54 protein-coding genes and 1 riboswitch (1 of these 55 only partly in view) are annotated in these 55908 nt (G+C 73.9%); of the genes, 23 read left to right on the forward strand and 31 right to left on the reverse strand.

Features of this window, described 5'->3' with window-relative positions; all coding sequences use genetic code 11:
• From AB0J08_RS13255 to AB0J08_RS13295, 9 genes are all read right to left on the reverse strand, one after another.
• A partial coding sequence (locus AB0J08_RS13255) for an alkaline phosphatase family protein (RefSeq protein ID WP_360631668.1) occupies window positions 1–192 on the reverse strand: 192 nt, incomplete at its 3' end.
• A 13-nt stretch (window positions 193–205) separates the two neighbouring features.
• A complete protein-coding gene (locus AB0J08_RS13260) occupies window positions 206–1627 on the reverse strand; it encodes an endonuclease/exonuclease/phosphatase family protein (RefSeq protein WP_360631671.1) in 1422 nt (473 codons plus the stop codon).
• Between the two features lie 365 nt (window positions 1628–1992).
• Complete coding sequence (locus AB0J08_RS13265; protein ID WP_360631674.1) at window positions 1993–2316, reverse strand: hypothetical protein; 324 nt, start codon at window positions 2314–2316, stop codon at window positions 1993–1995.
• 30 nt (window positions 2317–2346) lie between these two features.
• Window positions 2347–2667, reverse strand: coding sequence for a multidrug efflux SMR transporter (locus AB0J08_RS13270; RefSeq protein ID WP_360631677.1), 321 nt, complete (start codon window positions 2665–2667; stop codon window positions 2347–2349).
• Between the two features lie 6 nt (window positions 2668–2673).
• Window positions 2674–3348, reverse strand: coding sequence for an HAD family phosphatase (locus AB0J08_RS13275; protein WP_360631680.1), 675 nt, complete (start codon window positions 3346–3348; stop codon window positions 2674–2676).
• Between the two features lie 35 nt (window positions 3349–3383).
• Window positions 3384–4469: an ABC transporter ATP-binding protein gene (locus AB0J08_RS13280; protein ID WP_360631682.1), complete on the reverse strand. Its 1086-nt coding sequence runs from the start codon at window positions 4467–4469 to the stop codon at window positions 3384–3386.
• A 22-nt stretch (window positions 4470–4491) separates the two neighbouring features.
• Entirely contained in the window at window positions 4492–5340 is an 849-nt protein-coding gene (locus AB0J08_RS13285; RefSeq protein WP_360631685.1) for an ABC transporter permease subunit, read from the reverse strand.
• Complete coding sequence (locus AB0J08_RS13290; RefSeq protein WP_360631688.1) at window positions 5328–6293, reverse strand: ABC transporter permease subunit; 966 nt, start codon at window positions 6291–6293, stop codon at window positions 5328–5330. Before AB0J08_RS13290 ends, AB0J08_RS13285 begins: the two co-directional genes overlap by 13 nt.
• Window positions 6294–6331: 38 nt before the next feature.
• Window positions 6332–7504 carry an ABC transporter substrate-binding protein gene (locus AB0J08_RS13295; RefSeq protein ID WP_360631691.1) on the reverse strand — a complete coding sequence of 391 codons (1173 nt, stop codon included), beginning with the start codon at window positions 7502–7504 and terminating at the stop codon, window positions 6332–6334.
• A gap of 341 nt (window positions 7505–7845) precedes the next feature.
• Here AB0J08_RS13295 and AB0J08_RS13300 point away from each other — a divergent pair, with 341 nt between their 5' ends.
• A complete protein-coding gene (locus AB0J08_RS13300; protein WP_360632022.1) occupies window positions 7846–8646 on the forward strand; it encodes a GntR family transcriptional regulator in 801 nt (266 codons plus the stop codon).
• 106 nt (window positions 8647–8752) lie between these two features.
• Here AB0J08_RS13300 and AB0J08_RS13305 read toward each other — a convergent pair whose 3' ends face one another.
• Both AB0J08_RS13305 and AB0J08_RS13310 read right to left on the reverse strand, forming a co-directional pair.
• Window positions 8753–10351, reverse strand: coding sequence for a phosphonate degradation HD-domain oxygenase (locus AB0J08_RS13305; RefSeq protein WP_360631694.1), 1599 nt, complete (start codon window positions 10349–10351; stop codon window positions 8753–8755).
• Between the two features lie 154 nt (window positions 10352–10505).
• The gene (locus AB0J08_RS13310) at window positions 10506–11606 is read right to left on the reverse strand and encodes an aminotransferase class V-fold PLP-dependent enzyme (RefSeq protein WP_360631697.1); all 1101 of its coding nucleotides are present in this window, start codon (window positions 11604–11606) and stop codon (window positions 10506–10508) included.
• Window positions 11607–11728: 122 nt separating this feature from the next.
• On the opposite strand from AB0J08_RS13310, the gene AB0J08_RS13315 reads away from it, so the two are divergent.
• Both AB0J08_RS13315 and AB0J08_RS13320 read left to right on the forward strand, forming a co-directional pair.
• Window positions 11729–12820 carry an amidohydrolase family protein gene (locus tag AB0J08_RS13315; RefSeq protein ID WP_360631700.1) on the forward strand — a complete coding sequence of 364 codons (1092 nt, stop codon included), beginning with the start codon at window positions 11729–11731 and terminating at the stop codon, window positions 12818–12820.
• Between the two features lie 150 nt (window positions 12821–12970).
• Window positions 12971–13648 carry a uracil-DNA glycosylase gene (locus AB0J08_RS13320; RefSeq protein WP_360631703.1) on the forward strand — a complete coding sequence of 226 codons (678 nt, stop codon included), beginning with the start codon at window positions 12971–12973 and terminating at the stop codon, window positions 13646–13648.
• Window positions 13649–13718: 70 nt separating this feature from the next.
• Here the strand turns inward: AB0J08_RS13320 and ptsP are convergent, their stop codons facing one another.
• Both ptsP and AB0J08_RS13330 read right to left on the reverse strand, forming a co-directional pair.
• On the reverse strand, window positions 13719–15368 hold the full coding sequence (ptsP, locus tag AB0J08_RS13325; RefSeq protein WP_360631706.1) for a phosphoenolpyruvate--protein phosphotransferase: 1650 nt from the start codon (window positions 15366–15368) through the stop codon (window positions 13719–13721).
• The gene (locus AB0J08_RS13330) at window positions 15365–15670 is read right to left on the reverse strand and encodes an HPr family phosphocarrier protein (RefSeq protein ID WP_360631709.1); all 306 of its coding nucleotides are present in this window, start codon (window positions 15668–15670) and stop codon (window positions 15365–15367) included. Before AB0J08_RS13330 ends, ptsP begins: the two co-directional genes overlap by 4 nt.
• A gap of 362 nt (window positions 15671–16032) precedes the next feature.
• On the opposite strand from AB0J08_RS13330, the gene AB0J08_RS13335 reads away from it, so the two are divergent.
• The 6 genes from AB0J08_RS13335 to AB0J08_RS13360 all read left to right on the forward strand — a co-directional run bounded on the left by AB0J08_RS13335 (window position 16033) and on the right by AB0J08_RS13360 (window position 23972).
• A complete protein-coding gene (locus AB0J08_RS13335) occupies window positions 16033–16794 on the forward strand; it encodes a DeoR/GlpR family DNA-binding transcription regulator (protein WP_360631712.1) in 762 nt (253 codons plus the stop codon).
• On the forward strand, window positions 16791–17729 hold the full coding sequence (gene pfkB / locus AB0J08_RS13340) for a 1-phosphofructokinase (protein WP_360631715.1): 939 nt from the start codon (window positions 16791–16793) through the stop codon (window positions 17727–17729). Before AB0J08_RS13335 ends, pfkB begins: the two co-directional genes overlap by 4 nt.
• Before the next feature lie 84 nt (window positions 17730–17813).
• The gene (locus AB0J08_RS13345; protein WP_360631718.1) at window positions 17814–19784 is read left to right on the forward strand and encodes a fructose-specific PTS transporter subunit EIIC; all 1971 of its coding nucleotides are present in this window, start codon (window positions 17814–17816) and stop codon (window positions 19782–19784) included.
• A gap of 494 nt (window positions 19785–20278) precedes the next feature.
• Window positions 20279–21316 carry an SCO1860 family LAETG-anchored protein gene (locus AB0J08_RS13350; protein ID WP_360631721.1) on the forward strand — a complete coding sequence of 346 codons (1038 nt, stop codon included), beginning with the start codon at window positions 20279–20281 and terminating at the stop codon, window positions 21314–21316.
• Between the two features lie 174 nt (window positions 21317–21490).
• The gene (gene glnII, locus AB0J08_RS13355) at window positions 21491–22513 is read left to right on the forward strand and encodes a glutamine synthetase (RefSeq protein ID WP_360631724.1); all 1023 of its coding nucleotides are present in this window, start codon (window positions 21491–21493) and stop codon (window positions 22511–22513) included.
• A 361-nt stretch (window positions 22514–22874) separates the two neighbouring features.
• The gene (locus AB0J08_RS13360) at window positions 22875–23972 is read left to right on the forward strand and encodes an LLM class flavin-dependent oxidoreductase (RefSeq protein ID WP_360631727.1); all 1098 of its coding nucleotides are present in this window, start codon (window positions 22875–22877) and stop codon (window positions 23970–23972) included.
• Window positions 23973–24059: 87 nt separating this feature from the next.
• On the opposite strand, the gene AB0J08_RS13365 is transcribed toward AB0J08_RS13360, so the two are convergent.
• Window positions 24060–25889, reverse strand: a complete 1830-nt coding sequence (locus AB0J08_RS13365) for a protein kinase (RefSeq protein ID WP_360631730.1) — start codon at window positions 25887–25889, stop codon at window positions 24060–24062.
• A 306-nt stretch (window positions 25890–26195) separates the two neighbouring features.
• Here AB0J08_RS13365 and nadE point away from each other — a divergent pair, with 306 nt between their 5' ends.
• The 3 genes from nadE to AB0J08_RS13380 all read left to right on the forward strand — a co-directional run bounded on the left by nadE (window position 26196) and on the right by AB0J08_RS13380 (window position 28431).
• Entirely contained in the window at window positions 26196–27026 is an 831-nt protein-coding gene (gene nadE / locus AB0J08_RS13370; protein ID WP_360631733.1) for an ammonia-dependent NAD(+) synthetase, read from the forward strand.
• Window positions 27027–27109: 83 nt separating this feature from the next.
• A complete protein-coding gene (locus tag AB0J08_RS13375) occupies window positions 27110–27643 on the forward strand; it encodes a hypothetical protein (RefSeq protein WP_360631736.1) in 534 nt (177 codons plus the stop codon).
• Complete coding sequence (locus AB0J08_RS13380; RefSeq protein ID WP_360631739.1) at window positions 27640–28431, forward strand: MOSC N-terminal beta barrel domain-containing protein; 792 nt, start codon at window positions 27640–27642, stop codon at window positions 28429–28431. Before AB0J08_RS13375 ends, AB0J08_RS13380 begins: the two co-directional genes overlap by 4 nt.
• Here the strand turns inward: AB0J08_RS13380 and AB0J08_RS13385 are convergent, their stop codons facing one another.
• Together AB0J08_RS13385 and AB0J08_RS13390 are read right to left on the reverse strand one after the other, a co-directional pair.
• Complete coding sequence (locus AB0J08_RS13385) at window positions 28432–28641, reverse strand: hypothetical protein (protein ID WP_360631742.1); 210 nt, start codon at window positions 28639–28641, stop codon at window positions 28432–28434.
• The gene (locus tag AB0J08_RS13390; protein WP_360631745.1) at window positions 28638–28862 is read right to left on the reverse strand and encodes a hypothetical protein; all 225 of its coding nucleotides are present in this window, start codon (window positions 28860–28862) and stop codon (window positions 28638–28640) included. The genes AB0J08_RS13385 and AB0J08_RS13390 overlap by 4 nt, the downstream gene beginning before the upstream one ends.
• Before the next feature lie 177 nt (window positions 28863–29039).
• Between AB0J08_RS13390 and AB0J08_RS13395 the strand changes: the two genes are divergently transcribed.
• Window positions 29040–29498 carry an NUDIX domain-containing protein gene (locus AB0J08_RS13395; protein WP_360632025.1) on the forward strand — a complete coding sequence of 153 codons (459 nt, stop codon included), beginning with the start codon at window positions 29040–29042 and terminating at the stop codon, window positions 29496–29498.
• A 30-nt stretch (window positions 29499–29528) separates the two neighbouring features.
• Window positions 29529–29750, forward strand: a complete 222-nt coding sequence (locus AB0J08_RS13400) for a DUF397 domain-containing protein (RefSeq protein WP_360631748.1) — start codon at window positions 29529–29531, stop codon at window positions 29748–29750.
• 76 nt (window positions 29751–29826) lie between these two features.
• Here AB0J08_RS13400 and AB0J08_RS13405 read toward each other — a convergent pair whose 3' ends face one another.
• The 6 genes from AB0J08_RS13405 to AB0J08_RS13430 form a co-directional block, all read right to left on the reverse strand.
• The gene (locus AB0J08_RS13405; RefSeq protein WP_360631751.1) at window positions 29827–30432 is read right to left on the reverse strand and encodes an SMI1/KNR4 family protein; all 606 of its coding nucleotides are present in this window, start codon (window positions 30430–30432) and stop codon (window positions 29827–29829) included.
• A 34-nt stretch (window positions 30433–30466) separates the two neighbouring features.
• Window positions 30467–31015, reverse strand: a complete 549-nt coding sequence (locus AB0J08_RS13410; protein ID WP_360631754.1) for a hypothetical protein — start codon at window positions 31013–31015, stop codon at window positions 30467–30469.
• Window positions 31016–31098: 83 nt separating this feature from the next.
• Window positions 31099–31326, reverse strand: coding sequence for a hypothetical protein (locus AB0J08_RS13415; RefSeq protein WP_360631756.1), 228 nt, complete (start codon window positions 31324–31326; stop codon window positions 31099–31101).
• 299 nt (window positions 31327–31625) lie between these two features.
• Window positions 31626–32285, reverse strand: coding sequence for a hypothetical protein (locus AB0J08_RS13420; protein ID WP_360631759.1), 660 nt, complete (start codon window positions 32283–32285; stop codon window positions 31626–31628).
• Between the two features lie 124 nt (window positions 32286–32409).
• Window positions 32410–33477, reverse strand: a complete 1068-nt coding sequence (cobC, locus tag AB0J08_RS13425; RefSeq protein WP_360631762.1) for an Rv2231c family pyridoxal phosphate-dependent protein CobC — start codon at window positions 33475–33477, stop codon at window positions 32410–32412.
• A complete protein-coding gene (locus AB0J08_RS13430) occupies window positions 33474–34769 on the reverse strand; it encodes a cobalamin biosynthesis protein (protein ID WP_360631765.1) in 1296 nt (431 codons plus the stop codon). The genes cobC and AB0J08_RS13430 overlap by 4 nt, the downstream gene beginning before the upstream one ends.
• Before the next feature lie 388 nt (window positions 34770–35157).
• Here AB0J08_RS13430 and AB0J08_RS13435 point away from each other — a divergent pair, with 388 nt between their 5' ends.
• The 4 genes from AB0J08_RS13435 to AB0J08_RS13450 all read left to right on the forward strand — a co-directional run bounded on the left by AB0J08_RS13435 (window position 35158) and on the right by AB0J08_RS13450 (window position 39623).
• Window positions 35158–36048 (forward strand): alkaline phosphatase family protein, encoded by an 891-nt coding sequence (locus tag AB0J08_RS13435; RefSeq protein ID WP_360631768.1) that lies wholly within the window; start codon window positions 35158–35160, stop codon window positions 36046–36048.
• A gap of 5 nt (window positions 36049–36053) precedes the next feature.
• On the forward strand, window positions 36054–37469 hold the full coding sequence (locus AB0J08_RS13440) for an MFS transporter (protein ID WP_360631771.1): 1416 nt from the start codon (window positions 36054–36056) through the stop codon (window positions 37467–37469).
• Window positions 37466–38503, forward strand: coding sequence for a TolB-like translocation protein (locus tag AB0J08_RS13445; RefSeq protein WP_360631774.1), 1038 nt, complete (start codon window positions 37466–37468; stop codon window positions 38501–38503). The genes AB0J08_RS13440 and AB0J08_RS13445 overlap by 4 nt, the downstream gene beginning before the upstream one ends.
• A 136-nt stretch (window positions 38504–38639) precedes the next feature.
• A complete protein-coding gene (locus AB0J08_RS13450) occupies window positions 38640–39623 on the forward strand; it encodes a hypothetical protein (RefSeq protein ID WP_360631777.1) in 984 nt (327 codons plus the stop codon).
• Window positions 39624–39721: 98 nt separating this feature from the next.
• On the opposite strand, the gene AB0J08_RS13455 is transcribed toward AB0J08_RS13450, so the two are convergent.
• Window positions 39722–39922 (reverse strand): hypothetical protein, encoded by a 201-nt coding sequence (locus AB0J08_RS13455; protein WP_360631780.1) that lies wholly within the window; start codon window positions 39920–39922, stop codon window positions 39722–39724.
• A gap of 157 nt (window positions 39923–40079) precedes the next feature.
• Between AB0J08_RS13455 and AB0J08_RS13460 the strand changes: the two genes are divergently transcribed.
• Window positions 40080–40766: a hypothetical protein gene (locus AB0J08_RS13460; protein WP_360631783.1), complete on the forward strand. Its 687-nt coding sequence runs from the start codon at window positions 40080–40082 to the stop codon at window positions 40764–40766.
• A 41-nt stretch (window positions 40767–40807) separates the two neighbouring features.
• The gene (locus AB0J08_RS13465; protein WP_360631786.1) at window positions 40808–41542 is read left to right on the forward strand and encodes a dienelactone hydrolase family protein; all 735 of its coding nucleotides are present in this window, start codon (window positions 40808–40810) and stop codon (window positions 41540–41542) included.
• A gap of 72 nt (window positions 41543–41614) precedes the next feature.
• Here AB0J08_RS13465 and AB0J08_RS13470 read toward each other — a convergent pair whose 3' ends face one another.
• Window positions 41615–42217, reverse strand: coding sequence for an NAD(P)H-dependent oxidoreductase (locus AB0J08_RS13470; RefSeq protein WP_360631789.1), 603 nt, complete (start codon window positions 42215–42217; stop codon window positions 41615–41617).
• Window positions 42218–42374: 157 nt separating this feature from the next.
• On the opposite strand from AB0J08_RS13470, the gene AB0J08_RS13475 reads away from it, so the two are divergent.
• Window positions 42375–43223: a helix-turn-helix domain-containing protein gene (locus AB0J08_RS13475; RefSeq protein WP_360631792.1), complete on the forward strand. Its 849-nt coding sequence runs from the start codon at window positions 42375–42377 to the stop codon at window positions 43221–43223.
• 179 nt (window positions 43224–43402) lie between these two features.
• A complete protein-coding gene (locus AB0J08_RS13480) occupies window positions 43403–44305 on the forward strand; it encodes an aminoglycoside phosphotransferase family protein (RefSeq protein WP_360631795.1) in 903 nt (300 codons plus the stop codon).
• A gap of 198 nt (window positions 44306–44503) precedes the next feature.
• Here AB0J08_RS13480 and dacB read toward each other — a convergent pair whose 3' ends face one another.
• The 7 genes from dacB to AB0J08_RS13515 form a co-directional block, all read right to left on the reverse strand.
• On the reverse strand, window positions 44504–46105 hold the full coding sequence (gene dacB / locus AB0J08_RS13485) for a D-alanyl-D-alanine carboxypeptidase/D-alanyl-D-alanine-endopeptidase (protein ID WP_360631798.1): 1602 nt from the start codon (window positions 46103–46105) through the stop codon (window positions 44504–44506).
• A 298-nt stretch (window positions 46106–46403) separates the two neighbouring features.
• Window positions 46404–47864 (reverse strand): M6 family metalloprotease domain-containing protein, encoded by a 1461-nt coding sequence (locus tag AB0J08_RS13490; protein WP_360631801.1) that lies wholly within the window; start codon window positions 47862–47864, stop codon window positions 46404–46406.
• A gap of 221 nt (window positions 47865–48085) precedes the next feature.
• Window positions 48086–49462 (reverse strand): cobyrinate a,c-diamide synthase, encoded by a 1377-nt coding sequence (locus tag AB0J08_RS13495; RefSeq protein ID WP_360631804.1) that lies wholly within the window; start codon window positions 49460–49462, stop codon window positions 48086–48088.
• 41 nt (window positions 49463–49503) lie between these two features.
• Window positions 49504–50109: a cob(I)yrinic acid a,c-diamide adenosyltransferase gene (gene cobO / locus AB0J08_RS13500; protein ID WP_360631807.1), complete on the reverse strand. Its 606-nt coding sequence runs from the start codon at window positions 50107–50109 to the stop codon at window positions 49504–49506.
• A 5-nt stretch (window positions 50110–50114) separates the two neighbouring features.
• Entirely contained in the window at window positions 50115–52274 is a 2160-nt protein-coding gene (locus AB0J08_RS13505) for a putative cobaltochelatase (RefSeq protein WP_360631810.1), read from the reverse strand.
• Window positions 52267–53808 (reverse strand): cobyric acid synthase, encoded by a 1542-nt coding sequence (locus tag AB0J08_RS13510; protein WP_360631813.1) that lies wholly within the window; start codon window positions 53806–53808, stop codon window positions 52267–52269. Before AB0J08_RS13510 ends, AB0J08_RS13505 begins: the two co-directional genes overlap by 8 nt.
• Window positions 53805–54776: a cobalamin biosynthesis protein gene (locus AB0J08_RS13515; RefSeq protein ID WP_360631816.1), complete on the reverse strand. Its 972-nt coding sequence runs from the start codon at window positions 54774–54776 to the stop codon at window positions 53805–53807. The genes AB0J08_RS13510 and AB0J08_RS13515 overlap by 4 nt, the downstream gene beginning before the upstream one ends.
• Window positions 54777–54871: 95 nt before the next feature.
• A riboswitch (cobalamin riboswitch) is annotated at window positions 54872–55035 on the reverse strand.
• 240 nt (window positions 55036–55275) lie between these two features.
• Between AB0J08_RS13515 and AB0J08_RS13520 the strand changes: the two genes are divergently transcribed.
• On the forward strand, window positions 55276–55908 hold the 5' portion of the coding sequence (locus AB0J08_RS13520) for a helix-turn-helix transcriptional regulator (RefSeq protein ID WP_360631819.1). It continues 84 nt past the right edge of the window; only the first 633 of its 717 coding nucleotides appear in the window; the start codon lies at window positions 55276–55278; the stop codon falls past the right edge of the window.

Raw genomic sequence — 55908 nt, forward strand, 5'->3', positions numbered from 1 at the left:
GCGGACGCCGTTCAGGGCGCCGAAGTAGTGGTCGAAGCTGCGGTTCTCCTGCATCAGCACCACGACGTGCTTGACGTCGGCGATGCTGCCGGTGGTCGCGGCCCTCGCGGTGGTGGCGGGGAGGCCGGTGAGCGCGGCGGCGCCGGCGGCCGCGGTGGCGCCGACGAAGGTACGGCGGGAAAGTGCGGTCATCGGGAGCGGCCTCTCAGAGCTGGAAGGTGGCGACGGCGGCGGCGCAGTCCGAGGGCCAGCCGTTGCCGGCGGCGCCCGGGTCCGGCTGGGGCCAGCCGGTGACGAGGGTGTGGGCCTCGACCAGGGTGAGCGGGCCGGCGAAGTGCACGGCGGCGATGCGGTCCTGGGGTTCGGGCTTGGTGGCGCGCTGCTTGCGGGTCGGCGACCAGGTGGCGCCCGGCGAGGCCAGAGGGTCCGGGTGGGCGCTGCGGTAGGAGTCGGTCAGTCCGGCGCCCCGGAGGGCCACCGTGACCGGCCAGTCGAGCGGGCCGACACCGCTGTGCAGGCCGGCGGTGGCCGCCGTCCAGTCCAGGTGGGACGGCGAGGCGAGGTCGGCGCCCAGGACGACCGCGCGGCCGGCGGTGATGTCCGCCTGGACGGCGGTGGCGAGGGCCCTGGCCTGCTGGAGCCGGACGGAGGCGTTCTCGGTGGCCGTGATCTGCGCGGCGCTCCGGCCGTCCTGGGCGGCGTACGGGCCGTAGTCCGCCTCGTCCAGATGCGCGGCCCAGAACCGGACGCTCCGGCCTCCGGGGAGCTGGAGGGTGGCCCCGGCGGCGGGCAGCGCGGCCGTGACCGGGGTGACGGCGGTGAGCGGGTACCGGCTGAGGATGCCGACGCTGCCCGCGCTCTGGTAGGCGTACCAGCCGAGCGCGGTGGCCAGGCTCTGGGCGGCGGTGCCGACGGTCTCCTGGAGGGCCAGCACGTCCAGGCCCTGGGTGAGCACGGTGCGCAGCTGCTTCTCCAGGGCGTCGGTGAAGGCGGTGCCCGCGTTGGCGAGGTTCCAGCTGGCGGTCTTGAGCCGAGGGGCGGTGGCGGCCGGGTCGATGACCGGGACGGTGAGGGTGAGGGCGTCGGTGACGCCGGCGGTGTCCTTGACACCGACGAGGAGCTGTACCTCGCCGAGGCCGGCGGGCGCGGTACCGGTCACGGTGCCGTCGGCGGCGACGGCGAGCCAGGCCGGTCCGCCGACCTTGCGAAAGGTCGGGACGCCGGCCGGGCGGCACCAGAGGCCGCCGAGCTTGACGGAGACGGCGCCACCGGGAGCCACGGCCGTCGCGGTGAGCGCGTCCACGGCGAGGTGCGGGCGGACGGGCGCGGGCCTGGAGCGGAAGGTGAAGGGGGCGGTCTGCGCCAGGACGCCGTAGCCGTCCTTGGCGAGCAGGTACGCGGTGTAGGGGCCGCCGGTGAGGGCGGAGGTGTCGAGCTGGACGTCACCCGAGGTGCCGGGGGTGTACTTCCAGAGCAGCGAGCTGCCGGTGCCGGGCCGGCGGGTGCCGTCGTAGACGCCGACCCAGTTCTTGGCGTCCGGGGCGTCGGTGCTCCAGTGGAAGGTGAGCCTGTCGCCTTCGACGGGGCTGACGGGCGAGGCGAGGGTGAGGGAGCTGCCTGTGGCCACGAGGGTCCTTCGAGTCGGGGAGAGCGGCTAGTTGGCTGAACAACTAGACGCCCTATTGACCCGAAGGGCGACATACGCGGCGTGAACGAGACATGACCGAACGCCAGAAGGATGGACAACTCACCGTTGAGTCTTGGTCGTTGACGAACGACAGGGGATCACTCCACCGATGACGTCCGTCGTGTGCGCGCAGTGGCGCGGTCAGATCGTCTCCAGGTCTGCTGCGGGGAGGTGGCCGTCGTCGCGCAACAGGGAGGCGGGCCCGGCGGTGGGGTCCGTCGCCCGGCGCTCGACCCTCGGGTAACCCGAGACACACAGTCTTCTCCGTGGACAGGACGAACTTCCTGCTCCGGGTTCCCCGGCCCTCAGAAGGGGATGACCTCGTGCGGCCGCTGCGGGTCGACGCCGGGCATCGCCGTCGTCACCGCCTGCTCGAACTCGGCCTCGGTGCGGGCCTGGAACAGCGGGAGGAAGACCGGGCCGGAGCCCAGTGGCCAGACGGCCCCGGTGCGCTTGAGCACGATGACCGGGCCGTTGCCCCAGGTCATCGCCCCCTGGTCGCCGTCCAGGTACGCGTCCGGTTGGGTGTTGACCGAGTACGCGAAGCCGAGATCAGAGATCCGCCGCTCGGGTCGTTGCCACCCGTACCGCGTCTGCAGCCATGCCACCAGGGTTTCGAAAGTCAGCATGTCCGGGATGATCGCACGCCGGGGCCCGGCTCAGTGGCTGCTCCTCAGATTGAGGACCACCACACCGACGATCACCAGGGCGATCCCCAGCCACTGGAACCGGCCCAGCGACTCGCCGAAGACGACCACGCCGATGCCGGCCACCGCGGCCGTCCCGGCGCCGGACCAGACCGCGTACGCGACCGACACCGGGATGTGCTTCAGGGCCCGGCCGAGCAGCACGAACGAGAGCACGTAGCCGATCGCCACGCCCACGCTCGGCCACAGCCGGCTGAAGCCCTCGGTCAGCTTCAGGCAGCTGGTGGCGCAGACTTCGCTGAGTATCGCCAGGGCGAGGAGAAGGTAGGGCATGGGGGGTCAAACCCCGGGCCGGGCGCCGAGCTTCCCCAGCAGCGCGAGATCGGCGTGCACCAGGCTGTCCAGCAGGGTGACGCGCGGCCCGTCGGGGATGGGCGTGGCGCTCGACGGGACGGCGAGCACCGCGCAGCCCGCGGCGGTGGCCGAGGCGACGCCGGTCGGGGTGTCCTCGACGGCCACGCAGTCCGCCGGGTCCAGGCCGAGCCGCGCGGCGGCGGCGAGGTACGGGTCGGGCGCGGGCTTGGTGCGCGCGGTGTCCTCGGAGGCGAGGGTGACGGCGAACCAGTCGCGGCCGATCGCGGCCAGGACGAGGTCGACCACCCGGCGCGGCGAGGCGGACACCAGCGCGGTGGGCACCCGGGCGTCCCGGAGTTCGGCGAGCAGGGCGAGCGCGCCCGGCCGGGGGACGGTGGCGGCGGCGACCTTGCCGGCGAAGGAGTCGCCGAGGCGGTCGGCGAGTTCGGCCTCGCTCAGTGCGGTGCCGCTGACCTTGTGCAGGTGGGCGGCGGTGTGCTCGATGGCCCGGCCGAGCACCTCGGGGGCGTCCTGGTCGGTGAGCGGGTGGTGCAGCTCGTCGGCGAGCTCGGCTGCGGTCTGCCACCAGAGGTGTTCGGTGTCGACCAGGGTGCCGTCCATGTCGAAGAGGACGGCGGCGGGCAGGGCGGATGCAGGCATGGCGGTACCTTCGGTGGTTCCTGGGAGATGGCGCTTCAGACGGTACGGCGGTCCACCAGGACCGGGCGGTCCGGGAGGGTGAGCGCGGCACGCGAGCCGATCGGCAGGGCGGCGGCCGCCTCGGTCGGCAGGTCGGCCTTGACCTCGGTGCCGTCGTCGAGCCGGACGGTCAGCCGGGTGACGGCGCCCAGGAACGAGGCCGAGACCACCAGGGCCTGGCCGTCCGGGGCCGGGGCCAGCGACACGTTCTCGGGCCGGACCAGCACGTCGAGTTCGCCGCCCGAGGGAACCGTGCCGTCGACCTCGTACCGGCGGCCGAGCGTCGCCACGCCGTCGCCGGAGCGGTGGCACGGGATGCGGCTCATGGTGCCGACGAACTCGGCGACGAAGGCGGTGGCCGGGCGGGCGTACAGCTCGGACGGGGTGGCGCACTGCTCCAGCCGGCCCGCGCGCAGCACGGCGACCCGGTCGGCCATCGAGAGCGCCTCCTCCTGGTCGTGGGTGACGAACAGGGTGGTGATCCCCAGCTCCTGCTGCAGGCGGCGGATCTCCTCGCGCAGCGAGAGGCGGACCTTGGCGTCCAGTGCGGACAGCGGCTCGTCGAGCAGCAGCACGCGCGGCTGCAGGGCCAGCGCGCGGGCGAGCGCGATGCGCTGCTGCTGGCCGCCGGACAGCTGGTGCGGGTAGCGGTCGGCGTGCTGCGGCAGGCCGACCAGCTCCAGCAGCTCCTGGGCGCGCCTGCGGCGCTCGGCCTTGCCCGTGCCGCGCATCCGCATCCCGAAGGCGACGTTGTCGGCGGCGGTGAGGTGCGGGAAGAGGCTGTAGGACTGGAAGACCATGCCCGCGTCGCGCCGGTGCGCGGGGATGCGGGTGATGTCCTCGCCGTCCACCAGCACCTGGCCGGAGTCGTGCTGCTCGAAGCCGGCCAGGATGCGCAGCGCGGTCGTCTTGCCGCAGCCGGACGGGCCGAGCAGGGCGAGCAGTTCACCGGGATGGACGGTCAGGTCGAGGCCGTCCAGGGCGGTGGTGGCGCCGAACGAGCGGCGCAGGGCACGGAATTCGACGGTCGCGCCGCCGGGTGCGAGGGGGACGCCGGCGACGGGGGCGGTAACCGTGGTCATGATGGGGATCGCTCCGGGGGCTTCAGGAAGTGGTGGTCTTGTGGCGGCGCTCGCGGCCGACGGTGGCCAGCAGGAGCAGCAGCAGCCAGGTGATCAGCAGGCTCAGGATGGAGACCGCGACCGACATGTGGGCCTGGCTGTTGCCGACCGAGTAGATCCACACCGGGAAGGGCTGGTAGCCGAGGATCGAGGCGGCGGTGAACTCGCCGAGGACCAGGGCCAGGGTGAGGAAGGAGGCGTTCAGCAGCGCGCCGCGCAGGTTGGGCAGCACGACGGTGAACACCGCGCGCGGCCAGCTCGCGCCGCAGTTGCGGGCGGCCTCGACCAGGGTGCGCAGGTCCACCGCGCGCAGACCGGCGTCGATCGCCCGGTAGGCGAGCGGCAGCGCCATCAGCACGTAGGCGATCACCAGGACCAGCGGGAAGCCCGGGTCCTGGACGAACACGAAGGTCTGGAAGAACGGGGTGTCCATCAGGTAGTCCGGGCCCCAGCGCAGCACCCCGATCATGCCGGCGGTCAGCGCGACCGGCGGGACGACCAGCGGCAGGGTGCAGAGCACGTCGATCACCGGGCGCAGCTTCGGAGAGCCGAGCCGTACCGCGATCAGCGCCGGCACCAGCAGGAGCAGCAGCACCAGGACGGTGACGACGGCGAGCCGCAGGGTGAGCCACAGACTGTCCAGGAAGCCGGGGGCACCGAGCAGACCGGTGTACGCCTCGAAGGAGTAGCCCCGGGGTTCGTCGATCGAGAAGTAGCCGGCGGCGGCCAGCGGGACGACGAAGTAGACGCCCGCGAGCAGCAGGACGGCGCCGCGCCACCAGCGCACCTTGCGGCGCGGCGAGGAGGGGCGGGCGGAGGTCAGCTGAGCCATCGGGCGCTCCGGCGCTGGAGGGGGAGGTACACGGCCATCACCAGGACGGCCACCACGATCATGTTGAGGCTGAGGGCGAGCGCGAGGTTGCCCTGGCCGACCAGCACGTTGCCGGAGAGCGCGTCCGCGATCGAACGGCTGATCAGCGGCACGGTCGCGCCGACCATGGCCGCGGCGGTGGCGTACGCGGCGAAGGCGCTGCCGAAGAGCAGGACGAAGCCGCCGAGCAGGGAGGGCAGCAGGATCGGCAGCGCGACGTGGCGCCAGTACTGGACGGTGGTGGCCCGGTTGTTGTGGGCCGCCTCGCGCCACTGCACCCGCAGGCCGTCCAGGGCCGGCGTGATGGTGAGCACCATCAGCGGGACGAGGAAGTACAGGTAGACGATCGTCAGGCCGGTGAAGGTGTAGAGCGACCAGCCGTGGTCGGTCAGGTGGAGCAGCTTGGTGATCTCACCGGCGTTGCCGAGGGTGGCGACGAAGGCGAAGGCGAGCGGCAGACCGCCGAAGTTGGCGAGGACGCCGGAGGCGGTCAGCACGGCCTGGCGCAGCCAGGTGTGCCGGGAGGTCACCACGGCCTGCGCGATCGGCAGGCCGATCACGGTGGAGAGCAGCGCGGTCAGCGCGGAGAGCTTGAGGCTGCTGACCATCGCCGTCCAGTACGCGCCCTGGAGGGAGGCGGTGACGTTGTCGAAGGTGAACTGGCCGGCACCGCCGTCCGCGTCGCTGGAGGTGGTGAAGGCGCCGATCACGATCGCGACGGCGGGCAGGCCGAAGCCGATCGCGAAGAAGAGGAACAGCGGCACGGTGGCGAGCCAGGAGCCGCCGCGCAGGCGGGGCGCACGGGGCCGGCGGGGGGTGGGGGTGGTGGTCGTGGCGGTGCGGGACGCCCCCGCGCCGCCACCGGGGTCGGTGGCGGCGGGGGTGGTCGGCACCGGGGTGGGAGCCGTGGTCATGAGTGGGATCAGCCCGTTCGGGTCGCTGCGGCCGGCCGTCAGCCTGCGATGGCCTTGGTCCAGTTCTCGGTGACGACCTTCTTGGCGGCCGTGATCTGGTCCTGGGTCGGGAAGGTGGTGAACGGCTTCTCGACGGCGGGCAGCTTGGCGGCGGCCGCGGCGTCCAGCGTGCCGTCCTTCTTCAGGGCCTCGAAGGTGGCGGGGGTGGCGTAGCCGCCGAGGAAGAGGTTCTGGCCCTCGGTGCTGAACAGGTACTCCTGCCACAGGCGGGCGGCCGCCGGGTGCGGGGCCCACTTGTTGACGCCCTGGTTGTAGAACTGGGCGTAGCTGCCGTCGGCGGGGACGGAGACCTTCCAGTCGACGCCCTTGTCCTTGAACTGGTCGCTGTAGCCGGCGTTCAGGTAGGACCAGTCGATCGAGATCGGGGTCTCGCCCTTCTCGATGGTGGCGGGGGTGGACTCGACCGGGTTGAAGTTGCCGGAGGACTTCAGCTTCCCGAAGAAGTCGATGCCGGGCTGGATGTTGTCCAGCGAGCCGCCGTTGGCCAGCGCGGCCGCGTAGACGCCGCCGAAGGCGGAGCCGGACTTGGTCGGGTTGCCGTTCAGGGCGACCTGGCCCTTGTACTCGGGCTTGAGCAGGTCGGCGAAGGTCTTCGGGCAGTTGGCGATCTTCTTGGCGTCGCAGCCGATCGAGATGTAGCCGCCGTAGTCGTTGACGGCGGCGCCGTTGGCGTCCTTCATGGTGTCCGCGACCTTGTCGAAGGTGGCCACCTTGTAGGGGGCGAGCAGGCCGTCCTTGACCGCCTGGAGCGCGAAGGCGCTGCCGAGGTCGACGACGTCGGGGGCGCGGTCCTGGCCCTTGCGGGAGGTGATCGCGTTGATCTCGTCCTGGCTGGAGCCGTCCGGGTTCTCGTCCTCGATCTCGATGCCGTACTTGGCCTTGAACGAGTCCATGATCTTGCCGTAGTTCGCCCAGTCCCTGGGCAGCGTGATGACGTGCAGCTTGCCCTCCTTCTTGGCGGCGGCGACGAGGCCGTCCAGACCGCCGAAGTCGGCGAGCGAGGTGGCGTCCTTGGCGTCCTTGGCGCCGGCCTTGGCGGCGTCACCGGACTTCGGGGCGGTCGAACCGGCGGAGCCGCAGGCGGTGAGGGAGAGCGCGGCGGCGGTCAGTACGGCCGCGAAGGCGGCGGCGCGGGCACGGTGCACGGTCACGGGTCAGTCTCCTGATCGGGGGCGTACTGCGAGGAGCGCGTTTCGCGGGGGTGCGTCTCGCGGGAGAGGCTTCTTCGTAAGGGGAGGTCGGGCGACCGGCCGTTCGAAACCGTCCGAGTTGACTAGCCAACTTCGCCTGACGGGGGTAAGTACGCCGGAGTCCGGTGACGGGAAGGTGAACGGATGGCCCAGAACCGGGGTCGGCTGCGGGAACGGTCGAATCAGGCCCTCGGGGCGCGATCGGCCGAGTGCGATGCTTCGACGGCGCAGCGGGATAAAGTCGGACTGTCCGGGCCGGTACGGCTGCGCAGGACACCGCCCCAGGAGGGACATTGACTGACGTGGCACTGGAGCCCGACCGCCCCGCGGCCCCCGCCGCGCCCGGCCAGGACCGCGCCGCCGGTGCGCTCTACCGCAAGGTCGCCGCCGATCTGCGCGAGGCGATCACCACGGGTGCGTTCGGCGAGGCCGGCCGGCTGCCCGCCGAGGGCGCGCTGGCCGAGCAGTACGGCGTCTCGCGCGGCACCGTCCGCCAGGCGCTCGCCGTGCTGCGCTCGGACGGGCTGGTCACCTCCCGGCGCGGCACCCGCCGGGTGGTGCTGGGCACCGCCCGGGTGCAGAGCTTCTCCGAGCTGCTCAGCTTCACGCACTGGGCCTACTCGATGGGGGAGGAGCCCGGCGGCATCCTGGACTCGCTGGTCCGCCGGCCGGCCGACGCGGCCGAGCGCGAGCAACTGCGCCTGGAGCCCGGGTCGGAGGTGTACGTGACGGTCCGGCTGCGCACGCTCGCCGGGGCGCCGGTGATGGTCGAGCGGACGGTCTACCCGCCCCGGGTCGGCGAGATCGTCGCCCAGCTGCCGGCCGACGTGGTCTCGCACACCGAAGTCCTGCGCGAACACGGCATCCTGTTCACGGACGCGGACCACACCATCGACATCGTCGCCGCCAACGCGGAGGACGCCCGGCTGCTCGGCTGCCGCCGGGGAAGCCCGCTGCTGCGCGAGCGGCGCAGGACCACCGACCCGGCCGGTATGCCGGTGGAGTGGTCCCAGGACCGCTACCTGCCCGGCACGGTGGCCTTCAGCGTGCACAACTCGCTGGCCACGTCGGCCCTTTCGCGGCATGCGCGGGAGGGCGACTGACTCCACCGCAGGAGTGGGAAGTCGGACCGGCCGACTTCCCACTCCGGTCCGGTGCGCGGCGGCCCCGGTGCGAGGGGCCACGCCTTGCGGACCGGGTCGTGTCCGGCTAGCGCATCAGGGCCGCCAGCAGCGGACGGAAGTGCTCGAACCCCGGCGTCACGGCGTCCGCCTCCTTGGCCCGCTCGTCCCAGCGGCGCACCGCGACGGCGTCGGCCGCGCCGGGCAGGGCCGCGAACGCGGCCGCCTGCTCCTCGCTCATCGGGCCGCCCTGCACCTGGAGGGTGTACTCCGAGGCCTCCGAGAGCCGCTCGCGGTAGCCGGGCTCGACCGCGCACAGGTAGCGCTTGGCGGCCACGTGCAGCCGGACCGGCTCGGTGACCTCCGGGCCGAACCACCGCGCCAGCCAGGCGGCGCCGGTGTCGCTGTGCCGGTTGTCCTGACCCCGCATCAGGTCCCTTCCGTGCAGGGTGCCGTGACCGTGCTGGTCGAAGAAGTGGCCGAGGTCGTGCAGCAGGGCGGCCGCGACCAGCTCCGGGGCCGCCCCGGCGGCCTGCGCCAGCGCACCCGCCTGCAGCATGTGCTCGGCCATGGTGACCGCCTCGCCCAGGTACTCGCCGGCGCCCTCGCCCGTGAACAGCTCGGCGATCGTGTCCAGCGCGGCGGCGCGGCGCTCCAGCACCGCGAGGGTGGAGGAGAGTGAGTCGAGGTCCGCGTAGCAGCCCTGGAGGTGGCGCGAGCCGTCCTGCTCGAAGGCCGTCCGGGCGTGCAGCAGCCGGACGTTGTCGAAGATCAGGCAGTCGCCCGGGTCGAGCCGGAAGTCCAGGCGGAGTTCGGGGCGCAGGGTGATCGCGGCGAACCGGCGGTAGGCGGCGTAGAAGGCGTCCAGCTCCTCGGCGGGCGCGCGCAGGGTGCCGATCGACCGGTTGTTGAACCGCACCTCGCGGATCCGGCCGAGCGCGTCCACCTCGATCAGCGGCCGGTCGGCGCGCAGTTCGGTGCCGCGGTCGCGGAAGACGAAGGGCACGGGCGTACCGGTCAGCACCGCGAAGTCCCCGGGCGCCTCCGCGCGCAACAGCGCGGCCGCCTTGAAGCCGTCCACCAGGCCGGAGTCGCCGCCGGTGGCGGAGTTCTCCAGGCAGTGCAGCAGTTGCAGGGTGGGCACCGGGTCCCGGTACGGGTTGTCGCTGTGCGGGGCGATCGCGGCGCTGGTGAAGGCCAGGTTGTTCGGATCCGGCTCGACCCGGACGTCGAACAGCTCGCCGTAGTTGGTGACCCGGACGTACCCGAAGGTCCCGGCCACCTTGAGCACCTGCCGCTCGACCGCCGGTACCCCGCGCAGCACCGCGAACCCCGAGCGCCGGACGGCCCCGAGTACCGCCGCCCGCTCGGCCGGGTCGGCCAGGTACGCCGCCCACCGGGCCTGCGGGATCCCGTGCCGGAAGTCGGCCGCGACCCAGAGCCGCTTCTCCGCCTCCGTGCGCCCGTCGCCGTCCGCCTCCCGCGCCAGCCACTCCAGCGGGTAGCGCGACCGGTGGCCGTCCGACCAGAGCACCTCCAGGTGCCCGTCGGCCTCGGTGTGGGCGGCGACCGCGAGGTCGGCCGGCAGGTCGGTGATCTGGAACAGCTTCTGCCCGTTGCGCTGGTCCCGGCACTCGGCGCAGGGGCAGTTGTCGCGCAGCCAGTAGGGCGGCGGGTGGGCGGTCATGGGCTCCTCCTCGGCGGGGCGATTGGCGGCCAAGTTGTATAGCCAACTTCGCGCTGAGAGGAGCCTTGCGGGCGGTGGTGAGATCCGGGTGGCGAAACGGTGAACCCCTCGGGAACAGAAGCTCCCGAGGGGTCGGTGAGGGCGACGCTCTTCGTCACCGGGGGGAGTGACCCGCCGTCTCCCACGCGGTGTCCGCCGCCTTGAGGGCGGCTGCCGGGTCGGTGCCGAGGGCGGCGGCCAGGGCGGTGAGGGTCGCGTGGACGGTGTCGGGTGAGGCCGCGGTGCCGTAGTGGTTGACGCGCAGCATCCGGGTGGCCAGCGCGCCGCCGCCGGGCTGGACGGGCAGCGCCGGATCGCGGCGGAGCAGGTCGGCGGCGAGTCCGGCGGCGGACAGGCCGGCGGGGGTGCGCAGGGTGGTGGCGACCGGCGCGGCGTGCGCGTCGTCCGGGACGAACGGGGTGACGGTGCCCAGGACGCGGACACCCGCGCGGGTCGCCGCGGCGGCGGCGCGGTGGCGGGCGATCACGGTGGGCAGGCCGTCCGCGGCGATCCGGTCCAGGCAGGCGCCGAGCGCCAGCATCTCCAACTGGGCCGGGGCGTGCGGGAGCACGGTGCGCCCGGCGTCGGTCCAGCGCTCCTTCCAGTCCAGCAGCGAGAGGTAGGAACGGCGCGGCGCGGCCGGGTTGGCGGCGATCCGCTCCCAGGCGCGCTCGGAGACCGAGACGGCGGAGACGCCGGCCGGGCCGCCCATCGCCTTCTGCCCGCCGATCACACAGAGGTCGATGCCCCACGCGTCGGTCAGCAGTGGCTCGGCGGCCACCGAGGCGACGGCGTCCAGCATCAGCAGCGCGCCGTGCTCGCGGACGACGGCGGCGATCTCGGCGACCGGGTTGGTGTTGCCGGTGGCGGCCTCGGCGTGCACCAGGGAGACGAAGTCGATCGCCGGGTCGGCCGCCAGCGCCTCGGCGACCTGCCCGGCGGTGACCGCGCTGTCGAACGGCACCGCGAGGTCCACGACCGTCGCCCCGCAGTCGCGCAGCCAGTTGCCGAAGGTCTGGCCGTACGGGCCGGTGACGATGTTCAGCGCGGTGGAGCCCGGGTGCGCGGCGCTGCGGATCGCGGCCTCCAGCGGCAGCAGCGCCTCACCCTGGGTCACGATCACATCGGCGGTGGTGTGCAGCAGCGCGGCGACCTGGTCCTCGATCGCCGCGAAGGCGGCGGCGCTGAGCGGAGGAAGGTCGAGGAAGGGGCTCACGGTGGCGGCCGGCCTTTCGGTGAACAGCGGGGGAGGAGACGCCGGGAGGCGGTTCGGACGGGACCGAGTCTGCCTCATTCCCCCTGCTTACAAGGAAGGCCCTGCTCGGTAGAGTGCGAGCCATGAGCGATGGTGCGGTGCTGCACGTCAGGGGCCGGGTGCTGGTCGGTCCGGAGGACGTCCGGGACGAACTCTGGGTGGTGGACGGCCGGGTGGCCTTCGACCGCCCGGCGGCGGCCGGCGACGTCCGCACGGTGACCGGCTGGGTGCTGCCCGGTCTGGTGGACGCGCACTGTCACGTCGGGCTGGACGCGCACGGCGCCGTCGACGCCGCCACCAGCGAGAAGCAGGCGGTGACCGACCGTGACGCCGGTACCCTGCTGATCCGCGACGCCGGCTCGGCCGCGGACACCCGGTGGATCGACGACCGGGACGACCTGCCCCGGATCATCCGGGCCGGCCGGCACATCGCCCGCACCCGCCGCTACATCCGCAACTACGCGCACGAGATCGAGCCCGGCGACCTCGCCGCCTACGTCCGGGCCGAGGCCCGGCGCGGAGACGGCTGGGTGAAGCTGGTCGGCGACTGGATCGACCGCGGCACCGGCGACCTCGCCGCCTGCTGGCCCGGCGACGCGCTGGCCGGGGCGATCGCGGCGGCGCACGAGGAGGGCGCGCGGGTCACCGCGCACTGCTTCGCGGCCGAGTCGCTGCCCGACCTGCTGGCGGCCGGCATCGACTGCGTCGAGCACGCCACCGGGCTGACCGAGGAGCTGATCCCGGCCTTCGCCGAGCGCGGCGTCGCGATCGTCCCGACCCTCGTCAACATCGCCACCTTCCCGACCCTGGCGGCCGGCGGCGAGGCCAAGTTCCCGGCCTGGGCCGCGCACATGCGCCGGCTGCACGAGCGCCGCTACGACACCGTCGGGGCCGCGCACGACGCGGGCATCCCGATCTTCGTCGGGACGGACGCGGGCGGCTCGCTCGCCCACGGGCTGGTGGCCGAGGAGGTCGCCGAGCTGGTGAAGGCCGGGCTCAGCCCCGCCGAGGCGCTGTCGGCGGCCAGCTGGGGAGCACGGCGGTGGCTCGGCCGCCCGGGACTGGAGGAGGGCGCTCCGGCCGACTTCGTGGTGTACGACGAGGACCCGCGCGTGGACGTCCGGGTGCTCGCGGACCCGCGGCTGGTGGTGCTGCGCGGGCAGCCGGTGGGCTGAGCGGCGCGGCGGTGCGCGGAGCGTTTCCGGTGGCCGCCGCGGCGCTGGGCCGGTGAGTCGGTGAGTCGGCGGGCCGGTGGTTTCCCGGGGGTCGTTGTGATGATCATCCGGATGAACGGCCTGTCCGGGTAGGCCGATAGGGTGGCGCCCATGGCACCGCGTCCACTGAACGAGATCGTCGAGCCCGGCTGGGCCACCGCACTGGAGCCGGTCGCCGGCCAGGTTGCCGCCATGGGCGACTTCCTCCGCGCCGAGCTGGCCGCCGGCCGTACGTACCTGCCCTCCGGGCCGAACGTCCTGCGCGCCTTCCAGCAGCCCCTCGCCGACGTGCGGGTGCTGATCGTCGGGCAGGACCCGTACCCGACGCCCGGGCACGCCGTCGGGCTGAGCTTCTCGGTCGGGCCGGAGGTGCGGCCGATCCCGGCCAGCCTGATCAACATCTTCCAGGAGTACGGGAACGACCTCGGGCTGCCGCAGCCGTCCAACGGGGACCTCACGCCGTGGACGCAGCAGGGCGTCCTGCTGCTGAACCGGGCCCTGACCACCGCGCCGCGCAAGCCCGCCGCGCACCGCGGCAAGGGCTGGGAGGAGGTCACCGAGCAGGCGATCCGCGCCCTGGTGGCCCGCGGCGGCCCGCTGGTGGCGATCCTCTGGGGGCGCGACGCCCGCAATCTGCGCCCGCTGCTGGGCGAGGTACCGGCGGTCGAGTCCGCCCACCCGAGCCCGTACTCGGCGAACGGCGGCTTCTTCGGCTCGCGGCCGTTCAGCCGGGCGAACGAGCTGCTGGTGGCGCAGGGCGCCCAGCCGGTGGACTGGCGACTGCCGTAAGGCTCCAGGAGCGATCGGGGTAGGCCCCGGCCCCGCTGCGGCCCTTCCGGGGAAGGGCCGCACCAGAGCGTCAGAGACGGCTCAGGACCGCGTCCCGCGCAGCTCTCCCGTCCACCGCGGCCAGCGCCGACTCGGCGAATTCCCGGCACTGTTCCAGCGTGTGGCCGGCGAGCGCGGCCCGGACCTCGGCCAGGCACGAGGGCGCGACGGAGAGACTGGTGACGCCCAGGCCGACCAGCACCAGGGCCAGCGCCGGGTCGGCGGCCGCCTCGCCGCAGACACCGACCGGGCGGCCGTACTCACCGCCCGCCCGGGCGGTGGCCGCGACCAGGTCGAGCAGGGCCGGCTGCCAGGGGTCGAGCAGCTCGGCGAGGGAGCCCAGCGTACGGTCGGCGGCGAAGGTGTACTGGGCCAGGTCGTTGGTGCCGATACTGAGGAAGTCGCAGACTTCGGCGAGCCGTTCGGCCCGCAGCGCGGCGGCCGGGACCTCCACCATCGCCCCGGCCAGCGGGAGCCCGTGCTCGCGCACCCGGGCGGCGAACCAGGCGGCCTCGCGCGGTACGGAGACCATCGGGGCCATCACCCACACCTCGGCGCCGCTCTGCCGGGCGGCCGCGGCGACGGCGGCGAGCTGGGTCTCCAGCAGTTGCGGCGCACGGCCGGCGGTGCGCAGGCCGCGGATGCCGAGCGCGGGGTTCTCCTCGTCAGGGGCGGTCGCGAACGGCAGCGGCTTGTCCGCGCCCGCGTCGAGCGTGCGCACCACCACCCGGCGCCCGGCGAAGGCGTCGAAGACCTCCCGGTAGGCGGCGGTCTGCTCCGCCAGGCTCGGCGCCTGGGCGCGGTCCAGAAAGAGGAACTCGGTGCGGAACAGGCCGACGCCCTCGGAATCGGCGGCCGCGGCGCCGGAAAGCTCGTGCGGCGCGCCGAGGTTGACCAGCAGGGCGACCCGGTGGCCGTCGGCGGTGCGGCCGGGCCCGTGCACGGCGGCCGTCCGCTCGCGGCGCTCCCGCTGCCGCCGCGCGGCGAGCGCGATGGCCTCCGGAGCCGGGTCAGGCTCGACCACGCCCTCGGCGCCGCGCACCAACACCTGTCGGCCGTTGGCGAGTTCGGCCGCGTCGGCGCAGCCCACCACGGCGGGCAGGCCGAGTGCCTTGGCCAGGATCGCGGTGTGGCTGGTCGGACCGCCGCGCAGGGTGACCAGCGCGAGCACCTGCTCGGGGTCGAGCAGTGCGGTGTCGGCCGGGGCGAGGTCCTCGGCGACCAGCACGTACGGGTGGCCGGGGTCGGGCAGGCCGGGCATCGGCAGGCCGAGCAGCCGCGCGACCGCACGGTCGCGCAGGTCGTCGAGGTCGGCGGCGCGCTCGGCGAAGTAGCCGCCGGCGGCGAGCAGCGCGGCGCGGAAGCCGTCGAAGGTGGTGGCGAGGGCGTGTGGGCCGTCGGCGCCGTTCGCGGCCAGCGTGGCGGCCTGCTCGGCCAGCGCCGGATCGGCGGCCATCATCGCCTGCGCGGCCAGCACCTCGGCGCCGGTCCCGGTGGCCCGGGTCGCGCGCTCCTCCAGGTCGGCGGCCACGGCGGCGAGCGCGGCGCGGACGGCCGCCGCCTCGGCCGACGGATCACCGACGGGCCGTGGGGCCGGCAGCGCGGGGGCGGGCGCCATCCACGCGACCGGTCCCGCGACGCTGCCGGTGCCGACCCCGATGCCGCGCAGCAGCGTCGTCACCGCGTCGCCCGGGCGGCGGCCGGGTCCGCGTCCGTCTCCGCGTCCAGGTCGGCCGCGAGCAGGTCGGCGAGCTCCTTGAGCGAATCCTGCGCCTGCTCGCCCTCGGCGGTGAGCTCCAGGGTGTCGCCGTGCCCGGCGGCGAGCGCGAGTACGGAGAGCAGGCTGCGGGCGTCCACCGGGCTCTGGCCGGGTCGGCCGACGGTGACCTTGGCCGACTGGCGGGCGGCGGCCTGCACGAAGAGCGAGGCGGGGCGGGCGTGCAGGCCACGGCGCGAGCCGACGGTGACCAGGAGTCGAGGCATGGGGAGTCCTTCGAAGATCGGGTGGGGTGGTCGGCGTCCCCACGTGGGATGGGGGCGCCGACCGGGTGGTGAAGGCCCGCGCCCAGGGGTACGGCGGGGCCGCCACCGCCCGCCCGGCTTCCGCGGTACGGGGGCGGTGCGGAAGACGGGCGGCATGTGGTTTCACGCCCGTTAGCGTGGTGTTTCGATTGGTTCTACGCCCGCCTGCCCGCAACTGTCAACACATTCGGGCATCAAATCGGACGTCAACGGACTTCGGTCCAAGCAAACGGACTTGCGCCCAGCCCTTGATTTTCGCGTCGGAAGGCGTATGGTTCGGGCTTAATCAGGCGTAAACAAACATGAAACGGATCTGATCCCACATGTACGCTCCCGAGCGCCAGCAGCAGATCCTCAGCCTCGCCCATGAGCGCGGCCGGGTCGACGTGCCCACCCTGGCCGAGGAGTTCGGCGTCACGCAGGAGACCATCCGACGTGACCTGAGCTCGCTCGACCGGGCCGGGCTGCTGCACCGGGTGCACGGCGGCGCCCTGCCGGCCGGCGCGCTCCACCTGGAGCCGGGCCTGGCCGAGCGGGACTCCACCGCCGCGCCGCAGAAGGAGCGGATCGCCAAGGCCGCGCTGGCCCTGCTGCCCACCGAGGGCAGCGTGCTGCTGGACGCCGGGACCACCGTCTCGCGACTGGCCGCCCTGCTGCCCGTCGACAGCAACCTGACCGTCGTCACCAACGCACTCCCGGTGGCAGCCCGGCTGGCCGACCACCCGGGCCTGACCCTCCACCTGGTCGGCGGCCGGTTGCGCCACCGCACCCAGGCCGCCGTCGACGCCTGGGCGCTGCGCGACCTGGCCGACGTGCACGCGGACGTGGCCGTCATCGCCACCAACGGCTTCTCGCCCGAGGGCGGGCTCTCCACCCCCGACCTCGCCGAGGCGGCGGTCAAGCGGGCCATGGTGGCGAGCGCCCGCCGGGTGGTGCTGGTGGCGGACTCCAGCAAGTACGACGTCCGGCACTTCGCCCGGTTCGGCTCGCTCGACCAGGTCGAGGTGCTGGTCACGGACACTGGACTGACCGACGCGCAGGCCGCCGACATCGAGAACCACGGACCGGAAGTCATTCGCGCATGATCGTCACCATCACTCCGAACCCCAGCCTCGACCGCACCTACGAGCTGGCGGACCTGGCCCTCGGCGAGGTCAACCGCGCCTCGCACGACCGGCTCGACCCGGGCGGCAAGGGTGTCAACGTCTCCCGCGCCCTCTCCGCCGCCGGCCACCGCACCACCGCCGTCCTGCCGCTCGGCGGGCTCTCCGGGCAACTGCTCGGCGACCTGCTGCGCCGCCAGGACATCGACGTGGCGCCCGTCCCGATCGCGGGCGACACCCGGATCAACGTCTCGATCGTCGAGGCCGGCGGCCGGCTGACCAAGATCAACGCCCAGGGGCCCGAGCTCAGCGCGGCCGAGTCCGCGGCGATGCTGGACATGGTCCGCCGGGGCCCGACCGACAACGGCTGGCTGGCCTGCTGCGGCAGCCTGCCGCGCGGCCTGGCGCCCGAGTGGTACGCGGAGCTGGTCGCCCAGGTGCACTCCGGCGGCGCCCGGATCGCCCTGGACACCTCCGGGCCGGCCCTGCTCGCCGCACTCGCCGCCCGGCCCGACGTGGTCAAGCCGAACCGCGAGGAGCTCGCCGACGCCGTCGGCCGCCCGATCGCCACCATCGGCGACGCCGTCGACGCGGCCGGCGAACTGCGCAAGCTCGGCGCCCAGCAGGTACTGGCCAGCCTCGGCGCGGACGGCATGCTGCTGCTCGCCGAGGAGGGCAGCTGGTACGGCACGGCCCCGGTGGCCGCCGTGCGCAGCGACGTCGGAGCCGGCGACGCCTCGCTGGCCGGCTTCCTCGGCGCGGGCGGCGCCGGACCCCGAGCACTCGCGGCGGCCCTGGCGCACGGCGCCGCCGCCGTGCAACTGCCGGGCAGCGTGATGCCGACCCCGGCCGATCTGGACCCGGCCGCGGTGGCCGTGACGGCGGACATCCCGCTGGAGCGACCACTACACGGCTGACCGCTCGTCCGTGTGGGACGGACGGGCAAGCACTCCCGGGGGCACAGGGAATCAGCAGACACCACAGTCGAAGGAACAACGACGATGAGCGATACCAGCGGACTGATCACACCCGCACTCGTTGATCTCTACCTCGCCCCGGAGGACAAGAGCGAGGCCCTGTACGCCCTCGCCCAGCGGCTGGTGGCCGAAGGCCGGGTCGCCGACCTCGACGGCTTCCTCGCCGACATCGCCGCCCGTGAGGCCCAGGCCCCGACCGGCCTGGGCGAGGGCATCGGCATCCCGCACTGCCGCTCGGCCCACGTCACCCAGCCCAGCCTGGCCTTCGGGCGCAGCCCCAGGGGCGTGGACTTCGACGCCCCGGACGGGCGGCCCGCCGACCTGATCTTCATGATCGCGGCACCGGACGGCGCGGACGACGAGCACCTGAAGATCCTCTCCGCGCTCGCCCGCCGGCTGATGGACCCGGACTTCACGGGCGCGCTGCGCACCGCCGACAGCCCGAGCGCCGTGGCCGCCCTGGTCAACGGCGAGGAGGTGCCCGGGGCCGCGGCCCCCGCGGCCCCCGCCGGACCGCAGGGGGCCCTGCGACTGGTGGCCGTCACCTCCTGCCCCACCGGGATCGCGCACACCTACATGGCCGCCAAGGCCCTGGAGCTGGCGGCCGCCCGGGTGGGCGCGCAGATCGAGGTGGAGACGCAGGGCTCGGCCGGCTCGACCCGGCTCGACCCCTCGGTGATCGCCGCCGCCGACGCGGTGATCTTCGCGCACGACGTGGAGGTCCGCGATCGCGCCCGGTTCGCCGGCAAGCCGACCGTGGACGTGGGCGTCAAGGCCGGTGTCAACCGCGCCGACGAACTGGTCGCCGAGGCCGCCCGGCTGGCCGCCGAGGCGGGCCCGGCCGGCGCCGCCGCCCCGGCACCCGCGCGAACCGCCGCCGCCGGCGAGCACTGGGCCCAGCGCCTGCGCAAGTACCTGATGACGGGCGTCAGTTACATGATCCCGTTCGTCGCGGCCGGCGGTCTGCTGATCGCCCTCGGCTTCGCGATCGGCGGCTACCAGATCGCCTCCGCGCCGTCCGTGCTCGGCCACTTCGACTGGACCTCGCAGCACAGCTGGGCCGCACTGCTGTTCCAGACCGGCAAGACCTCCTTCGGTTTCCTGGTCCCGATCCTGTCCGGCTTCATCGCCTACGCCATCGCGGACCGCGCGGCGCTGGCCGCCGGCATCGTCGGCGGCGCGGTCTCGGTGGCGGTCGGCGCCGGCTTCCTCGGCGGCATCGTGGCCGGGCTGGCGGCCGGGCTGCTGGTGCTCTGGATGGTCCGCTGGCGGGTGCCGCAGGCGATCGCCGGGATCATGCCGGTGGTGGTGATCCCGCTGCTGTCGGTCGCCCTCGTGGGCCTGCTGATGTTCGTGGTGGTCGGCTCCCCGATCGCCTCCGCGATGAGCGGGCTGACCAGCTGGCTGAACGGCCTGTCCGGGACCAACGCGATCCTGCTCGGCCTGCTGCTGGGCGCGATGATGGCCTTCGACATGGGCGGCCCGCTCAACAAGGTGGCGTACACCTTCGCGGCCGGCGCGCTCACCACGGCCGGGGTCAACCCGGATGCGGGCAGCCTCAAGGTGATGGCCGCCGTGATGGCCGCAGGCATGACCCCGCCGCTGGGCCTGGCCCTCGCCACGGTGGTGCGCAAGCGCCTGTTCACCCCGGAGGAGCGCGAGAACGGCAAGGCCGCCTGGGTGCTCGGCGCATCCTTCATCACCGAGGGCGCCATCCCCTTCGCCGCCGCCGACCCGCTGCGGGTCATCCCGGCCGGCATCCTGGGCAGCATGACCGCCGGCGGCCTGACGATGGCCTTCGGCTCCACCCTGCGCGCCCCGCACGGCGGCATCTGGGTGCTGCCGCTGATCGGCAGCCCGTTCCTCTACGTGACGGCGATCGCGGCGGGCACGGTGGTCACCGCCGGGGCGGTGGTCCTGCTCAAGGGGATGCGCAAGCCCGCCCCGGCCGCCCACGCCCCGGCCGCCGAACCGGAGCTGGTCGCAGCTGTCTGACGTGTCTGACGATCGGCCGGTAGGGAGAGGGCCCCGTGCTACCGCGCGGGGCCTTCACCCCGTGCACGGCCGCGTGCTCCGCAGCCGGTCGGCCACGGCCGGAGATCCTCGATCGGCGGCTCCAGTACCGCCGGGACGCAGGGCGCGGCTATCGGATCCGGGTCCGCACATGCCGTCGGGCTGAGCTTCTCGGTCGGGCCGGGGGCGCGGCCGATCCCGGCCGGCCTGATCAACAGGTTCCAGGAGTACGGGAACGAGTCCGCCCGGCCGAGCCCGTACTCCGCGAGCGGCGGCTTCTTCGGCCCGAACGTCCATCCGTCGCCGCGGCTCGTCGGTCTCACCCGAACGAGTGAAATGACATTCCGTGTGGCTCGTGTGACGCACTGTTCGATAAGACTGGCGGCTCGTCGTTCGGAGCACCAGCCCCTTGCCCCGCCCCGCGGGTGATGTCGGAGGCGCGCTCTACCGAGATCACCACCTGTGGGGGTACCGCCATGTCTTCTTCCCGTTCCACCTCCGTCGCCGTCTCCGTCGTCGCCGCCGCGGTGGCGGCGGTGCTGGCCGTGGCGCCGGCGGCCCACGCGACGGGGCCGACGCCCGCGCCCGCCGCGTCCGCGCCCGTTGCGTCCGCGCCCGTCGGCGCGACGCCCGGCAAGGCGCGCGCCGTCACCGCCGAACTCGACCTGGACGTCGCGCTGCTGAACAAGGCGGTGGACGTCCCGGTGAACATCGCGCTGAACAAGGTCGAGACCCCGGCGCAGCGCGAGGGCTCGGTGCTGACGGCCAAGGTCGACGGCGTCGACCAGCAGGGCCCGATCACCCTGGTCAAGGCGGACGTCGGCACCTCGGTGACGACGTCCGACGCCAAGGGCACCGCCGCCTCGGTCAAGCTGGTCAACGCCGACGTGCACGCGCCGGGCCTGCCGGCCACCACTCTGCTCGGTCTGGAGGCGCTCAGCTCCGCCGTCACCTGCCCGGTCGACGGGCCGCCCACCGCCGACGTCACCGCGCCCGCCCGGCTCACCGTCCTCGGCAAGCCGGTCACCCTCAGTCTGTACGGGCCGACCCACGTGGACGTGCCACTGGTCGGCAGCGTCTCCGTGGAGTTCTCCAAGCGGGCCACCACCTCGACGACGGCCGCCGCGTCGGCGCTGGAGGTGCAGATCGAGGTGAACCCGCTGAACCTCAACGTCGCCAAGGTGACCGGGAAGATCACCGTCGCCTCGGTGAGCTGCGAGAAGCCGGCCGCGCCGGCCGCCCCGACCTCCCCGGCCGGGCCGACGGCGCCCGCCACCGCACCCGTCGCCACCCCGGCCGTCCAGCCCGCCGTCGACGCGACCACCGCGGCGGCCGGCCGGGCCGCCCGCCCGCAGGCCACCGGCCCGAGCGCGTCCGGTGGCGGCGACCTCGCCGCCACCGGCGGCAGTGACGCCACCGGCCCGATCGCCGTCGGGGCCGCCGCGCTGGTCGTGGCCGGCGGCTTCGCGCTGTGGGCCACCCGCCGCCGGGCCGCGCACGCCCGCCGGCGCTGACGCCCGCCCTGCTCGCAGGCCGGGGCGGGAGTGCCACCCACGGCACTCCCGCACCGTGACCGTGCCAACGCGGACGGTTGGTTCACCTGGGTGTTACATGAGAGGAACAACCGGGAAACGGCGACTTGCGACGCTACGCGGGCACCCACCACCCAGTTTGCGAGGTTCACCGCCGTGGCAATCAAGGCCGAGTACATCTGGATCGACGGCACGAAGCCGACCGCCAAGCTCCGCTCCAAGACTCGGATCCTGGCCAACGCGGACAAGATCCCGACCTGGGGCTTCGACGGTTCCTCCACCAACCAGGCCGAGGGCCACGCTTCGGACCGTGTCCTTGAGCCGGTTGCCACCTTCCCGGACCCGATTCGCGGCGGCGACAACATCCTCGTCCTGTGCGAGGTCAACGAGATCGACGGCACCCCGCACGAGAGCAACACCCGTGCGCTGCTCCGCCCGATCGCCGAGCAGTTCGCCGCTCAGGAGTCGATCTTCGGCATCGAGCAGGAGTACACCTTCTTCAAGGGCTCCCGCCCGCTGGGCTTCCCCGAGGGTGGCTTCCCGGCCCCGCAGGGCGGCTACTACTGCGGTGTCGGTGCCGAGGAGGTCTTCGGCCGCGAGATCGTCGAGCTGCACATGGACCGCTGCCTGGCGGCCGGCCTCGCGCTCTGCGGCATCAACGCCGAGGTCATGCCCGGCCAGTGGGAGTTCCAGATCGGCCCGGTCGACGCGCTGACCGTCTCCGACCACATGTGGGTCGCCCGCTACCTGCTCTACCGCACCGCCGAGGAGTTCGGCATCGACGCCACCCTCGACGCCAAGCCCGCGCGCGGCGACTGGAACGGTGCCGGCGCGCACACCAACTTCTCCACCAAGGCGATGCGCGAGGGCTACGACGCGATCATCGCCGCCTGCGAGTCGCTCGGTGCCTCGCAGGAGATCGTCCTGGAGCACGTCACCCAGTACGGCGCCGACATCGAGTCGCGCCTGACCGGCAAGCACGAGACCGCCCCGTGGAACGTCTACACCTACGGCGTCTCCGACCGCGGCGCCTCGGTCCGCATCCCGTGGCAGGTCGAGGTCGACCGGAAGGGCTACATCGAGGACCGTCGCCCGAACGCCAACGTGGACCCGTACGTGGTGACCCGCCTCCTGGTCAACACCTGCTGCTCCGCCCTGGAGAAGGCCGGCCTCGTCTGAGCCGCGCTCCCCAGCCGCACCACCCGCCGGGCCTCCCCTCCGCTGCCGAGGGGAGGCCCGGCGGCTTTCCGTGCTCCGGTTCGCTCCGGTCCGGTCCGCTCCGGGCGGCTCTGGCCCGTCGCGCTCCGGTCCGGTCCGCTCTGGCCCGGTCCGTTCTGGCCCCGTCCGCTCCGTTCGCCGGGGCGGGTGTCTTGATAGCGGGGCAGAAGTCCCGGAGAATCGGCCCATGACCGCTCCGGCCCGCTTCCTCCCCGTACGACGGCTGCACGTCGACCTGGGACGGGTGTGCGCGGCCGGCTGTCGCTGCTGACACCGACCGGGTCCACCAGCAGCCAGCCACCGCCAGGAGCGTGTCCGTCCGATGTCCCTCACCTTTCACTGGTTCCTCCCCACCAACGGCGACAGCCGGCAGATCGTCGGCGGCGGCCACGGCTCGACGCCCGGCACGGCCGGGTCCGACCGGCCGCCGAGCATCGCCTATCTGGGCCAGATCGCGCGCACTGCCGAGCAGTTGGGCTTCGAGGGGGCCCTGACCCCGACCGGTGCGTGGTGCGAGGACGCCTGGCTGACCACGGCGATGCTCACCCAGGTGACCGAGCGGCTGAAGTACCTGGTGGCGTTCCGGCCCGGGCAGATCAGCCCGACGCTGGCCGCGCAGATGGCGGCGACCTACCAACGGCAGTCCGGTGGGCGGCTGTTGCTCAACGTGGTGACCGGCGGCGAGTCGGCCGAGCAGCGCGCCTACGGGGACTTCCTGGACAAGGACGCCCGCTACGCCAGGACGGGGGAGTTCCTGTCCATCACCCGCCGCCTCTGGGCGGGGGAGACCGTCGACCACGACGGCGTCCATCTGCGGGTCGAGCAGGCCACCGTGAACCGGCTGCCGGATCCGGTGCCGCCGGTGTACTTCGGCGGTTCCTCCCCGGCGGCGGGCGACGTCGCCGCCCGGTACGCCGACGTCTACCTGACCTGGGGCGAGCCGCCCGCGCAGGTCCGCGAGAAGCTCGCCTGGATCCGCGAACTCGCCGCCGCGCAGGGCCGGGTGGTCCGGTTCGGGATCCGGTTGCACGTGATCACCCGGGACACCTCCGCCCAGGCCTGGGCGGAAACCGAGCGGCTGCTCGCGTCGATGGACCCGGGGAGGGTCCGGGAGACCCAACGGGCCCTCGCCCGAAGCGAGTCGGAGGGCCAGCGCCGGATGCTCGCGCTGCACGGCGGCTCGGCCGAGCGGCTGGAGATCCACCCCGGGCTCTGGGCCGGCATCGGCCTGCTGCGGGGCGGCGCGGGGACGGCACTGGTCGGTAGCCACCGCGAGGTCGCGGACCTCATCACCGAGTACCACGAGCTGGGCGTCGACGAGTTCGTGCTGTCCGGGATACCGCACCTGGAGGAGGCCTACTGGTTCGGCGAGGGTGTCCTGCCGCTGCTCGCCGCCCGCAATCTCTGGAGCCGGCCGTGACGGCGCCGGCCCGGCCGTGACGCCGCCGCGCCGGTCGTGAACGGTGCCGGCCCGTTGTGACCGGCGCCCCGCTCGGCCCGGCGCCGGTCAGGGGATCCGGAACTCCTGGGACTTGTTGCCGGGCGTGCAGCTGACCATGGTGACCGCGTTGCCCGCGCCGTTGTCGGTCAGGCAGTCGTAGCCCATGTAGTCGGCGAGGTAGAAGGCACCCGGCGTGCTCGCGGCGGTGACCTTCCAGTTGCTCAGGAAGCTGAAGCCGCCCGAGAGCGTCACCCGTTTGTCCGTCTCCTGGACGAGGGCCGGGCCGCTCATGTTGCACGGGTTGAACTGGTGCCAGCTGCTCGGCACGGTGTGCACCCAGCCGTAGGCGGTCGTCCCGCCCATGACCACGGCCTGGCCGCCCGTCGGGGTGTCCTTGGACAGGCCGAGCTTGAGGCCGGAGGCGACGTTGACGATGGAACCCCAGTTGGTGCCGCCGCAGCCCGCGGGCGTGCCGGAGGTCTGCGGCGGCGGCGTGGTGGCCGCCGGCTGGGTGTTGGGCTGGTTGCCGGGCGCGGGCTGGTTGCCGGGTGCGGAGGTGCCGGGCACGGGGGTGCCGGCCGGCGGGACCGGGGCGGTGGCCGGGGGCTGGGTCGCGCCTGCGCCGCGCGGCGGTGTGCTGCCTCCGCCGCCGGTCGGTACGCCGCCGGCGCTCGACGCGGTGGTGCCAGGCGGGGAGGCCGGTGGGGAGCCGGCGCCGGGGGTGGTCGGTGCCGGGCTGGTCGGGGGCGAAGTCGTCGCGGTCCCGGCCGTCGGCGCCGGGGTGCCGGCGTTCGCCGTGGTGGAGACCACGACGGACGGCTGCGCCCCGGGCGTCTTCGCCTCGGACGTGAACGGGGTGCGGTCGATCAGCAGGACGGTCGCGGTGCCCGCCGTGATGATCACCGGTATGACGATGGGGACGAGGAAGCCGCGCCGCCGCCGGCGGGTGCCGGGCTCGGTGACGGCGCGGGACTCCACCTTGCCGACGTCGGCCGCCGCCTTGGCGGGCACTGCGGGCGCTGCGGGCGTCGCGGGAGCCGCCGGCAGCGCGGGCGCGCCGGATGCGGCGCCGATCGCGGCCCTCGCCGCGGCCGCCATCGCGGCGGCGTCGGCGAAGCGGTCCTCCGGCTTCTTCGCCAGCGCGGTGGCGATCAGCTCGCGCACCGCCGCAGGCAGGGTCGCCGGCAGCTCCGGCGCGGGCTCCCGGATGTGTTTGAGGGCGACCTCCAGCACGCTCTCGCCGACGAACGGCGGTTGCCCGCTGAGCAGTTCGTAGCCGACCACGCCGATCGAGTACAGGTCCGAGGCCGGGGTGACGGCCTGGCCCTCGGCCTGTTCGGGCGCCATGTAGAGCGCTGTCCCGATCACCGCGTGGGAGGCGGTGATCCTGGTGCTCGCGACGGCCCGCGCGATGCCGAAGTCGGTCACCGTCACCTGGCCCTCGGGCCGGAGCATCAGGTTGGACGGCTTGACGTCGCGGTGCACGATGTCCTGCCGGTGGGCGGCGTGCAGGGCGTCCAGCGCGGTGGCGAGCAGCCCCAGCGCCCGCTCGGGCGGCATCGGCCCGCTCTCGGCGAGCACCTTGTCCAGCGGCTGCCCGGTGATCAGCTCCATGACGATGTAGGCGACCCGGTCGTCCCCGGAGTCCTCGCCGTTCTCGCCGTAATCGTGGATGTCCACGATGCCGGGGTGCTTCAGCGCGGCGAGCAACTGGGCCTCGCGCCGGAAGCGCTTGGCGAAGGTGCCGTCCTCGACCAGTCCCGGATGCAGGATCTTCACGGCGACCTGCCGCGCGAGCACCTCGTCGTCGGCACGCCAGACGGCGCCCATGCCCCCGCCGCCGATCCGCTCGGTCAGCGTGTAGCGCCCCCCGAGCACGGTCCCCCGGCTGTTCATGCCCTTCGCCCCCACGTGTCATGCCCCGGCCCAACGGATCACTGGTCGCACAGTCTGCCAGAGGGCGCCAAGCCCCCCGGCCGCCTGCTGCCCATGCTACGGACCGCCTCCGACGGATCGTCAGCGGGTATGCGGACGAAGGGCGGACGCGGACCGGCGGCGACGGGACCGCCCGCCGGCCCGGGACGTCCCCGCCCGGCCGGCCGCCGGTGGCGCCGGTACGAGTCGAACGGGCTTTCCCGCTTGGCATCGGGGCTGAGTAGGGTGGGTGCGACAGCACATCGTGAACCCGACCAAGGAGCAGACGTGAGCGTGCCGGCGTCCATCGCCCTGCAGCAGGAGATCGCCCGGGAGCTGGAGGTCGCCGAGACCTTCGAGGCCCCGCTGGAGATCGAGCGCCGGGTGGCCTTCCTCGCCGAGCAGCTGACCTCCACCGGTCTGCGCTCCCTCGTGCTGGGCATCAGCGGCGGCGTCGACTCCACCACCGCCGGCCGGCTGTGCCAGCTCGCCGTCGAGCGGGCCCGGGCCGCCGGTCACGAGGCGCGGTTCTACGCGATGCGGCTGCCCTACGGCGTCCAGGCCGACGAGCACGACGCCCAGCTCGCGCTCTCCTTCATCCGGGCGGACGTGGTGCTGACCGTCGACATCAAGCCCGCGAGCGACGCCGCGCTCGACGCCGCCCTGGCCGCCGACGTGGCCTTCCGCGGCGCCGGTCACCAGGACTTCGTGCACGGCAACATCAAGGCCCGCCAGCGCATGATCGCCCAGTACGCGGTGGCCGGCGCACACGACGGCCTGGTCGTCGGCACCGACCACGCGGCCGAGGCGGTCTCCGGCTTCTTCACCAAGTTCGGCGACGGCGCCGCCGACCTCGTCCCGCTGACCGGCCTGACCAAGCGCCGGGTGCGCGCCGTCGCGGACACCCTGGGCGCGCCCGCCGAGCTGGTCTGGAAGGTCCCGACGGCCGACCTGGAGACCCTCGCCCCGGGCAAGGCCGACGAGGACGCGCTCGGAGTCACCTACGACGACATCGACGACTTCCTGGAGGGCAAGCCGGTGGGCGAGCAGGCCTTCGACACGATCGTCCGCCGCTACCGCCTCACCGACCACAAGCGCCGCCTGCCCATCGCGCCGTAGCCCGGGGAACCGGTCCGGTCCGCTCTGAACCGGACCGGGAAAACCCCTGGTCCCGGCGCGATCCCTCGGCGAGGATGCCCGGTATGACATTGCCGCTGCTCCTGCTCGATGTCGACGGTCCGTTGAATCCCTTCGCCGCCAAGCGCCACCGGCGGCCGCACGGATACGGGACGCACCGGGTGAAGCCCGACTGCTGGGTTTCCCGCTTTCCGCAGAAGCCCGCCGAATACGTGCGGCCGCTGCGGATCTGGATCAACCCGGCCCACGGGCCCGAGCTGCTGGCGCTGCGGTACGAGCTGGTGTGGGCCACCACGTGGATGGACGAGGCGAACACCTTCATCGGGCCGCTGCTCGGGCTGCCCCGGCTCCCGTACATCCAGTGGCCGGAACTGCACCAGGAGGATCCCGACGGGTTGCACTGGAAGACCAGGAACCTGGTCGCCTGGGCCGCCGGGCGCCCGTTCGTCTGGGTGGACGACGAGCTGAGGCCGCAGGACACCGAGTGGATAGTCGCCCACCACCCCGGGCCGGCGCTGACCCTGCACATTGACCCCAAACTCGGTCTGGGCGAGGGAGACTTCGCGCTGCTTCGGGAGTGGGCGGAGGCGGTGGCATGAAGATCGGGACGGTGGAGCGGCTTCGGCGGTACCCGGTGAAGTCGATGCTGGGGGAGGAGCTGGGCGAGGCGGCCGTGTCCGACCGCGGGCTGGACGGCGACCGGGTGACGGGGCTGCTCGACGCCGAGAGCGGCCGGGTGGTGAGCGCCAAGAATCCGCGGCTCTGGGCGGGGATGCTCGGGCTCACGGCGGTGCTGGACGCCGGCCGTGTGGTGATCACCGGGCCGGACGGTCGGGAGGTGGGCGAGGCGGAGCTGTCCGAACGCCTCGGCCGCAGGGTCCGCCTGGCCGGCGAGCGCCCGCCCGGTGCGACGGTCGAACGGGCCGTGCCGGAGGAGGTGTTGGCGCGCGGGATCGAGGAGAAGGTCGCCGTCACGGAGAACGAGATCGGCCGGGCAGCCCCCGCCGGGACGTTCTTCGACTTCGCCCCGCTGCACCTGCTCACCACGTCCACCCTGGACGCCGTGGCGGCCGAGGCCGAGCGTTACCGTCCCAATCTGGTGATCCGCACCGAGGGTGAGGGCTACGTCGAGAACGAGTGGGTCGGCCGCGAGCTGCGGATCGGCCCGGACCTCCGGCTGCGCATCCTCGCCCCCACTCCCCGCTGCGCCGTCCCCACCCTCGCCCACGGCCCGCTCCCGCGCAGCACGGCGGCGCTGAAGGTCCTCGCCGAGCAGAACCGGCTGGTGCCGCTGGAGGGGATGGCCGCGCTGCCCTGCGCGGGCGTGTACGCGCAGGTGGTGGAGCCGGGGAGGGTGAAGGTGGGCGACGCGGTCGGCCTGGACTGATCACTGCGGTGGCGTCCGGCGCCGGTCGAGGGCGGTCTCGGACCAGCTGAAGCCGTGGAGGAACGAGGCCGCGAGGGTCGTCCACCAGACGACACGGACGGTGCCGGGCTGGCCGGGGGCGAGCAGCGCGGCGCCGCCGCAGGCCAACGCGATGCCGGCCGCGAGGACGAGGACGGCGGCGGTCACTTCGAGGGGCGTCGGCCGGTTCATCGGCGTGCTCCTCGTCGGACGAGTGCGGCGAGCCGGACGACCACGTCGGGCCGGGTGCGGCCGAGTTCCACCAGCACCTCACCGGTGAAGATGGAGGGGGTGTCGACGCCGACCGAGGGCAGGACGAGTCCCGCAGCGGCCAAGGCGTCGTTCAGCTCGGCGACAGCCGCCCTGGCATCCTCGCGTTGCCGGCGGGCGTGACGGCTCAGGTGGGATTCCATCGGTGTTCAACTCCCGTGCGGCGAGTACGGGTTCCGGTCGTCGTCGAGCAGCACGCGCACCCAGACGCGCTTGCCCGTGCCACGCCGTATAGCTGCGCCGCCAACTATGAAGGGAATGCAGTGGTCAAGGAAGCGATCGACGGTGTTGCACGAATCTTGGAGCCCGCTACAGAGGCCATGACTCTCCTGGTCGCGGCCGTGATCGTTCATGACCGTGAGTCGGGCCGGGTCGTTCTCCTGCAGCGGGGGCCGGGTGCCAAGTTCGCTCAGGGGATGTGGGACCTGCCCGTTGGTAAGAACGAGCCCGGCGAACCGATCACGGCGACCGCAGTTCGAGAGCTGTGGGAGGAGACCGGCCTGGTCGTCCAGGCCGACAAGCTCCGCCTGGCTCACGTCATCCACGGTGCGAAGGGCGTGGAGGCGCCGAACGGCTTTCTCACGGTGGTGTTCGCTGCCGAGGAATGGGCCGGTGAGCTGGTGAACGGTGAGCCGGAGAAGCACTCCGCCGTGGTCTGGACGCCAGTCGATGCGATCCCGGACGAGTTCGTCCCCACGACGGCCAGCGCCCTGCTCCGATACCTGGCCGGTGGCCCGGACGTATCCGTTGACTCGTGGGACCGGGACGCTGGAAAGTAAGTCGCGCCGAACCACGATCGAGGAGCTGTTGTGCAGCACGACCCGCAAGACCGCGCACCGGGGATCTCCGTCTCCTCCTGGTTCAGATCCAGCTACAGCGGCGAGAACGGCGGCAACTGCATCGAGGTCGCGCATGTGGAATCCGGTATCGCCGTCCGCGACTCCAAGGACAAGGAAGGCCCCTGCCTCCGGTTCACCGCAGAGGCGTGGCGTGGTCTGATCGACAGCGTCAAGCCCGGCGACATCGACTGAGACGGGCGCCCGGCCGAAGCCTCTCGCGCCCCCGGTCTCGGCAGGCAGCCGAGACCGGGGGCGGCCGTGTGCAGGTTCAGTGCTCCCACGCCAGGCCGCCGTCCACGACGTGCGCGTGGCACCCGGCGAACGGGGTACCGCGCGGGTTGTCGCCGGTCACCAGAGCGCTGCTCAGGTACGCGACGAACTGGGCGAGCGAGGAGGCGTACAGCCTCGGGTGATCGGTTTCGGTGTAGCGGAGGACGGGGCAGGCCGGACTGCCGGTGTCGAGAAGGAAGCCCTCGTGGCCTTCGGTCTCCTCGGCGAAGGGAATCCATCCGGGCATCCACCAGTCGGGGTCGGCGTTCTCCTGGGCGATGCCGACGTAACGGGCATGCTGCTGGGCGATCTTCCGGCAGTCCAGGAGGACCTTCCCGCCGGGGACGAGCCTGGAGTGCGGGTCGGGCACCGGGCCGGGATGCCCCTGGAGGATCTGCACGGTGTCCTTGGCAGTGGAGCCGTTGTTGAGCCGCAGCAGGGTTTCCAGGCTCTCCGGCACGCGCCGCCCGAGGGCGTCGGCGAGGGCCCGGAGGTCGGCATCGGTGGCCGACGGGTTCAGGGCCTCGAAGCCGCCCGGCGCGTTGGCGTCGAGCCAGCGGACGATTCCGGTCCAGGTCGAGGTGAGGTCGTCTGTGGGCGGCACGGGCGCTCCTGTTCCGGCGATCGCGGGGTACTCCTCACCTGGTCGGGCGGCAGCGGCGCCGATAGTAGGCGTAGGTCAGCGCCAGCACCAGCGGGCCCCACAGGACGAACAGTCCGCTCACCGTCGCTGCCAGGGCCCGCCACCAGCCGTTGGTGAACTCGACGGCCGAGAACCCGGCGAGGCCGAATTCGGCGAGGACCCAGTCGACGGTCAGCCAGGTGAAGGCGAGGCCGGTGATCGTTGCGGGCACGATCACCATGGACGGCGGAATGCGCCTGCCGCGGAGCACCGGAACGAAGTCGGGCACGACTTCGCCCCATCGTCGCACCAGACCGGAGCAGAGCAGTGCGAACGCTTCGGACAGCAGGCTGAGCGTGAGGACGTAGGGCACGGTCACCCAGAGGGGCAGCGACGTGGGGGGAAGGTCCATCCCCATCGGGAACCCGAATCCGATCGGCAGCCGCCAGAGGCACACCGGCAAGCCGATCAGCGGGATCAGGTGGGCGACCCGCTCGGCCCAGCGCGGGACGGGCCGCTCGGTCGTCGGGGTCGTCGTTTTCGGGTGCTTCGCAAGAGTCGCCATGTGCAAAGCATTTCGGGGCGCCGACAGCCCGGGATCAGGCGCGGGCACGATCCGCCTCCCCCGTTCGGGTGAGTCCGGTCCGCCTACCCGGCGGGTGCCAGTCTGCCGTGCGGGCGGAGGGTGGTTCGGGCCGCGAGGAGGGCGTCGCGGACGCGGGCGGCGCCCGCAAGAGCGGCGTGGGCGTCGGTGGCGACGGCGAGTGGACGCGGGGCGACGCCCGCGCAGGAGCGGCACAAGCCCGGCTGTGGGACGGGGTCGTGGCACTCGGGGCACTCCGCGTACCGGGCCGGGTGCGGTTGCTCGTCCCGCATCGGCGGCAGTTTGCGGGTGAGGCGGCTGCGGAGGACGGCCGCGAGGGAGCAGAGCGTTGGGCAGCACGGTGAAATGGCGCGCGTGGGCGCTACGATGGACTCGCATCGGGAGGTTCAGCTCCTGTTGCCGGGCCCCGGGGTGTTCGAGCACCGCCGGGGTCACCTATGTCTGGGTGTTCTGTTGGGAATTCGGAACGTAGCACAGACATGGTTCGGCGACGGATGGATTCGGCAAACGGGCGAGAATGCTCACCAGGCGGTCAGAAAAAGGTATTTGACTAAACGTCAATCGATGCCGATCAGACGCCGGGGACGGCATCCTTTGCGCTGGTGTGCCAGTTGGTGACGATCGGCTTGTCGACCTTGACGGCGCCGACGGGAATGCTCGCCGGGTTCGGGTCCGCGTTGCCGATACCGATGATGACGTCCCTGAACTCGATGGCCTGATTGTCCTTGCTGCTCTTCGGGTTGACGCCCGCGTAGGCGACCGTGGAGCCGCTGAGCGTGATCGGCGTGCCGACGGCCTGCTCGGCGTTGGCGGCCTCGATGCCGCCCGACCCGAAGGCGATGACCGGGTGCTCGCCGGACAGGACACAGGTGATCCCCGGCTTGGCCTTGGCGGTGATCTGGAGGTAGCCGCCGGCCTGGGTTTCCAGCTTGGCGCTGAAGGTGAGGTCGTTGGCGCCGCAGGACTGCCCGTAGCCGGTCTTGTCGCCCGGTCCCGGAGTGGAGGCCGAAGGCTTCGCCGACTTGGCGGGCGCGGCGGACGTCGGTGCGGCGGACGTCGGTGCGGCGGCCGGGGGAGCGGTGGTCGGCGCGGCGGTGGTCGGGGCGGCGGCAGCGGTGGTCGCGGCGGTTCCCGCAGCCGACGGCGCGTCACTGTTCTCCGGGCCGCAGGCGGTGGCGGCGGCCGCGAGGGCGGTGACCGCAAGGGCGGTGAGGGCGATTCGCGAGCGCATGGAGGTCCCAACTTCCGTCTGTCGAGAGGAATTGCCTTCTGCGTCCACGGTAGGTCCGGCTTGATCACCGGCTGGTGCGGGAAATATCCGGATCCTGTTTCAAGAGGCCGATGCCGAGGTCGGTTCAGACGTCGCCCCCGGCGGTAGGCGCCACCCCCAGCACCGCGTCCAGCGCGGCCAGGAAGCGGTCCGTCGTCGCGGGATCCCGGACGGCGATGCGTAGCCAGTCCGGCCCCAGGCCGGGGAAGGTGTCCCCCCGGCGGACGGCGAAGCCGTGCTCGCGCAGCCGTGCGCGGACGGCGGCCGCGTCCGGCAGTTCGACGAGGACGAAGGAGGCGGCCGGCTCGCCGTGCACCCGGACGGTGGGGAAGGCGGTGAGGCCCTTGAGCAGGTGGTCGCGGTGGACGGCGAGGTCCTGGGCGGCCTGCTCGGCCTCGGCGAGGGCCTCGGGCGTGCTGCACGCCTCGGCGGCGGCCAGCGCCGGGGTGGAGACCGGCCAGAGCGGCTGGGCGGCGCCGAGAGCGGTGACCAGGGCGGCCGTGCCGAGCACGTAGCCGATCCGCAGGCCCGCCAGGCCCCAGGTCTTGGTGAGGCTGCGCAGTACGACCACCTGGCCGGGCAGGTCCCGTACGGCGGCGAGGGATTCGGTCTCGCCGGGCACGGTGTCCATGAAGGCTTCGTCGATCACCAGGGTGCGGCCGGGCCGCGCCAGGGCCGCGACGGCGGCGGCCGGGTGCAGGACGGAGGTCGGGTTGGTCGGGTTGCCGAGGACGACGAGGTCGGCCTCGGCCGGGACCGCGCCCAGCCGGAAGCCGTCCGAGGGCGTGAGCAGCACCCGCTGCACGGCGTGCCCGGCGTCCCGCAGTGCGGCCTCCGGTTCGGTGAACTGCGGGTGCACCACGACGACATGACGAGGCGTCAACACGCGTGCCAGCAGGACGAACGCCTCCGCCGCGCCCGAGGTGAGCAGCACCTCCGCCACCGGCCGTCCGTGCCGGGCGGCGACGGCGGCGCGGGCGGCCGTCCCGTCGGGGTACGCGGCGAGGTCGCCGAGCGTCGTCGCGAGGTGTGCGCGCAGCCATTGCGGGGGAGTACCGGTGCGGACGTTGACGGCGAGGTCGACCAGACCGGCCCCGTCGGCGCGCACCTCCGCGTCACCGTGGTGCCGGAGGTCATGGGCGGGGGTGGTCACGAGTGGTCTCCAGCGACATCGGCGAGAAGGGACAGCCCGGGGACGCGGACGAGGGCGTAGCGGTCGGAGGCCGGCGGCGCGTACGCGAGCCCGTCCCCGAGCGCGACCAGGGCGACGGCCTCGCCGCACGAGGCGAGTTCGACGGCCGCCCGGAGGCAGTCGGGCGCGCTGAGCCGCCGCGTGCCCGGGCGCAGCAGCCCGGCGGCGGCCGCCAGGGCGTCGGCGGTGCCCACCGCCACCGAGGCGCGCCGCAGCTCCGCCTCGGCGCGCGGCACGACCAGGTCGCGCTGCCCGGGGCCGAGGCCGACGACGGCGAGCCGTCCGGCCACCGCCGCCCGGGCGACCGCCACCGTCACCGTGGCCGACTTCTGCTTGGGGACGACGAGTTCACCGCCCGGCGCACTCGCCAGCGCGGCGGCCTCCGCCACGCTCAGGGTGCCGACCGCCGCGCCGACGGCGGCGGACGGGTTCGGGACGACGACGGCCGAGAGAGCCTCGACCGTGTGCTCGTCCACCGGGACGCCCAGCCGGGCGGCGGCGCGGCGGACGGCGGGGTGGTCGCCCTTGCCGGTGAGGGTCGCGAGCCGGGCGACGGATCCGTCGGCCAGTCCGGCCTCCCGCAGGGCCCGGCGGATCAGCCGGGCCACCTCGGGCGGGGCCGCCGCCTCGCGCAGGCCCACGCCGACGACGAGGGCGCCGACGACGAGGGCGCCGCCGGCTTCTGCGCCGGGGCGGAGGGTGTCGGAGTGAGACCCGGACGGCGGACGGACCGGTACGTCCTCGTCCCGGCCGGAGACGCCGTAGCGCGCGATACCGGCGGGCCGACCGGCGGAGTTCGGGGACGGGACGTGGCCGCCGGTGACCACCGGGCAGGTGCCGAGCAGCGCGGACACCTCGCCGGCCAGCTCGTCCGCTCCGGTGCCGTGGCCGGTCAGCGACACGGCGAAGCGCCGCTCCGGGTCGATGCAGACGACGCCGACGCCACCGGGATGACCGACGCCACCGGAAACACCAGTGCCACCCAGCCCACCCGCATCACCCGACCGCCCCGGGTCGGCCGGGGAGTGGCGGAGCAGCAGCAGCCGTACGATCGAAGCGACGGGAGCGAAGCAGACCAGCTGCCGGCAGTCGCCCAGCGCCCGTTCCAGGAGTTCACCCGGGCCGTCGCCGTCGCCGTCGCCACTGTCGCCGTCGTCCTCCGCCCGGAACACCCTGCTGCCGTCCGGCCACAGCGCGTGCAGTTCCTCGGCGAGCGGGTGGCCCGCCGCATCGAGGACCAGCAGCCCGATCACGTCGCGTTCCCTTCACCCGGTGGCCGCCCCTGGGCCGCCCGATGGCCGCCCGGTGCTCGCCGGCGGAGGTGCGGCAGCCGCTCGACGGCCCACGAAATCCCACCATGGCTGCGTCGGACGGGTCAATCGAGGCTCCTGTGACCTCCATCGCCGGCCGCCGGAGGCTGTTCGCCTGTTCTTCACCTTCTTTGTGCCGTAGTCGCCACCGCCGCGCTCCTACTGTTTGCGGCGCTCCGAACCCGGCGTCGCCGTCCCGGCACCGCCCGTCCCGGCGCAGCTCCATCCACTGCACAGCGCCACCCGTACAGCTCGACCCGCACAGCTCCAGCCGCACAGCCCCACCCGGTGGTTCCTGCCGAACCCCGGTCCCCGACGCACGGAGGACACCATGCCCTTCGCACGACTCCGCCCGAGCAGCCCCCGCCGCACCCTGACCGCCCTCGGCGCCGGGCTCGGCCTGGTCGCCGGCTCGCTCGGCCTCTGGGCGGCCACCGGCACCGCGCAGGCCGCCACCCTCCCGACGCCCGACCACGTGGTCGTCGTCGTCCTGGAGAACCACGCCTACTCGCAGGTCATCGGCAGCTCCAGCGCGCCGTACATCAACAACACCCTCAAGGCGGGCGGCGCCACGCTGACCCAGTCGTACGGGCTCACCCACCCCAGCGAGCCCAACTACTACCAGCTGTTCTCCGGCAGCGCGCAGGGTCGTACCGACGACAGCTGCGTACCGGTCGGCTCGCTCACCGCCGCCAACCTGGGCTCCGAGCTGATCGCCGCCGGCAAGACCTGGGGCAGCTACAACGAGGGCCTGCCGAGCCAGGGTTCGACGACCTGCAGCAGCGGCAAGTACGCCCAGAAGCACAACCCGTGGTTCGGCTTCAAGAACGTGCCGACCAACACCGCGTACACCTTCACGCAGTTCCCGACCGACTACACGACGCTGCCCAAGGTGTCCTTCGTCGTGCCGGACCTCTGCAACGACATGCACGACTGCTCGGTCTCCACCGGTGACACCTGGGTGCAGAACAAGCTCGGCGCCTACGCGACCTGGGCCAAGACCCACAACAGCATCCTGGTCGTCACCTTCGACGAGGACAACCGCCTCTCCGGCAACCGGATCCCGACCGTCCTCTACGGCGAGCACGTCACGCCGGGCTCCACCACCGCCACCACCTACAACCACTACAACGTGCTGCGCACGCTGGAGGACCTCGCCGGTCTGACCACCCACGCGGGCAACGCCGCGTCCGCCGCCACCATCACCGGCATCTGGAACTGACGCCCGTGTACGTCGCGGAATCCCGCAGCTCCAAGGCCCCTGCCCCGGCCCCCCGGCCGGGGCAGGGGCCCCGCCGACCCGTGGGCGGCAGGGCGGGGAGGGCGGCCGCGGTGCCCGGCACCGTGCTGGCCCTGGGCACCGTCAGCCTGGTCACCGACATCTCCTCCGAGATGGTCAGCGCGGTGCTGCCGCTCTACCTGCTCACCGGGCTCGGGCTCTCCCCGCTCGGCTTCGGGCTGCTGGACGGCATCCAGAACGGGTTCAGCGCGCTGGTCCGGCTGGCCGGCGGGCACCTCGCCGACCGGCGCGGCGCGGACGGCGCGTCCCGGCACAAGGCCGTCGCGGTGGTCGGGTACGGCCTGTCGGCGCTCTGCAAGCCGCTGCTGCTGCTCGTCCACACCGTGCCGCTGATCGGCGCGGTGCTCGCCGTCGACCGCACGGGCAAGGGGCTGCGCACCGCGCCGAGGGACGCGATGATCTCGCTCGCCACCGAACCCGAGCACCGGGGGCGGGCGTTCGGCGTCCACCGGGCGATGGACACGGCCGGCGCGCTGATCGGGCCGCTCGCCGCCTTCCTCGTGCTCCGCCTGGCCGGCGGCCCGCTGCTCGCCGACGGCGGCGAACGGCACGGCTACGACGCGGTGTTCACCGTCAGCGCCTGCGTCGCGGTGCTCGGCGTGCTGGTGCTGCTGCTCTTCGTCCCGAACCGGCAGCCGGGCGACGCCGCGCCGGCCACCGCCCCCCGGCTGCGCGACGGCCTCGCCCTGCTGCGCATGCCCGGACTGCGCCGGTTGGCGCTCTGCGCGGTGCTGCTCGGCCTGACCACCGTCAGTGACTCCTTCCTCTTCCTGCTGGTGCAGCGCCGGCTCGGCCTCGCCACCGACCTCTTCCCGCTGCTGCCGCTCGGCACCGCAGCGGCGTTCCTGCTGCTCGCCGTCCCGCTGGGCGCGCTCGCCGACCGGATCGGTCGCCGCCGGCTCTTCCTGGCCGGCCACGGCGCCCTGCTGCTGGCGTACGGGCTGCTGCTCTCGCCGCTGGGCGGGCTGCCGGCGGCGGTCAGCGTGCTGACGCTGCACGGGGCGTTCTACGCCTCGACGGACGGCGTGCTGGCGGCCGCGGCGGCCGACGCGGTGCCGGCGGAGCAGCGTGGCGCCGGGCTGGCCCTGGTCGGTACCGGGCAGGCACTCGCCCGGTTCGGCTGCTCGCTCGTCTTCGGCGCGCTGTGGAGTGCGGTGGGCGGCACGGCGGCGCTCGGCTGGTCCGCGGCGGCGCTGGCCGGCTGTGTGCTGGCGGCCGCCTTCGTGCTCCGCGAGGCCCCCGGGACCGACCCCGCCGCCGCCGACCCCGACTCCGACCCTGACCGGGGCCGCGACCGCGACTCCGCCCCCGACTCCGACCGCGACTCCGAGGTGCCCTCGTGACCCAACCGCTCCAAGGCCGGACCAGGGTGCTGATCCTGCTGGTCGCCGTCCTGCTGCTCGGCTCGGTCGGTACCGGCGCCGTGCTGTACGCGTCCGGCCAGTCGGCCCGCAAGGATCAGGCGCAGCCCGGTGGCCCGGTGGTCACCCCCGGCCCGGTGTCGCTCCAGCCACCGGCCGGCGGGCGCCGGCTGGTGTTCCGCAACATGGCCTGGGGCCCGCACCGGGACGAGCTCGTCACCGTGCCGGCCGACCAGCCGGACGGCCCGCGCACCGCCTCGGGCGTACAGTGCCTGCGCTTCTACGCGGCGGCCGGCACCGGCATCTGCCTACAGGCCGAGCGGGGCCCGCTGCAGGACACCTACCACGCCGTCGTGCTCGACGACCGGCTGCGCGAACTGCGGTCCTTCCCCGCCGCCGGCATCCCGACCCGCTCCCGGGTCTCGCCCTCGGGCCACCTCGCCGCCTGGACGGTCTTCGTCAGCGGCGACTCCTACGCGGGCACCAACTTCTCCACCCGCACCGCGATCGTCGACGTCCGCGACTGGAACCTCCGGGACAACCTGGAGGCCTTCGCCGTGATCAAGGACGGCAAGCCGTACCAGGCGCCCGACGTCAACATCTGGGGCGTGACCTTCGCCGACGACAACGCCTTCTACGCCACCCTGGCCACCGGCGGCCAGACCTACCTCGTCCGGGGCGACCTCGCCGCCCGCAGCCTCACCACGCTGCACCAGAACGTCGAGTGCCCCTCACTCTCCCCGGACGGCACCCGCGTCGCGTACAAGAAGCGCGTCCCGGGCCTGTCCGAGGACGCGCCCTGGCGGATCTACGTGCTCGACCTCGCCACCATGACCGAGACGGCCACCGCCGAGCAGCGCAGCGTCGACGACCAGGCGGTCTGGGTGGACGACGCCACCCTGCTCTATGCGCTCCCCGGCGACTTCGGAGCCGATCTGTGGACCGTCCCGGCCGACGGCGGCGGTCTGGCCGAGCGGGTGCTCGAAGCCGCGGTGGCACCGGCCTATCTGGGCTGATCGGGTTGGTTGGTCCCGCTCGGAACTTCGGGCGTAGGGTCCACGTCGAGAGTGCGAGGAGTGCGAGCGGCGCGGTCGGACCGACCGGCGCGACCGGGCGTGCGGCCACGCCGACGGGGACGGGGGAACAGCAGCGGTGAACGAAGCGGGGCGGCCGGGCCGGGAGCACGGGGGCGGCGGACTGCCGACCGAGCGGATGTCGAGCGACTCCTGGCCGGCCCTGCACGGGCGCCCGGTGCTGCGGCGGACGATCGCCATGGGACTGGTGCTCTTCGTGGCGGTCTCGGCGGCGCTGGTGGTCCGGGGAGTCAACGCGCTCACGCTGGGGCGGGGCGCGATCGAGACCGACCGTGACCGTGCCGAGCTGCTGGCCGGCCTCCACCCGTCCCAGCACCCGGGCGCCGGGCGCTACTACGTGCCGGTGGGCGCGGTGTACACGCGCACGGCGGACGGCGTGCCGGTCGCCTATCTGCACTACCGGCTCGGCGGCGGCCAGGACGTCGGGCTGGGCGACTTCCTGCGCACGTACGACCTGCCCGCTCCCGGGCCCAGCGCTCCGCTGCCGCCCGACCTGGCGGCCGCTCTGGGCGGTGACGAGCCGGCCGAGGCTCCGGAGCTCCCCGACACACACGGCGCCCCGACGCCGGCGCCCACCCCTTCGGGCACGACACCGGCCCCGGCGGCCGGCAGCGCGCCCACGGACGCCGGGTCGCCCACCGAGCCGGCCGTCGAGGTGGCTCCGTCGTCCCCGCCTCCCCCTCCGCCTCCGTCTGCGTCTTCGCCTTCGTGTTCGCCGAGGCCGACCGGCCCTGCCGACCCTGTGGGCCCTGCCGATTCTGCGGGCCCTCCGGACCCGGCCGACCCGGTTGACTCCGCCGACCGCCCCGGTCCGGCCGAGGCCGCCGAATCCGCGGGGCCGACCGAGGAGGCGGCCCCGGGCGGCCTCCAGCCCGGCGCCCGGGCCGAGGACGAACCCCCCGCGCCCACCCCGACCCCCGTGGTCACGCCGACCCCGACCCCGGAGCCCACCCGCTCCACCTCGGGCCGCCGCATCTACGTCGCCGCCACCTCCGGCGGCCTTCCCGGCGCCGCGGACATCTACGTCCGCGCCACCGGCTGACGCCACCGGTCGAGACGAGCCGGCCGCGCCCGCCCGCCGCAGTCGGGGGCGGCCCGCAGCTCACCGGGCAGGAGCGGCGGAGGACTCCCCCTTCAGCGTCAGTGAGAGGCGGACTCCACGTTGCGGGCGATCGGCTTCCGCGCGTCCAGGTCGAAGCCGATCTCGGTCGGGGGCGCCTCGTCACCGCCGTCCCCGATCCCCGGGGCGCGGAAGGCCGTGCCGCTCAGCGGGGCCTGACAGCTGAGTTCGCGCAGTTCCGCGCCCTGGACGAGCACCGTGGACTTGTGCCGGCTCTGCACGGTCAGCCGGATTCCTGCCGCAGTTCCGTTGGCGCCCCGCCGGCGTTCCGCCGGAGCCCCGCCGAAACTCGCGCGACAGTCCGCTGCGAGGTGCGGTACGACTGGCGGATCATCGGCTGGAGCGAGAACGGGAACACGTACACATGCGGGCGACGCGGTGAAGTTGCGAACGACGGTCCACCAGGTCCGGCTCGGCCGGGCGGAGTACCGGGTGGTCACCGCCGTCCCGCGGGCCCCCGGCGTCGTGCTCCACGACGGTCCGTGGTCGCTGCAGATGGTCGTCGACCGCCCGGGAGCCGTCGACCTGGCGGCCGCCTGGGCCCTGGCCGCCCGCTCCCCGCGCTCGCTGATCCACCTGCCGCTGCGCGCCGACGCCGGCCCCACCGGCCCCACCGAGCCCGACCGGCTGGACCTCGTGCTCCTCCACCACAGCCTGGCCTTCCCGCCCTCCCGCTGGAAGGCGGTACGCCGGCGGCTGGGTGCGGGCCGGCCGCACACCGTGGACATCCCCGACAGCGACTTCCCGGCCGAGGGCGACATCGACCACGTCCGGCGCGGGTTCGCCGGCTGGCGGGACGAACTGCGCTTCGCCGGCGCCGCCCGCACCCTCTTCCTCACCGGCAGCGCCACCGCCTTCCGCTGGACCGGCTCCTGGGTCCGTTCGCTGAGCACCGAGGGGCCCGCCGCCCTGCGGCGCTACCCGCAGGGTGCCCACTACTGCATCACGCTGTGCCACGAGAGCACCAGTCCGGCCCGGACGTCGAAGGGCGTACCGGGCCAGTTGCACATCGAGTACGCCGAAGGACATGTCGCAGGCCCAGGCGCGGCTCGCGGTGCGGGCTAGGATGCCTCCGCACCTTTTCGGCAAGCAACACGGGGGAACTGATGACAGGTCAGTGGGAGACGCTCGGTGAGCTGGGCGGCATCGAGGCCTACGTCCACCGTCCGCAGGAGGGCGAGGTCCGCGGTGCGGTCGTCGTCTGCTCCGAGCTGTACGGCGTGAACCGCTACGTCCGCGACACCTGCGCCGAGCTGGCGGCGGCCGGGTACGTCGCCCTGGCGCCCGACTACTACTGGCGCAACGCCCGGCGCACCGAGCTCGGTTACACGGCGGAGGAGCGCGAGTCCGGCCTGGTGCTGATGCGCGCGCTCGACCGCGACGAGCTGGTCGCGGATGCGGCGGCCGCCCTCGCGACCGCCCGCACCGAGGCCGGTGGCCGGGGTGTCGCCTTCCTGGGGCTCAGCATGGGCGGGCACATCGCGGTGCGCGCGGCCACCGAACTGCGCTTCGAACTCGCCGCCGTCTTCTACCCCGGCTGGCTCCTCAACAGCGGTTTCCCGCTGGTCGGCCCGGTCCCGCCGCTGGAGACGAGTGAGCGGATCGCCGCCAACGGCGTGTTCCTGCTCGGCTTCCGGGGCGAACTGGACCACATCGTCCCCGCCGAGGAGTGGGCGCGGGCTGGCGAGCGACTCACCGAGGCCAAGGTCTCGCACGACCTCGTCACCTACCCCGCCGCCAACCACGGCTTCGCCTGCTCGGACCGCCCTGCCGACTACGACCCCGAAGCCGGCGCGGACGCCTGGCGCCGGGTGTACTCGGCGCTGCAGACGTACCTGTAGGCGGACCTGCGGGGGGTGCAGTGCGCCCCCCGCAGGGCCGCACCCGCGAGGAGCGCGGTCAGGGCGTCGCTCCTAGCTCGCGACGTAGGGCCGGTCGCGGCGGGCGTCGTGGAGGACGGACGCCCACCAGAGGAGCTGGTCGAGCATGGTCTTGGCGGCGCCCTCGGGGCCCTCCGGGGCGTGCAGGGTGCCGTCGGCGGCGAAGAGCTCGTAGTAGCGCGGGAACGAGACGTAGTCGCGGACGGTGTGGGCCTGCAATTCGTTGAATATCTGGCGCAGTTGCTCGATGGCGAGGAGGCCGCCGCTGGCCCCGCTGTAGCCGACGAAGCCGATCGGCTTGGCCTGCCACTCGGTGTAGTGCCAGTCGATGGCGGCCTTCAGGGAGGCCGGGAAGCTGCGGTTGTAGTCGGGCGTCAGCACGACGACCGCGTCGGCCGCCTTCAGTCGCCGGGTCAGCTCGGCCATCCCGTCGGGGCGGGGCAGGTCGGGCTGCAGCGCGGGCGGCACCGGCGGCAGGGCGAGCGGCAGGTCGATGTCCGCGAGGTCGACCAGGTCCACCGTGAAGAGGCCGTGCCGCCGGGCCTGTTCGACGAACCAGTCGGCGACCACCGGGCCGAACCGGCCCTCCCGGACGCTCCCGAGGACGACGACGAGATTGAGCGTTGAACCGGACATGGCGGTACTCCTGGCTTGGACCGAAGGGATGGGGTGGCCGACCCGGTGGGGCCGTGTCCCCAAAGCTGCCGGGTCGCCGGCACGGGAGGAAGGCCGGGCCGAGACTGGTAGTGGCAGGGCCACGATCCGGTCGGGCGGTGGCTGTTAGGTTCGGCCGGTGAGCGACAACGAGTTGGGCCTGTTCCTGCGTCTGCGCCGGGAGGCCGTCACGCCGGGGGAGGCGGGCCTGCCCGCGGGTGCCCGCCGCCGTACCCCGGGACTGCGCCGGGCGGAGCTGGCGACGCTCGCCGGCGTCAGCGTCGAGTACGTGACCCGGCTCGAACAGGGCCGGGACCGCCGGCCGTCCGCCGAGGTGCTCTCCGCACTGGCCGGCGCCCTGCGGCTGACCACGGCCGAGCGTGTCCATCTGCATCGGCTCGCCAAGGGGGCGGGCGGGGGCTTCAGTTGCACCGGTGGCGCGCTGCCGAACCGCTCCGTGCGGCCGACCGTGCAGGCGCTGCTTGACCGGTTCGAACCCGCGCCCGCCGTGCTGCTCAACCGGGTGAGCGAAGTCCTCGCCTGCACGGACGGCTACCGCCGGGTGGCCGGGCCGGTCGGGATGCTGGACGGTGCCTGGCCGAGTCTGGCGCGGTTCGTGTTCACCGACCCGAGGGCGCGGACGGCCTACCCGGACTGGGACGGTGTCGCCGACGAGCAGGGGGCGGCGCTCAAGCAGGGCCCCGGTCGGTCGGACCCCCGGGTCGGCGCGGCGATGGACGAGTTGACCGTCGCCTGTGGGGCGGAGTTCGCCGGGCGGCTGGACCGGCTGGCGGGGCTGCCGAGGGCGAGCGGGGTGGTCCGGCTGGTCCACCCGGAGGTCGGGGAGCTGCGGCTGGCCTACGAGACGCTGGACCTGCCCGCGGACGACGACCAGCGCCTGCTCGTCCACCTTCCTGCCGACGAGGCGACGTCCGCCGCGCTCGACCGCCTCACCGGCCGCCGCGCGGGCGCACTGCGGGCGGTGTAGCGGCACTTCGGGCTTCGGGGGGAACGGAGCTGATGGCGTGTCCGGTGCCGGTTCGGCCGCCCGAAAAGCCTTGGCGCCGGTCCGACGCACACGCATAGGCTCCGTCCCCGGCGTGCGGCGCGGCCTGCGTGCACGGCCGAGCCCGTTCCACGCACGCCCGTTCCAGGCAGAGGAGATCCGTGTCCGGCACGAAGATGCATGCCGATGAGGTCGACATCTCGGAGGTGCTCGTCGCTCGGCTGGTGGCCGCGCAGTTCCCGCAGTGGGCGGGGCTCCCCGTGGCGAAGGTGCGTTCCGCCGGGACGGACAACGCCATGTACCGCCTGGGCGCCGACCTGATCGTGCGGCTGCCGCGCATTCCCGGCGCCGCCGGGGACATCGCGAAGGAGAGCCGCTGGCTGCCGTACCTCGCGCCCCGCCTGCCGCTGACCGTGCCGGCGCCGGTGGGGCAGGGGGTGCCCGGCGAGGGCTTCCCGTTCCCGTGGGCGGTCTACCGCTGGCTCGACGGCGCCAACCTCTTTGACGAGCCCCTGGCCGAACAGCACGGCGCGGCCGCCACGCTGAGCGGCTTCGTCACGGCCCTGCGGCGGATCGATGCCTCCGACGCACCGCCCTCCTACCGGGGAGGGTGGGTCGGCACCCGCGACCACGAGGTCCGGGCCGCGATCCGGGGCCTGGGCGCGGACGGCGCGGTGGACGCGGACGCCGCGACGGCCGCCTGGGAGGGCGTGCTCCGGCTGCCGCGGTGGGAGGGTGCGCCGGTCTGGCTGCACGGGGACCTGCTGCCGGGCAACCTGCTGGCCCGGGAGGGCCGGCTCAGCGCGGTGATCGACTTCGGCGTGGCCGGCGTCGGCGACCCGGCGTGCGACATGATGGCCGCCTGGACGCTGTTCTCCGCCGGGGCGCGCGAGGTGTTCCGCGAGTCGGCCCGGGTGGACGATGCGACCTGGGCCCGGGGGCGCGGCTGGGCCCTGTGCTTCGGGCTCACCGCCGAGCACCACTACCGGGTGACGAACCCGGTGCTGGCGACCGTCGGCCGCCGCGCGGTGGCCGAAGCCCTCGCCGACCTCCGCGGCGCCTGACCGGCCGATGCGGCGCCTGCCCGGCTGCTCCGCGGCGCCTGACCGGCCGATGCGGCGCCTGCCCGGTTCCGCCGCGGCGCCTGACCGGCCGACGCACGGGCCGGACGAGACGGAGCCCCGGCCGCCGGCACGAAGCAGGCGGTCAGGGCTCCCGTCGTAGCTGCCCCGGCTCCGGGGCGGGCGCACCGGCGGGGCGGGTCAGGAGTGGTTCCGTGCCTCCGCCTGCTCCTGGAGCAGTCCGGCGATCCGGGCCAGGTCGTTGCCGATCTGGATGACGCCTTCGATGTCCGGGGCGGACGCGCCGTTCACGGCCAGGTAGAAGGTGTGCAGCCGCCCGTGGCCCGCGTCGAGGTAGCCGCCGATGGTGTCCGCGCCGACGGCCAACCGCTGGTTGACGGCGTCGAACCCGGCGACGGTGCCCGTCTTGGCCCACACCTTCCCCTTGCCCGGGCAGGTGGGACACCCCTCGCAGACGAAGGCCAGCAGGCCGTCCACACCCAGGATCGGCTGCGCGTCGCGGAACCGGGTCGCCTCCGCGGTGCCCTGCCAGTAGTGCAGGATCTGGTTCTCCACCCGGGGGGTGACCCGGTCGACCGGGTTCCCGCCGCGGCCGTCGAGCAGCTGCACCTGGGCCGGGTCGATGCCGGCCTGGCGCAGGAAGTCGGTGAGTACCGGGAACCCGTCGGCGCACTGGTGGCTGCCGGCCGTGACGGCCATCAGGCAGATCCCGAGGTTCGCCCCGAGGTTGTGGCTGACCTTCAGGATCAGCTTCGCGTACTGGGCGTAGACCGGGGAGACGTACGCGGCGACGCGCTGCGTCCCGTCGTAGGAGGCGGGTACCAGGTGGTCCGGGTTCGGCCCGGTCGGCGGGGCGGTTACGGTGACGCCCGCCCGGGCGAGCGCCTCGATCAGGGCCGTGCGCCCGAACGCCGCCGGGTCCTGGACGGCGGAGATCCGCAGCACCGGCTGGGCATCGGCCGCGATCGTGCCCGAGAGGCTGATCCGGGTGCCGTCCGGCGAGGCAGAGACCGCGATCTCGGTCGGGCCGCCCGCCGCGACCGTCCGCACGTTCGACTCCACCTGGTAGGGCGCGACCTGCGGCCGCCAGCTGAGCTGCGCCGGCTGCCCGGGGGTGGTGGCGGTGGACAGCAGGTCGATGACGTTGTCGTTGATGATGAGCGGGGTCGGGCTCGGGTCCAGCTCGGGGAAGGACGTGAAGAGCCGGGAGTCGACGGCGACGTCCCCCCGGACTTCGGTGATGCCCGAGTCGCGGACCTGGCCGGCGATCTCGTCGAGGCCGGCGAGCGGGTTCTCGGGGGTGAGCGTCGCGCCCGGGACGTCGTTGGCGTAGGTGTGGTCGATCGGGGTGTAGGCGACGGATCCGTCCGGCGCGGTGCGGCCGCCCATGGTGAGGTCGCCCTGGGCGACCACGACCAGCGAGCCGTCCAGGGCGCTGCCGTCGCGGTCGCCGACGGCCTGCACGGGAGTGGTGAAGCGGTGGTCGCCGCCGAGTGCGTGCCAGGTGGCCGACACGCTGACCAGCTTGGCGGTCGAGCCGGGGATGAAGAACTGGTCGGGGAACTGCGAGTGGATGACCTCGCCGGTCTCGTCGTCGATCTCCAGCAGGCCCCACTGGGCGTACCGGTAGGCGGGCTTGGCCATGATCGCGGTGATGTCGGGGCTGAGGCCGTCGCGGTCCTGGGTGGTGGTCGCGCCCGCCACGCCGGCCGAGACGACGGTGGCCACCGCCGTGGTGACGGCGGTGGCCCAGGTGCGCCATTGTCGAGGGGTCGATCTCATGAACCCACCTACTCCCGGCCGGGTGCCGGCCGTCATGACGGATGGTCAGTACGGGCAGGCATACCGTCCTCGGGCAGGCCGTCGAACGTCCTGGCGCACTCTTCACCCGCATGCCCCGAGGCGCCGCATGCCCCGAGGCGCCGGGCGCGTCCGCACCGGTCCCACCGGCGCGGACGCGTGGAGCCGCGCGGAGCCTGCGTCGGCTGCCGTCACCTGAGTGGGGGTCATGGCGCCCCGGCAGATCGGGTTCGGCCGGGTCGGCCCGGGTCACGGACCCAGGGGGTTCACGCGACGAGGTTCACGCGATGGTGACGTCCACCTTCATCTGGTCGGCCCCGGGCGTCCCTCCGACGTCGATGGTGACGCCGCTCCAGGTGCCGTCGGGTTCGTTCAGCGCCGGCCTGGTGTGCTCGCCGATGCTGCTGCTGCCGGGGATCGGGTAGAGGTCGTCCTTGTCGCCGCGGTTGCCGGTGCCGAAGATCTTCGCCAGGTCGCGCCGGCCGTCGGCCTGCATGAGTTCGATGGCGAGGTGGTGTTCGTCGTTGACGTTGTCGATGGCCTCGTCCACGACGTAGACGGCGATGCCCTGGGAGGGCAGGAACTTGTCCTGGCCGTTCTGGCGTCGGTACTCGACGATGATGTACTGGGTCGGCGTCATCCGCGGGCTGCGGATGAACAGCATGTCGCCGCCCTCGGCGACGGGGCGCAGCGAGATGTCCTTGGTGGTGCCGACGATCTCCTGGGGCGTGCTCCAGCCGTGGAACATCCGCAGCATGCCGTTCGGGTAGGTCGGGGTGTCACCCGAGTTGCCCCAGGAGCCGGCCGCCATCAGGCAGTAGTTGCCGAGGCCGTTGGAGGCGGTCGCCTCGACGTCCCCGGTGTCGTAGAAGTCGGCCCAGCGGGCGGCCAGATGGCCCCACTCGTGGGCGCAGACGCCGACCTTGCAGTCCTCGGGGACGGTCAGGAAGGTCTGGACCCGCAGGTTCGGTGCCACCTCGACACCGGTCTGGCCGGGCGGGTTCCACTTGGCGCTCCACAGGTTGGCGGCCTGCTGGGACTCCGGGAGCGCCTCGGCGCCGGAGCCCGCGTGGACGATGAACAGCGCGGTGACGAGGCCCTCGCCGAGGGCGTCGAAGCCCTGGGTGAAGTCGATGCCCTCCTGACGCGCGATGGCCAGGGTGTCGGCGGCCATGCCCTGCTCATTGCGGGGCGGCAGGCCCTGCCCGGACTGGTTGTCGGCGTAGAAGGAGAGCGGGTGCGGCAGGCGGAACCAGCCGTGCACCTCGCCCTGGATGTCGATGCCGAGCGAGTTCGGGTCGGAGGGATCGAAGCCGCTGATCCGGCGGTAGTAGTCGCGCATCGAGCCGGTGGCGAAGGTGCCCGAACTGAACAGGAGCTTCTCGAAATGGTCGGCGGTGTGGGCGGGGTCGTGCGGGTGGTCGGGGAAGTCCACCAGCAGCACCAGGGTGCGGACCACCTTCCTGAGCTTCTTGAACGGATGGGTGATCAGCTGGGCGCCGGTGCGGGGGCCCGGGCGGATGGCTCCGTCGTCGAGTCCGATGACGTTCTCGCCACGACGCCGGGCGCGCCAGACGTAGTAGTACTGCGCGAAGGTGATGTTCTTCGGCAGCCGTCCGGTTTCGATCAGTTCCTCGTAGCGGGCGTGGACACTGGCGAGCGCGTCCGGTGACATGGGCACCAGGCACGGGTGGTCGTCGTCGATCGGGTGATGGCGCAGCGGGGTTAAGATATGACGCATCGTGACGGCTCCTTTGAGCCAGCTCACTCCGCGGGGGGTATGGCGACCCCGTCGAGTGGGCGGTCGCCGGCAATCGGTCGGTTCGCCCAGGGGCGTCGGGTTACCCGAAGGCGGTCGGGTCTGGCCGGTACCGGTTGCGAAAGAGGGGATCTGCGGCTATCTGTCCCTATTCTGACGCTCCGGATGCCGTGAGCACCAGACCCGGAGGCTCGCCGGTTGGCTCAGCCCGCGCGGTACGCGGCCGCGGCCGCCGCGAACGACGCGGCGAGCTGCGGTGATCCTCCCCAGTGCAGGTGCAGATACGAAGCGTGAACGTTGCCGAGCGTGCCGCCGGTGAAACCCTCGGTGCGCGGCCCGGTCGGCAACCGCCAGCCCCAGGCGGGCCGTTCCCCCGCCGCGGGCTCGCAGACCGTGCGGTGGAACTCGTGCCCGCGCACCCGGGTGCCGGTCGGCGCCAGCGGCGAGTCGGTCAGAGCGACGGCCTCCCGGTACCCGAGGGTCAGCCGCTCGGTCATCCGGGCCGCCGTGTCCAGCACGCCGCACATCGGCAGGCCGTCCAACTCCCGCCCGAGGTAGAGCAGCCCGGCGCACTCGGCGGCGATCGGGGCGCCCGATCCGGCGAACGCGGCGATCGCCGTGCGCAGCGTCGCGTTCGCGCTCAGTTCCCGGACGTACAGCTCGGGGAAGCCACCGCCGATCACCAGGCCGGCCGTGTCCGCCGGCAGCGCGTCGGCGTGCAGCGGGTCGAACGGCACCACCTCGGCGCCGGCCGCGGTGAGCAGCTCGGCGTTCTCGGCGTACGAGAAGGAGAACGCGGCGCCGCCGGCCACCGCGATCCGGGGCGCACCGGCCACCCGCTCGACCTCGGCGGCCGGATCCCACGCGGTGGCGTCCAGCGGGGGAGCGGTCCGGGCCAGCGCCAGGACGGCGTCCAGGTCCACCGAGGCGGCGACCAGTTCGCCCATGTCCGCGACGGCCCGCAGGGCCTCGGCCGAGCGCTCCACGGCCGGGATCAGGCCGAGGTGGCGGGACGGCGTGGCGACCGCCGCCGAGCGGCGCACCGCGCCCAGTACCGGCACGCCCGAGCCCTCCTCCAGCGCCTCGCGCAGCAACTGCTCGTGCCGGTCTGAGGCGACCCGGTTGAGGATCACCCCGGCGAGTCGGACCTCCGGGTCCCAGGAGGCGAAGCCGTGCACCAGCGCGGCCACCGAGCGGGACTGCGAGGAGGCGTCCACCACGAGCACCACGGGTGCCCGCAGCAGTTTGGCCACGTGCGCGGTGGACGCCAGCTCGCCGCGCCCGGAGGCGCCGTCGAACAGCCCCATCACGCCCTCGACCACGGCGACGTCCGCCCCGGCGGCGCCGTGCAGGAAGAGCGGGGCGATCCGCTCCGGCCCACACATGAAGGCGTCCAGGTTGCGGCCCGGCCGGCCGGCGGCCAGGGCGTGGTAGCCCGGGTCGATGTAGTCCGGGCCGACCTTGTGCGGCGAGACCGCCAGGCCGCGCGCGGCGAGCGCGGCGATCAGGCCGGTGGCGACGGTGGTCTTGCCCGAGCCGGAGGACGGCGCGGCGATGACGATACGGGGGATGCTGTTCAAGGCCCTACTGCTTTCGCGGACTCATCGGACGTTTCGCGGACTCACCACTCGATGCCGCGTTGGCCCTTGCGGCCGGCGTCCATGGGGTGCTTCACCTTGGTCATCTCGGTGACCAGGTCGGCGAAGCCGGTCAGTGCCTCGGTGGCGTACCGGCCGGTGATGACGACGTGCTGGCTGCCCGGGCGGTCCTTCAGCACGGACACCACCTCGTCCACGTCGACCCAGCCCCAGTGCATCGGGTAGGTGAACTCGTCCAGCACGTAGAAGCGGTAGGTCTCGGCGGCCAGGTCGCGCTTGACCTGCTCCCAGCCCTCCTTGGCGGCCTCCTCGCTGTCCATCTCCATCTCGGTGGAGCGCTGGATCCAGGACCAGCCGGAGCCCATCTTGTGCCAGTCGACCGTGCCGCCCTCGCCGGAGGCGCCGAGCACGCGCAGCGCGTTCTCCTCGCCGACCTTCCACTTGGCGGACTTGACGAACTGGAACACGCCGATCGGCCAGCCCTGGTTCCAGGCCCGCAGCGCCATGCCGAAGGCTGCGGTGGACTTGCCCTTGCCGGGGCCGGTGTGGACGGCGGTGATCGGCTGGGTGCGGCGCTGACGGGTGGTCAGACCGTCGGCCGGGACGCTCTCGGGGACTCCCTTGGGCATGTGGATCAGGCCGCCTTTCGCATCGGGGTGGCTCGGTTGGCACGGTTGGCACGGTTGTCGCGGACGAGCGAGGCCACGCCTTCGGCCCGCAGCTCGTCCAGGGTCACGGCGGTGGCGCCCAGCCGGGCGGCCAGCGTGCGGGCCAGGCCGAGCCGCACCGGACCGGACTCGCAGTCGAGCACCACGCTCGCCACGCCCTGGGCGGTGAACAGCTCGGCGGCCCGGTGGGACGCGGCGACGGCGTCGCGGGAGCCGGTCGCCCGGCCGTCGGTCACCACGACCAGCAGCGGGCGGCGGTGCGGGTCGCGCATCCGCTCGACCCGCAGCACCTCGTGGGCCCGCAGCAGCCCGGCCGCCAGCGGGGTCCGGCCGCCGGTGGGCAGCCGCTCCAGCCGGGCCGCGCCCACCTCGACGGAGGAGGTCGGCGGCAGCGCCAGCTCGGCGCTCGCGCCGCGGAAGGTGATCATGCCGATCTTGTCGCGGCGCTGGTAGGCGTCCATCAGCAGCGAGAGCACGGCGCCCTTGACGGCGGTCATCCGCTGCCGGGCCGCCATCGAGCCGGAGGCGTCCACCACGAACAGCACCAGGTTGGACTCGCGGCCCTGGCGGACCTGCTCGCGGAAGTCGTCCTTGTGCAGCAGCAGCGCGCGCGAGGCCCGCCCGCGCGCCACCTGGTGCGGCGCGGCGGCCTGCAGGGTGGCGCTCAGGTGCAGCCGGGCGAGCCGCCCCTGCGGGCGGCGGGCGCGGATGGTGTGGCCGCCGTCGGTCTCGGCGGGGGAGCGGCGGCCCTGGGCGCCCTTGCCGGTGCCCTCCACCTTGAACAGCCGGGTGCGGTACGGATCGCCGGCCGCGACCGGCGCGGACTCCGGCGCGCCGCCCCGGCCCTGCTGCGGAACCGGCTCCCCGCCGGCCGGTGCCGCCGGCTCGGGCTCGGCGGCCGCGGAACCGTCGGGCGTGTCCGCGGGCGCGGGCGCGGGTGCGCCGCCGCCGTTGTCGGGGCCGCCGCCGTCCGGGCCCGGGCCGTCGTCCTGCGGTCCGCCGCCGTCGGGGCCGTCGCCCCGGGGGTCGTCGCCCTCGGAGCCCTGCTCGGACTCCGGCCGCTCGGCCGGCGGCTCCTCGGGCCGGCCGTCCTCGGGCTCGGTGTCCTCGGGCTGGGCGTGCTCCGCCAGCGTCCGGTCCAGCTGCTCCTCGTCCAGGCCGGGCGCGTCGAAGGGGTTGCGCCGGCGGCGGTGCGGCAGGGCCAGCTGGGCGGCCTTGCGGACGTCCTCCTCCAGCACCTCGGTGCGGCCGGCCCAGGCGGCCAGGGCGACGGCGGTGCGGGCCATCACGATGTCCGCGCGCAGCCCGTCCACCTCGAACGCGGCGCAGACGGCGGTGATCTGGCGCAGCGCCACGTCGGTCAGCACGACCGCGGGCAGCAGCTCCCGCGCCGCGGTGATCCGCTCGGCGAGCGAGCGTTCGTCCGCGGCGAACCGCGCGGCGAAACCGGTCGGGTCGGCGTCGTACGCCAGCCGGCGGCGGACCACCTCGGCGCGCTCCGCCGGCTCCCGGGTGGCGGCGATCTCCACGGTCAGGCCGAACCGGTCGAGCAGCTGGGGGCGCAGCTCGCCCTCCTCCGGGTTCATCGTGCCGACCAGCAGGAACCGCGCCGCGTGCCGGACCGAGACGCCCTCGCGCTCCACGTAGGAGCGGCCCATCGCTGCCGCGTCCAGCAACAGGTCCACCACGTGGTCCTGGAGGAGGTTGACCTCGTCGATGTAGAGCACGCCCCGGTGCGCCCGGGCCAGCAGACCGGGCTCGTACGCCTTGACGCCCTCGGCCAGCGCGCGCTCCAGGTCCAGCGAGCCGACGATCCGGTCCTCGGAGACGCCGACCGGCAGCTCGACCAGCCGGGCCGGCCGGTGGTGCTCCTCGGCGCCGTCGTGCGCGCCGTCCGGGCAGTTCGGGTCCGGTGCGACCGGGTCGCAGGCGAAGCGGCAGCCGTCGACGGCGGCGATGGACGGCAGCAGGCCGGCCAGCGCACGCACCATGGTCGACTTGGCGGTGCCCTTCTCGCCGCGCACCAGCACGCCGCCGACGGCCGGGGAGACCGCGTTGAGCAGCAGCCCGAGCCGCAGGTCGGCCATCCCGACGATGGCCGTGAAGGGGTAGCGGACGTCACTCATGATTCTCCAAGGGGGCCCCGGGCGGCAGGAACGGCAGCGAACCCGCGGCCGGCACCCCGCCCTCGATCAGCTTCCACAGCGCGTCGGTGTCCGCGTGCTCCTCGATCAGGTCGCCCAGCCGGTCCAGCCGGGCCTCGCGCGCCTCGGCGAACGACGTGTCCGGCGCGGGCACGAAGGCCCGGCCCGCCGCCGCGGCCACCTCGCGCAGCAGCTCGCGCCGGAAGGCGTCGTTCTCCAGCACGCCGTGCCAGGTCGTCCCCCAGACCGCGCCGACCCGGCAGCCGTCCAGGCTCCGGCCGTCCTCGTCGGAGACGAACGCGGCGCCGCCCTCGACGGTCACCACGCCGTGGTGGATCTCGTACCCCGCGACCGGCTGCCCGAACGCCCGGCCGAGCGGCCGGGCGAGCACCTTCTCGGCGCCGAACCGGACGTGGGTGGGCAGCAGGGCCAGGCCGTCGACGGCGCCGGCCCGGGACTCGACCTCGTCGTGGATGGTGCGCGCCAGCATCTGGTAGCCCCCGCAGACGCCGAGGACCGGCAGCCCGGCCGCGGCCCGGGCCCGCAGGGCCGGCTCCAGGCCGCGCTCGCGCAGCCAGGCCAGGTCGGCCACGGTGGCCCGGGTGCCGGGCAGGATCACCAGGTCGGCGTCGGCCAGCTCCTCGGGCCGGGTGGCCCAGCGGACCAGCACCCCGGGCTCCTGGGCCAGCGCGTCCACGTCGGTGAAGTTGGAGAGCCGGGGGAAGCGCACCACGGCGACCCGCAGCACGTCGGCGCCGAGCGGCCCACGGCCCTCGGTGCGGTCCACCACGGTGGTGAGGTCCAGGGAGTCCTCGGCGTCCAGCCAGAGCCCGGACAGCATCGGCAGGGTGCCCAGCACCGGACGGCCGGTCAGCTCGCGCAGCATCTCCAGCCCGGGCGCCAGCAGCCGCGCGTCGCCGCGGAACTTGTTGACGAACCAGCCCGCCACATGCCGCTGGTCCTCCTGCGACAGCAGCGCCAGCGTCCCGTACATCGCCGCGAAGACGCCGCCCCGGTCGATGTCGCCGACCACCACGACCGGCAGGGCGGCGGCGGTGGCCAGGCCCATGTTGGCGATGTCCCGGTCGCGCAGGTTGATCTCGGCGGGCGATCCGGCGCCCTCGCAGACCACCACGTCGTAGCGGCGGCGCAGGTCGGCCAGGCACTCCAGGGCCCGCTCCAGCAGGACGGGCTTGCGTTCGCGGTAGTCCAGTGCGCCGACCTCGGCGACCGCGCGGCCGAGCAGCACCACCTGGCTGCGACCGTCCGCGCCGGGCTTGAGCAGCACCGGGTTCATCGCCGCCTCGGGCTCCACCCGGGCCGCCTGGGCCTGCATCGCCTGGGCGCGGCCGATCTCGGCGCCGTCGGCGGTGACGAAGGAGTTCAGCGACATGTTCTGCGCCTTGAACGGCGCCACGGCGACGCCCTGTCGGGCCAGCCAGCGGCAGATGCCCGCGGTGACCACGCTCTTGCCGGCGTCCGAGGTCGTCCCGGCGACCAGCAGTGCGTTGCTCATGCGCTCCCCCTTCTCTTCCCCGCCTTGAGTGCCTGCACGACGGCGTGCCCGGCGACGGTCGTACCCAGTGCCAGCAGTCCCACCCGGCGGGAGAGCCGGCAGGCGCGCTCGATGTCGTCCACCGTCACCGGCCGCAGCTCGCCGCCCAGCACCGGCCGGTGCTCCACCCGGGAGCCGTACCGCAGGGTGCCGCCGAGGCGCACGCCGACGGCGCCGGCGAAGGCCGACTCGGCCTGACCCGCGTTGGGGCTGGGGTGGGCGGAGCCGTCCCGGCGCCAGACCCGCCAGGCCGTCCGGGGCTCGGGCGCGGCGGCGACCGTCAGCAGCGCGGTCAGCCGAGCGCCCGGCCAGCCCGCCACGTCGTCCAGCCGGGCCGAGGCCCAGCCGAACCGGACGTGGCGCGGCGAGCGGTGACCGACCATCGCGTCCAGGGTGTTGACCGCGCGGAACGCCAGCAGCCCGGGCGCCCCCGCGAGGGCCCCCCAGACGAGCGCGTTGACCACGGCGTCGGCGGTGTTCTCGGCGACCGACTCGACCACCGCGCGGGCGATCTGCTGCTCGTCGAGCGCGCTCGGGTCGCGTCCGCACAGGTGCGGCAGCCGCTCGCGCGCCGCCGCGAGGTCGTGAGCGGCGAGCGAGCGTCCGATCGTGCGGGCCTCGCGGGTGAGCGAGGTGCCGCCGAGCACCGTCCAGGTCGCGGCGGCGGTCAACGCGGCCCGTCCGAGCGGCCGGCGGCCCAGGGTGCGGTCGGCGGCCACCGCGCCGGCCGCGACGGCGCCCACGCAGAGCGCGGTGAACGCGGTGCCCACGGCACGGTCGTCGCGGTGGATCCGGCGCTCCAGGCGGGCGGCCGCGCTGCCGAAGACGGCCACCGGGTGGCCGCGGCGCGGGTCGGCGAAGCGGGCGTCGGCGAGGTACCCGGCGGCGGCGCCCAGCGCGTAGGCGGCGGCGCGGGTCAGCGGGCGCACGGCGGACAGCGGAGGGCTCGGAAGGTCGGGGCAGCCTGCATCGCGTGCGTGTCCTCACTCAGGGTCCGCGCCCTGGATCGACGTACCGGGGGCGAGAGTCTCCTGGCTTCCGGGGCGAGCGCACTTCCGGGCCGTCCAGCGGCTTGTGACGGCCCGCCGCGATGGGCCCCCTCCGGTGCCGTGGCGGGCAAGGAGGGACTCCGAGTGTGCTCCCCGGTGACAGTGGCGGGACCGCGCCGGACTCGCACCGGCTTCCTCTGCATGCCTCCGTTTGGCTGAAGGATCCCATCACGCGGTCGAACCGTGCGTCAACCGAGGTCGCGGAGGGGTTGGTCACAGCGCCGCAGGGTTTCCCGGCCCCGTCGCTACCTCCGATCGGCACCCCCTGCAGGGGCATGACAGCCTGTGGGATCGTCCAGGCGCCCGGAGGAGCCTCCAGGCCCGCTTCGTGTGTTCGGCGGCTGGGGGGCGGCCGAACCACGCCCTACCGTCTGGTCCCATGCGACGCAGAGAGCCACCCGCCGTGCCCCCGGTGCCCTTCTCGCCCGCGGCCGCCCGCGCGCACCGCGCCGGCCTCGGCCTGACCCCCGAGCAGGTGGCCGAGGGCATGGCCGCGCACGGCGTCCGGCTGGTGCCCGCCCACGTGCTCGGCTGGGAGAGCGGTGAGCTGCGCCCCGCCGAGGAGGAGTTCATCGCGCTGGCCCGGGCGCTCTGGTGCCCGCCGGTCCAGCTGATGGGCGTCCGCCCGGCCCGGCTGCGGGACTTCCGGGTCGCCCGGGAGCTCGACCAGGAGAGCGCGGCCCGCCGGATCGGCATCGCCCTGCGGCAGTACCAGCAGGCCGAGGCGACCGGCCGGTGGGACGGGGACCAGGAGCAGACGTACGCGCTGGCCCGGGCGCTCGGCCTGACCCTGCGCGAGCTGGTCGCGGTGACGGGCCGGTCGCAGGAGCTGGACCGGCGGCTGCGGCAGACCGTGGACGGCCGCTGGCAGGCGCACGTCCGGGCGATCGGCCGGATCGTGCCGGTGCACGAGGGCGACCTCGCCGCCGTGCTGACGGTGCTCCAGAACGAGCACCAGGTCTCCTCGCACTGGGGCGCCGGCAGCTGGGGCTCCCCGGCCCGGGCGGCGGGC

Origin of the sequence: Kitasatospora sp. NPDC050463, assembly GCF_040655255.1 — a bacterium.
GTDB lineage: Bacteria > Actinomycetota > Actinomycetes > Streptomycetales > Streptomycetaceae > Kitasatospora.

What these genes read in the sequence shown, in the direction of transcription:
- AB0J08_RS13265 (WP_360631674.1), bottom strand. Translation starts at nt 2,316, where the DNA reads ATGCTGACTTTCGAAACCCTGGTGGCATGGCTGCAGACGCGGTACGGG.
- AB0J08_RS13270 (WP_360631677.1), bottom strand. Translation starts at nt 2,667, where the DNA reads ATGCCCTACCTTCTCCTCGCCCTGGCGATACTCAGCGAAGTCTGCGCC.
- AB0J08_RS13275 (WP_360631680.1), bottom strand. Translation starts at nt 3,348, where the DNA reads ATGCCTGCATCCGCCCTGCCCGCCGCCGTCCTCTTCGACATGGACGGC.
- AB0J08_RS13280 (WP_360631682.1), bottom strand. Translation starts at nt 4,469, where the DNA reads ATGACCACGGTTACCGCCCCCGTCGCCGGCGTCCCCCTCGCACCCGGC.
- AB0J08_RS13285 (WP_360631685.1), bottom strand. Translation starts at nt 5,340, where the DNA reads ATGGCTCAGCTGACCTCCGCCCGCCCCTCCTCGCCGCGCCGCAAGGTG.
- AB0J08_RS13290 (WP_360631688.1), bottom strand. Translation starts at nt 6,293, where the DNA reads ATGACCACGGCTCCCACCCCGGTGCCGACCACCCCCGCCGCCACCGAC.
- AB0J08_RS13305 (WP_360631694.1), bottom strand. Translation starts at nt 10,351, where the DNA reads ATGACCGCCCACCCGCCGCCCTACTGGCTGCGCGACAACTGCCCCTGC.
- AB0J08_RS13315 (WP_360631700.1), top strand. Translation starts at nt 11,729, where the DNA reads ATGAGCGATGGTGCGGTGCTGCACGTCAGGGGCCGGGTGCTGGTCGGT.
- AB0J08_RS13320 (WP_360631703.1), top strand. Translation starts at nt 12,971, where the DNA reads ATGGCACCGCGTCCACTGAACGAGATCGTCGAGCCCGGCTGGGCCACC.
- AB0J08_RS13330 (WP_360631709.1), bottom strand. Translation starts at nt 15,670, where the DNA reads ATGCCTCGACTCCTGGTCACCGTCGGCTCGCGCCGTGGCCTGCACGCC.
- AB0J08_RS13335 (WP_360631712.1), top strand. Translation starts at nt 16,033, where the DNA reads ATGTACGCTCCCGAGCGCCAGCAGCAGATCCTCAGCCTCGCCCATGAG.
- pfkB (WP_360631715.1), top strand. Translation starts at nt 16,791, where the DNA reads ATGATCGTCACCATCACTCCGAACCCCAGCCTCGACCGCACCTACGAG.
- AB0J08_RS13345 (WP_360631718.1), top strand. Translation starts at nt 17,814, where the DNA reads ATGAGCGATACCAGCGGACTGATCACACCCGCACTCGTTGATCTCTAC.
- AB0J08_RS13350 (WP_360631721.1), top strand. Translation starts at nt 20,279, where the DNA reads ATGTCTTCTTCCCGTTCCACCTCCGTCGCCGTCTCCGTCGTCGCCGCC.
- AB0J08_RS13360 (WP_360631727.1), top strand. Translation starts at nt 22,875, where the DNA reads ATGTCCCTCACCTTTCACTGGTTCCTCCCCACCAACGGCGACAGCCGG.
- AB0J08_RS13365 (WP_360631730.1), bottom strand. Translation starts at nt 25,889, where the DNA reads ATGAACAGCCGGGGGACCGTGCTCGGGGGGCGCTACACGCTGACCGAG.
- AB0J08_RS13375 (WP_360631736.1), top strand. Translation starts at nt 27,110, where the DNA reads ATGACATTGCCGCTGCTCCTGCTCGATGTCGACGGTCCGTTGAATCCC.
- AB0J08_RS13380 (WP_360631739.1), top strand. Translation starts at nt 27,640, where the DNA reads ATGAAGATCGGGACGGTGGAGCGGCTTCGGCGGTACCCGGTGAAGTCG.
- AB0J08_RS13385 (WP_360631742.1), bottom strand. Translation starts at nt 28,641, where the DNA reads ATGAACCGGCCGACGCCCCTCGAAGTGACCGCCGCCGTCCTCGTCCTC.
- AB0J08_RS13390 (WP_360631745.1), bottom strand. Translation starts at nt 28,862, where the DNA reads ATGGAATCCCACCTGAGCCGTCACGCCCGCCGGCAACGCGAGGATGCC.
- AB0J08_RS13395 (WP_360632025.1), top strand. Translation starts at nt 29,040, where the DNA reads ATGACTCTCCTGGTCGCGGCCGTGATCGTTCATGACCGTGAGTCGGGC.
- AB0J08_RS13410 (WP_360631754.1), bottom strand. Translation starts at nt 31,015, where the DNA reads ATGGCGACTCTTGCGAAGCACCCGAAAACGACGACCCCGACGACCGAG.
- AB0J08_RS13415 (WP_360631756.1), bottom strand. Translation starts at nt 31,326, where the DNA reads ATGCGGGACGAGCAACCGCACCCGGCCCGGTACGCGGAGTGCCCCGAG.
- AB0J08_RS13420 (WP_360631759.1), bottom strand. Translation starts at nt 32,285, where the DNA reads ATGCGCTCGCGAATCGCCCTCACCGCCCTTGCGGTCACCGCCCTCGCG.
- AB0J08_RS13435 (WP_360631768.1), top strand. Translation starts at nt 35,158, where the DNA reads ATGCCCTTCGCACGACTCCGCCCGAGCAGCCCCCGCCGCACCCTGACC.
- AB0J08_RS13465 (WP_360631786.1), top strand. Translation starts at nt 40,808, where the DNA reads ATGACAGGTCAGTGGGAGACGCTCGGTGAGCTGGGCGGCATCGAGGCC.
- AB0J08_RS13470 (WP_360631789.1), bottom strand. Translation starts at nt 42,217, where the DNA reads ATGTCCGGTTCAACGCTCAATCTCGTCGTCGTCCTCGGGAGCGTCCGG.
- dacB (WP_360631798.1), bottom strand. Translation starts at nt 46,105, where the DNA reads ATGAGATCGACCCCTCGACAATGGCGCACCTGGGCCACCGCCGTCACC.
- AB0J08_RS13490 (WP_360631801.1), bottom strand. Translation starts at nt 47,864, where the DNA reads ATGCGTCATATCTTAACCCCGCTGCGCCATCACCCGATCGACGACGAC.
- cobO (WP_360631807.1), bottom strand. Translation starts at nt 50,109, where the DNA reads ATGCCCAAGGGAGTCCCCGAGAGCGTCCCGGCCGACGGTCTGACCACC.
- AB0J08_RS13505 (WP_360631810.1), bottom strand. Translation starts at nt 52,274, where the DNA reads ATGAGTGACGTCCGCTACCCCTTCACGGCCATCGTCGGGATGGCCGAC.
- AB0J08_RS13510 (WP_360631813.1), bottom strand. Translation starts at nt 53,808, where the DNA reads ATGAGCAACGCACTGCTGGTCGCCGGGACGACCTCGGACGCCGGCAAG.